Raw genomic sequence first — 54,268 nt, forward strand, 5'->3', positions numbered from 1 at the left:
GCGTTCGCGCCCGCATCAACTTCGACGCCCGCGAGGAGACCGAGCTCGGCACGCTGCGCGCCTTCGTTCGCCTGCAGGCCACCAACACCTCGGGCGCCAACAACGGCGTCGCGATCGACCAGGCCTACCTGCAGCTCGGCGGCCTGCTCATGGGTTACCGCGACACACTGTGGTCGTCGGGCATCGGCGGTCTCGAGGACGGCCTGCTCACCGACACCGACCTCGTGGTGGGCGACTTCTCGACCAACCAGGTCAACTACACCTTCGCGCTCGGCGGCTTCTCGGCCACGATCGGCCTCGAAGACGACAACACTGGCGACGTTGTTCCGGACGTCCACGCCAAGCTCGTGTACTCGGGCGCCTGGGGCGGTGCGTACCTGTCGGCCGTCTACGACGAGACCTTCAACCAGAACAACGTGACGGCGGCCTTCGGCACCACGAACTTCGCCTTCGGCAACACGTTCTTCGTCCCGACGCTCGGCAACAGCCCGACGCTCCTGCAGGACGGCAACAACGACGCCTTCGCTCTGAAGGGCGGCGTGCTCCTCAAGGATCTGCTCGCGGCCGAGTCGCAGCTGAAGATCGAGGGTCACTACGCCTTCGACCCGACCGTCTACTCGGTGATCACGGGTATCGCCACGACCGGCACGTTCGCGGCCAACAACCCGAACATCAACAACCCGACCCCGGGCTCCTTCCCGCTATTCCTCGAGTGGGCCGCCGGTGCGGGCTACGCGCAGGGCTTCGGCAAGCTCGGCATCGCGGTGTCCGGCCAGTACGGCGAGACCTTCGAGACGACCTTCGCCACACTGCGTCAGCTTCCGAACGGCCAGTTCCTGCCCGGTACGATCGTGGGCGAGGGCGAGTACTACGCCTTTGTCGGCAACATCGGCTACGCGATCACCCCGAACTTCAAGTCGCTGGCGGAAGTCTCCTACCGCAACGTCGAGTTCGACGGCCTCGGCGACGAGGACCAGGTGTCGGGCTTCCTGCGCTTCCAGCGCGAGTTCTGATCGCACCACGCGATCGGATCATCGATCCAGACATAAGAGGGGCCCGGCGAAAGCCGGGCCTCTTGTCGTTTCGAGCCTGTCCAGCCAGCCCTGTGATGGCGATCCGGACGCGACCAAGGCTTTCATGGAAGCGGCTCAACTCGCATCCGACCGCGGTCGTCGGCGGTCCGGAAAGTAGCTCGTCGACGTTGGTAAGACGACGTCAGCGACGACTGCGATGACCACGGACCTTCGGATCCGTGCGGCGCCGCGCACAGTTACCCAAAACGAAGAACGTGTCTCATGGCGAGACGGGGATGCCGGTCCGCCCGTCGCATGCGGCCGACCGTCGAATAAGGTTTTCCATTCGGGCGATCAGGCCGCGTCGTTCAGAGAACGGGCGGCAGGTGGCGGCTGGCTTCCGGAGTCTCCGTTCCAGCGACCCGGCCGCATGCGTTGTCGCGGAGGACGACACGGTTCGACATCTCCTTGCCGCCCCGACCCGACCTTCCATCGAGGCAGCGGCCCCGATCCCGATCCTTGAAATCGGGCAAGGCCCGTCGTGATCGACGATAGGCCCGCCTCACCCATCCATCTTCAGGGCGGCGATGAAGGCTTCCTGCGGGATGTCGACCTTGCCGAACTGGCGCATGCGCTTCTTGCCCTCCTTCTGCTTGTCGAGGAGCTTGCGCTTGCGGCTGGCGTCGCCGCCGTAGCACTTGGCGGTGACGTCCTTGCGCAGGGCCGAGATGGTCTCGCGCGCGATGACCTTGCCGCCGATCGCCGCCTGGATCGGGATCTTGAAGAGGTGGTTGGGGATCAGCTCCTTCAGCTTCTCGCACATGGCGCGTCCGCGCCGCTCGGCCTGCGTGCGGTGGACCAGCATGGACAGGGCGTCCACCGGCTCGGCGTTCACGAGAACCGAGAGCTTCACCAGATCCCCCTCACGATAGTCCGAGAGCTGGTAGTCGAACGAGGCATAGCCCTTCGAGATCGACTTCAGGCGGTCGTAGAAGTCGAAGACCACCTCGTTCAGCGGCAGCTCGTAGGAGACCATGGCGCGCTTGCCGACATAGGACAGGTCGGTCTGGATGCCGCGCCGCTCCTGGCAGAGCGTCAGGATATTGCCGAGATAGTCGTCCGGGGTCAGGATCGTCGCCTTGATCCAAGGCTCCTCGATATGGGCGATGCGCACGACGTCCGGCATGTCGGCGGGGTTGTGCAGGTCGATATGCGACCCGTCGGTCATCTCGATCTTGTAGACGACGGAGGGCGCGGTCGCGATGAGGTCGAGGTCGAACTCGCGGCTCAGGCGCTCCTGGATGATCTCGAGGTGCAGAAGGCCAAGGAAGCCGCAGCGGAAGCCGAAGCCGAGCGCCGCCGAGGACTCCATCTCGAACGAAAAGGACGCATCGTTCAGGCGCAGCTTGCCCATGGCGGCGCGCAGGTCGTCGAAGTCGGCCGCGTCGGTCGGGAAGAGGCCGCAGAACACGACCGGCTGCGCCGGCTTGAAGCCCGGCAGCATCTCGGCCGTCGGGCGCTTGTCCTCGGTGATCGTGTCGCCGACGCGTGTGTCGGCCACCTCCTTGATCGAGGCGGTGATGAAGCCGAGCTCGCCGGGTCCGAGCGCGTCCATGTTGACCATCTTGGGCGTGAACACGCCGACCCGGTCGACCGGATACTTGGCGTCGGTGCCCATCATGCGGATGGTCTGGCCCTTGCGCAGCTCGCCGTCGATGACGCGCACCAGCACGACGACGCCGAGATAGGCATCGTACCACGAATCCACCAGCATCGCCTTGAGGGGCTTGGCGCGGTCGCCGACGGTCGGCGCCGGCAGGCGCTTGACGATCGCCTCCAGGACCTCCTCGATGCCGATGCCGGACTTGGCCGAGATCATGACCGCCTCGGAGGCGTCGATGCCGATCACCTCCTCGATCTGCGCCTTGACCTTGTCGGGCTCGGCGGCGGGCAGATCGATCTTGTTGAGGACGGGTACGATCTCGAGATCGTTGTCGAGCGCGAGATAGACGTTGGCGAGCGTCTGCGCCTCGACGCCCTGCGCCGCGTCCACCACCAGAAGCGCGCCCTCGCAGGCGCTCAGGCTCCGCGACACCTCGTAGGCGAAGTCGACGTGACCCGGCGTGTCGATGAGGTTGAGGACGTATTGCTCGCCGTCGGCCGCCTTGTACTCGAGGCGCACGGTTTGCGCCTTGATGGTGATCCCGCGCTCGCGCTCGATCTCCATGTTGTCGAGCACCTGCTCCTTGCCGGCCATCTCCCGGGCGTCGAGCCCGCCGGTCAGCTGGATCAGACGGTCGGCGAGCGTCGATTTCCCATGGTCGATATGGGCGACGATCGAGAAGTTGCGGATATGGGACAGGGGCGTGGCGCTCATGCCCCTGCCTATACTGGTTCCAACGCCGGACGGGAACCGGAATGTCTAGGCGTTGCCGGCGCCGGCATTCCCTCGCGCGCCCTCGCCGAAGAAGAACGGGCGAAGCCGCACGCCCACCCCGTTGCCGACGAAGGCCGCCACCAGCCAGAGCCAGCCGTGGAGGGAGCCGCTCGCGATGCCGGAGAAGTAAGCTCCGATGTTGCAGCCGTAGGCGATGCGCGCGCCGTAGCCGAGCAGCAGGCCGCCGACGACCGAGGCCAGGATCTGGCGCGGCGGAATGCGCAAGGAGGGCGCGAAGCGGCCGGCGAGCGCGGCGGCGAGCATGGCGCCCGCGATGATGCCGAAGTCCATCACCGAGGTGATGTCGGCAAACACCGAGGAGGCGAGCGCCTTCGCATTGCCGGGGGTCTGCCAGTAGCTCCAGGTCTCGGGCTGGAAGCCCAGCACCTGCGCCCCCTTGGCACCCCAGAGCGCGAATGCCGAGGTGATGCCCCAGGGCCGGCCGGCGATGGCCAGCGTCGCGAAGTTGAGAACGGCCAGTGCGACGGCGCCCGCAACCAGCGGCCAGGGACCATGCAGGAACCGGCGCAGCCCCTGGGTGCGGCTTGGCGCTTCCGACTCCAGCTCCCCGTTGCGACGCCGCTCGACCACGATCGTGGCAGCGGCGATTAATGCAAACAAGGCGAGCGAGACGAGGATGCCCCCGCCCGCGCCGAACGTCTCGACCAGCGAGACCGGGGGCAGCGAGGGGAGGGCCGTCCACCAAGAGAAGTGGATCGTGGCGAGCACCGAGCCGACGACGAAGAACAGGAGCGTCACCAGCATGCGGGCATTGCCGCCGCCCGCCGTGAACAGGGTGCCCGACGCGCAGCCGCCGCCCATCTGCATGCCGATGCCGAACAGGAAGGCGCCGATCACCACAGAGGTCCCGAGCGGCGACACGTTGCCCGAGACCGGTTGGCCGAACAGCGAGCCCGAGGCGAGCACGGGGAAGAACAAGAGGACGGCGAGTGCCAGCATCACCATCTGCGCGCGCAGACCCCGGCCGCGCCCCTCCAGCAGAAAGACCCGCCAAGCCGAGGTGAAACCGAAGGCGGCGTGGTAGAGGACGAGGCCGAGCGCGCCGCCGAGCAGGAACAGCGCGCCCTGGCGTATGCCGAAGCCCGCCCCGATCAGAAGCGTTCCCAGAAGAAGCGCGGCGGCGGCCGCCAGGCCCGGCCCCCGGTCGAAGGGTGCGGAGAGCGGCGCGGGGCGCGCGGAGAATGCGGCGTCGGTCATGGCAAGCGGCTTCTGCAGATGGGTGTGGGACCTGAGATAAGTCTTGCGAACGATCCGTGCGACGAACGAGCGACCGCGATGGAGCGCCCGGGCGAACCAGTTTTGCGCGGGATGTCGGATCCGCGAAACGAGCGGGCCTCAGGCCCCCGGCATCGCGATTTCCGCTAGGTTCAGCCAGCGCGCGAGGGCGCCGAGTTCCACCCGCAGCGCGTCGGCAGCCTCGTCCGGCGCGCCGGGTTCCCAATGCACGGCATGGATGAGAAGGCGACCGTTCTGCCGGTCGCTCTTGAGATCGACGCGGGCGACGAGCGCGTCGCCGAAGAGGAAGGGCAGGACGTAGTAGCCGTGCTGGCGCAGAGGGGCCGGCACGTAGATCTCGATCCGGTAGCGGAACCCGAAGAGGCGCTCGGCGCGGGCCCGCTCCCAGACCAGCGGGTCGAAGGGCGCCAGAAGCGCCGCGCCCGCCACACGCCGCGGCCGCGCGGCGTCGCGATGAAGAAAGGCGTGTGGCCAGCCGGGAACGGCGGCGGCTACGAGCACGCCAGCCTCCACGAGTTCCTCCACCGCCCGCCGCGTCTCGGGCAAGGTCAAGCGGAAGTAGTCGCGCAACTCGCCGGGCGTCGCGACGCCCAGTGCGCGGGCCGAGCGCTCGACAAGGACGCGGTGCGCCTCGTCCTCCGGGAGCGCGGGCCGATCCGCGACGGCGGCGGGCAGGACACGCTCGGGCAGGTCGTAGACGCGCTCGAAGCCGCGCCGGCGGGTCTTCGTCGTGACATGGCCCGCCCAGAACAGCCACTCGAGCTGGCGCTTGGGCTCCGACCATTCCCACCAGCCGGTGCGCCCGGTTCCGAGATCCGAGGCGGCGAGCGGACCGTCCTCGCGAATGCGCTCGAGAAGCGCCATGGCCTCCGCGCGGCGCTCGGTGGCGAAGAGGCGAAGGCGGTCGTAGCCGATCTCGCCCCGGTCCGCCCGCCCCATGCGCCACCGGAGGGCCGGCCACAGGTCGAGCGGTACGAGCGAGGCCTCGTGCGCCCAGTACTCGAAGAGCCGCCGCTCCGAGCGCCGCCCCCAGGCGTCGCGGTTGAGAAGCGCGGTCTCGTACGGGCCGAGCCGCGAGAAGGCGGGCAGGTAGTGGGCGCGCGCCACGACGTTGACGCTGTCGATCTGATGAAGGGCCAGCCGGTCGATGTTGCGCCGAAAGTGCCCGGCGTCGACGCGCTCGGGCCGCGGGCGCCCGAGCCCCTGCGCCCGAATGGCGATGCGCCGCGCCTCGGCCGGTGATAGCGCCAGGGTCAATTGCCGCGCCCCAGCATCCGCACCTCGTCCACGGTCAGATCGCGCACGGAGCCCTTGGCCAGGTCGCCGAGCGCGAGGGAGCCGATCGCGACCCGCACAAGGCGCAGTACCTCGACCCCTTGGGTCTGGAGCAGCCGGCGAATGTGCCGGTTGCGCCCCTCGTCGAGCACGATCTCCAGCCATGCGTTGCGCGTACCCGTGCGCAGGAGCCGTGCCTCCCGGGCCGCCAGCCGCTCGCCCCGGTCCTCGGCTCCCCTGGTCAGGACGGCGAGAAGCCGCTCGTCCGCCGCGCGATCGATCTGCACGTGGTAGCGCTTGAGGGGCGCGCCGTCGCCTTCCAGAACGGCGCTCGCCCAGCCCGTGTCGTTGGTGAAGAGAAGCAGGCCCTCGCTGGCCCGGTCGAGACGCCCGACCGGCGCCACGTGCGGCAGGTCGAGCCCGTCCAGGCAGCTGTAGACCGTGGGGCGCCCCTCGGGGTCGTGGCGCGTCGTCACCAGCCCGCGCGGCTTGTTGAGCGCGAGATAGCGGAAGGCCTCCTGCGCGATCCCGGCGTCGTCCACCTCGATGCGCGCGTCCTCGCCGGTCCGGTGCTCGGGATCGCGCACGATGCGACCATCGACCCGCACGCGTCCCGCCCGAACCAGACGCTCGCCTTCCGAGCGCGAGCAATGGCCCCGCTTCGACAAAACCCGCGCCAGCCCGTGTCCGGCCACCCGTCCGCTCCCGTGTTCGCCCGGCCAAGCCCGGGCAGGATGGGCTACCGCCTTCCGCACCGCTCCGGCAAGCACCAGACCGGCGGTTCCGCCGGCTGGGAAGCAGCCGATATGCCTCCACGGGTTCGACGCAGGTCTTTTTTCAACAGCGGCACAGCCCGTTTCGCGGGATGCCTCGAGCCGAAATCGCTGGGGTCCTGCACCAAATCGAGCATTGGTGAAAATTGCCTGATTGACGGACGGCGCAACTCCTGCCCTACTTGTAAGGAATATATTTCACAACTAGGGAATAGTGACGCGATGCGAATGGCTTGTCTCCTTGCCGCTCTGTCGGCAGCCCTTCTGAGTTCTGCCGCCACGGCCCAGACAAGCGAGCCCGCGCGCGGCGGGGTCATCGACGTCGCGACGATCGGCGAGCCACCGACGCTGGATCCGATGGCGTCCACCGCCGATCTCGTGGGCATCGTCTCGCAGCACATGTTCGAGACGCTCTACACGTTCGGCAGCGACTGGGCCGTGGTGCCGCTGCTGGCCGCCGACCTGCCGGAGATCTCGGCGGACGGGCGCACCTACACCGTCCGCCTTCGCGAGGGGATCACCTTCCACGACGGCTCCGCCATGGACTCGGCCGATGTCCTCGCCTCGCTCAAGCGCTGGCAGACCGTGGCCTCGCGCGGCCAGCAGGCGGCCACGCACATCGCCTCGGTGGAAGCCGTCGACCCGCTCACCGTTCGCATCACGCTGAAGGAGCCCTTCGCGCCGCTCCTCTCGCTTCTCGCCTTCAACAACTCGGCGGCCGTGGTCCTGCCCGAGGAGAATGTCGCGGTGCCTCTGGAGAAACCGGTCGGCACCGGACCCTACAGCCTCAAGGAGCGAAAGCCCGACCAGTATATCCAGCTCGTGCGCTTTCCCGGCTATAAGCCGCGCGAGGACGCCGCCAACGGCTACGGCGGCGCGCGCCACCAGTATCTCGACGAGATCCGCTTCGTGCCCGTGCCCGATCCCAACACGCGCGTGGAAGGCGCGGTCGCCGGCCAGTTCGCCTATGCCGACTCCATTCCCGTCGAGTCGGTCGGCCGTCTCCAGGGCGGCAAGACGGAAGCCGTGACGCTGAAGCCCTTCGGCTGGCCGGTCTTCGTGATGAACACCAAGCAAGGCCTCCTGTCGGACGTCGCCAAGCGTCGCGCCGTGCTCACCGCCCTCAACCCCGAGGACATGCTAATCGCCGGCTTCGGCTCCGCGGACTTCTACGCGGTCGACGGCGCGCTCTACCCGGACGGCTACAACTGGCACAACGAGGAGGGCGTCTCGGCCTACGGCAAGGGCGACCCGGAAGCTGCGGCCGCGGCCTTGCAGGAAGCCGGCTATGACGGCTCGACGCCGCTGCGCATCCTCACCAGCCGCCAGTACGAGTTCCACTACAAGATGGCCGAGGTCGCGGCCGAGTACCTGCGCCAGGCCGGGCTCGAGGTGAAGCTCGACGTCGTGGACTGGGCCACGCTGACCCAGCGCCGTCAGGATCCCGCCGCCTGGGACATCTTCATCTCGCACTCGCCCTTCCTACCCGAGCCCTCGCTGATCGGCGTCATGCAGGACACCTCGCCCGGCTGGTGGGTGTCGGAGGCCAAGACCAAGGCCCTGAACGCCTTCAACACCGAGGCCGACCCGGCCAAGCGCGCCGCGCTCTTCGGCGAGGTGCAGCGCGTGTTCTACGACGAGGTGCCCGCCTTCAAGGTCGGCGACTTCAACGCGGTGGCTGCCAAGTCGCCCGCGCTCCAGGGCGTGACGCCCGCGCCGTGGCCGTACTTCTGGAACGCGTACCTGGCGAAGTAAGCCGCCGCTGTTCCTTCCGGAGCGCCGCCGCCGGCGCTCCGAGCCCTCTTGCCGGAACGTTCATGATCCGCACCATCGCCCATCGCCTCGTCGGCATGCTGGTCGTCATGCTCATCGTCGTCACGATCGTTTTCGTGATCGTGCGCGTGACGCCCGGCGACCCGGCCGCCGTGATGCTGGGGCCCGACGCCACGCAGGCCGACATCGCGGCCTTGCGCGCGCAGCTCGGCCTCGACCGGCCGCTTCTCGTGCAATACGGCCAGTATCTCGCCGACGTCGTGCGCGGCGACTTCGGCCGCTCGATCTTCCTCGACCAGCCGGTTCTGACGGCGCTCGCCGACCGCGCCGAGCCGACCTTCTTCCTGACGCTCTTCTCGCTTCTCATCGCGGTCGCGATCGCGCTTCCGATCGGCATCTACGCCGCCTACCGGCGCGGCTCCCTGTTCGACCAGGCGGCCACCACGCTGGCGATGCTCGCCGCCAGCATCCCGAGCTTCTGGCTCGGCCTGATCCTGATCCAGTTCTTCGCCGTGCGCCTCGGCTGGTTTCCCGCATCCGGCTACGGCGGGCCGGGCGCCAGCTTTGCCGAGCGGCTCGGCCATCTCGTCCTGCCGGCGGTGGCGCTCGGCATCGTGTCGTCGGCCCTCATCATCCGCTTCACCCGCGCCTCGATGCTCGACGTTCTCGGCGACGACTACGTGCGCACCGCCCGCTCCAAGGGCATGAGCGAGACGCGCGTCGTGGTCCGGCATGCCCTGAAGAACGCGCTGATCCCGATCCTGACCGTGGTGGGGCTGACCGCCGCGCTCCTGATCTCGGGCGCCGTCGTCACCGAAACCGTGTTCAGCCTGCCGGGCGTCGGCAACCTCGTGGTCAATGCCGTGCTGCGGCGCGACTATCCCGTGATCCAGGGTGCGCTTCTCGTGGTGGCGGGCCTCTACGTCCTCATCAACTTCGCGATCGACATGCTCTACATCCTCGTCGACCCGCGAGTGCGCACCTGATGGCGGCCGTGGCAACGCTCAGCCCCGGCGGCGCGTCCGGCCGGCTCGGCGTCCTGCGTGCGCTCCTGCGGCGCCGGGCGGTTCTCGCGGGGATCGTCGTTCTCGCGCTGATTCTCGCGCTGGCGATCGCGGGCCCCTGGCTCTCGCCCTACTCGCCCTCGCGCCTGTCGCTCGCCAACCGGCTGAAGCCGCCCTCCGGCGTCAACCTCTTCGGCACCGACGACTTCGGGCGCGACGTGTTCACGCGCCTGGCCGTCGCCGGCCGGCTGTCGCTTCTCGTCGGCCTCTCCGTGGTCGTGGTGTCCAGCCTGATCGGCGTGACGCTGGGATTGCTCGCCGGCTTCTTCCGGCGGCTCGACGCGCCGCTCGCCCGCCTCATCGACGCCATGATGGCCTTTCCCGACATCCTGCTCGCGATCGCGCTCGTCTCGGCGCTCGGCCCCTCGGTCGTCAACGTCGTCGCCGCGCTCGGCATCGTCTACGCCCCGCGCCTCGCGCGCATCGTGCGCGCCTCGACGCTGGTGATCCGCGAGCTGCCCTACGTGGAGGCGGCGCGCGCGCTCGGTGTCTCGACGCCGCGCATCATGGTGCGCCACGTCCTGCGCAACCTCCTGTCGCCGATCCTCGTCCAGGGCACCTTCATCTTCGCGAGCGCCATGCTGGCGGAGGCGGGCCTGTCCTTCCTCGGCGTCGGCGTGTCGCCCAGCGTGCCGACCTGGGGAACCATGATCGCGCAGGGGCGCCAGTATCTCGACCAGGCCCCCTGGATCCTCTTCTTCCCCGGTCTCGCCATCGTTCTCGCCGTCCTGTCGCTGCAGCTCGTCGGCGACGGACTGCGCGACCTTCTCGACCCCCGACTGGCCAAGGACATCTGACTGACGTGGACGCCCAACCCATCCTCATCCGCAACGTGCGGCCCGTCGGCTTCCGGCCCGGCGCCGCGCCGGACGCCGCCACCGACATCCTCGTCGGCGCGGACGGCCGCATCGCGCAGGTCGGCGCCTCGCTGATCCCCCCGCCCGCCGCCCGGCAGGTCGACGGGGCGGGAGGCTTCGTGTCGCCCGGCTGGACCGACCTCCACGCCCATGTCTGGCATGGCGGCACCGACATCTCGATCCGCCCGCAGCTCGCCGGCCTCCAGCGCGGCGTCACCACGATCGTCGATGCCGGCTCGGCCGGCGAGGCGACCTTCCACGGCTTTCGCGAGTACATCATCGAGCCTGCGCAGGAGCGCATCCTCGCCTTCCTGAACATCGGCTCGATCGGGCTGGTGGCCTGCAACCGCGTGTCGGAGCTGATCGACATCCGCTCGATCGACATCGACCGGACGCTGGCCGTGGTGGAGGCGAACCGCGACCTCATCGTCGGCATCAAGTGCCGGGCGAGCCACGTCATCCTCGGCTCCTGGGGCATCACGCCGGTCAAGGTCGCGGTGAAGGTCGCCAAGATCCTGAAGCTGCCGATGATGATCCATGTCGGCGAGCCGCCCCCGACCTACGACGAGATCCTGGAGTTGCTGCGCCCCGGCGACGTCATCACCCACTGCTTCAACGGCAAGGCCGGCGGCTCGATCATCGAGGACGAGGACCTGTGGGACCTCGTGGTGAAGTGCGCCGACCGCGGCATCCGGCTCGACGTCGGGCACGGCGGGGCATCCTTCTCGTTCAAGGTGGCCGAGGTCGCCATCGAGCGCGGGCTCCTGCCGTTCTCGATCTCGACCGACCTCCACGACCACTCGCTGAACGGCCCGGTCTGGGACATGGCGACCACCATGTCGAAGCTCCTGTCGGTGGGCATGCCCTTCGAGGCCGTGGTCACGGCATCCACCACCGCGCCGATGTCGGCCGTCGGCCTTGCGACCGACGACCTTCTCGCCGTCGGCAAAAAGGCGGAGCTGACCGTCTTCGACCTCGTCGACAGCGATCTCAAGGTGCGCGACTCGCAAGGGGCGCTCGGCACGCTGACCCGCATGTTCGAGCCGCGCCATGCGGTGATGGGCTCGACGCTGGTGCGCGCCTCGCGCCACATGCCCAAGGAGGGCGAGGCCAAGGTCTGCACCTGCGGGGCGCACGGCTGATGCAGGCGGCGCTGCCCGACGACGTCCTGCTGTCCGTCCGGGACCTCCAGACGCACTTCGTCGCGCGAACGAGCGTGGCGAAGTCCGTGGACGGGGTGACCTTCGACCTGAAGCGCGGCGAGACCGTCGCGGTGGTGGGCGAGTCGGGCTCGGGCAAGTCGGTGACGAGCCTGTCGATCATGCGCCTTCTCGCCGATCCCGGCCGCATCGTCGCGGGCGAGATCCTGTTTCGCGACCGGGTGGGCGCGGTGCGCGACCTGGCCAAGGCTTCGCCGCGCGAGATGCGCCGCCTTCGCGGCACCGAGATCGCCATGATCTTCCAGGAGCCGATGACGAGCCTCAACCCGCTCTTCACGGTGGGCGACCAGATCGCGGAGATGATCCTGCTCCACGAGCGGATCGGCCGAGCCGAGGCGCGCGAGCGCGCCGGCCGCATGCTGGAGCTCGTCGAGATCCCGGCCGCGCGCCGGCGCCTCGACGACTACCCCCATCACATGTCGGGCGGCATGCGCCAGCGCGTGATGATCGCGCTGGCGCTCGCCAACACGCCGCGCCTCCTGATCGCCGACGAGCCGACCACGGCGCTCGACGTGACGATCCAGGCCCAGATCCTCGACCTTCTCGCGCGTCTCCAGGCCGAGATGGGCATGAGCATCCTGTTCATCACGCACAATCTCGGCGTCGTCGCCGAGATCGCGAAGCGTGTGGTGGTGATGTATGCCGGGCGCGTCGTGGAGCAGGCGCCGGTCGGCGACCTCTTCGCCCGCCCCAAGCATCCCTATACCGAGGGGCTTCTCGCCTCGACGCCGAACGCGGCACGCGACATCGCCGCCGACGGGACGCGCCGGCCGCTGACGCCCATTCCCGGCAGCGTGCCGCCGATCACGGCGCTGCCGCCCGGCTGCACCTACGCGCCGCGCTGCCGCTACGCCGCCCCGAAATGCACGGCCGAGGTACCGCCGCTGTTCGCGGTCGCCCCCGACCGCCTCAGCCGCTGCTGGAGGCACGAACTCCTGTGAGCCAAGCCCTCGACACCCGCCCCGACGCGGATCGCCCGATCCTCGAGGTCGAGGACCTCAAGACCCATTTCCCGCTCCGGCACGGCACGGTGCGCGCGGTGGACGGCGTGTCCTTTTCGGTGCGCCGCGGCTCGATCGTCGGCCTCGTCGGCGAATCCGGCTCCGGCAAGACCACGGTCGGCCGCTCGATCCTGCGCCTCGTGGAGCCGACGGCGGGCACGGCCCGCTTCGAGGGCGCCGACCTCCTGACGCTCACCGACCGCGAGATGCGCGCCTATCGCCGCCGCCTCCAGATCATCTTCCAGGACCCCTATTCCTCGCTGAACCCCCGCATGCGCGTCGGCGCGATCCTCGCCGAGGCGCTCGATACGCACGGGCTGGCGAAGGGATCGGCGCGGGAGGCACGCATCGCCGAGCTTCTGACCCGCGTCGGCCTGTCGCCCGAGCACGCGCGGCGCTACCCGCACGAGTTCTCCGGCGGCCAGCGCCAGCGCATCGGCATCGCCCGCGCGCTCGCCGTCGAGCCCGACCTCATCGTCGCCGACGAGCCGGTCTCGGCGCTCGACGTCTCCGTGCAGGCCCAGATCCTGAACCTCCTGCAGGACCTGCAACGCGAGTTCGGCCTCACCCTGCTCTTCGTCGCCCACGACCTGTCGGTGGTGGAATATCTCTGCGACGAGGTGGTGGTGATGTATCTCGGACGCATCATGGAGCGGGGACCGAGCCGCGAGGTCTACCGCCGGCCGCGCCATCCCTACACGAAGGCGCTGATCGCGACCGCGCCGGTGCCCGACCCGACCGCGCGGCGCGAGCGCATCCTCCTCAAGGGCGACATCCCGAGCCCGATCGATCCGCCCTCGGGCTGCGTGTTCCGCACGCGCTGCCCGCATGCCGCGCCGGTCTGCGAGCAGACGCGCCCGCCCGACGAGGCGGTCGGCCCCGGCCATGTTGTCGCCTGCCTGCGCCAGGGCGAGCTGGCCGCAGCCGGCCTTCTCTGACGCCCTTCCCATCCTTCGGAGTGCCCCTTCCCGTGTCCCCATCCCAGAGCGCCGCCGCCTCGGCGGCCGCCGCCCCGTCGCCCCGGGCGCGCCTTGCCGCGCTCGGCATCGAGCTTCCCCCCGCGCCGCCGCCGGTCGCCAACTTCGTGACCCATGTCGTGGAGGGCAAGCTTCTCTACCTCTCCGGCCAGGGGCCCCGCGAGGTCGACGGCTTCATGCACACCGGCAAGGTCGGCTCCGACGTGTCGGTCGAGGCGGCCTACGCCCATGCCCGGCTGACCGGGGTCAACCTTCTGGCCGTGATGCAGGCGGCGCTGGGCGACCTGTCGCGCGTGCGCCGCGTCGTGAAGTTGCTGGGCATGGTGAACGCCGAACCGGACTTCGCCGAGCATCCCGCCATCATCAACGGCTGCTCGGACCTCTTCATCGAGGTCTTCGGCGAGGCAGCGGGCCAGCATGCGCGCTCGGCGGTCGGCTTCGGCTCACTGCCCGGCCGCATCACGGTCGAGATCGAGGCGATCGTTGCGATCGACTGAGCCTGCCCCGGCGCTAGCGGGACCGCGCCCAGCCGAGCCGCGTCTCGATGCGGCGGGCCGCCTCGCGCACGGCGTCGGCGTAGCGCTCGCGCGCCTGCCCCACCTTGAAGTCGGGCAGCACCACCGAGATCGTCGCGTTGCAGGCGCCCTCGCGGTCGACGATCGGGGCGGCGACGCAGGCGACCGCGTAGGCCGACTCGCCCGCCTGGATCGACAGTCGGTCGCGCAGCGCCGCGGCCGACTGGCTCGCCAGCGTCTCGGCGTCGGTCTCGGCCCGGCCGGTGGGCGAGACCCGCGCGCAGTGGCGGAACAGGGCGATGCGCTCCTCGTCCGGCAGATGGCCGACCAGAAGGCGGCCCGAGGCCACCCAGTTGAGCGGCACGCGCGAGCCGACGCGCGAGGTCACCTGGAAGTGGTCGCGTCCTTCCGCCATCGCCAGCACCACCATCATGTCGGCGTCGCGCCCGCAGATCTGGATCGTCTCGCCGAGCTGGCGGTTGAGGTCCGCCATCTCCTCCTTGGCGATCGCCATCAGATCGATCGAACGCTCGTAGGCGAGCCCGTAGTGGTAGAGGCGGGGCCCGAGCCAGATCGAGCCGTCCTCGCTACGCACGAGCAGCCCCTTGCCCACGAGGTCGTCGACGATCGTGTAGATCGTCGAGAGCGGCGCGCCGACGGAGTGGGCGAGGTCGTAGGCCGTGGCCGGCCGTCCCGTGTCGCGCAGCTGGTCGAGGATCTGCAGCATCCGGTCGATGCCGCTGACGCGCGAGCGCCGCGCGGGGCGATCGTCCCCGGCGTCGCTCGCCTGCGCTCCCGTTCTTGCGTCCATGTCGTGAACCGTCACTCCGCTGCGCATGCCGCCCGGGCGCGATCATACCGACCCGTCATCTCCGCACCAACCGCCTTCGCATCCCCAAGGACGTTTCCATGACCCAAGACATCCGCCTCCAGATGGGCCTTCGCCCGATCATCAACGCCTCGGGCACGATGACCTCGCTCGGCGCCTCGATCGTCGTGCCCGATGCGGTGGCCGCGATCGCCGCCACGCTGCCGCAGTTCGTCGAGATCGGCGATCTCCAGAAGCGCGCGAGCCGCACCATCGCGCGGCTGACGGGCGGCGAGGCGGGCTTCGTGACCGCCTCCTGCGCGGGCGCGATCACGCTGGCCATCGCGGGCACCATGACAGGCGACGACCGCGCCGCGATCGAGCGCCTGCCCGATGCGAGCCGCCTCGCGCGCGACGAGGTCGTGGTCCAGTCCGGCCATCTGGTCGGTTACGGCGCGCCGGTGGAGCAGGGCATCCGGCTGGCCGGTGCCAAGGTGGTGCCGGTCGGCCAGGCGACCAGCGCGGAAAGCTATCAGCTGGCCGGCGCGATCACCGAGCGCACCGCGGCCGCGCTCTATGTCGTGTCGCACCACGTCGTGCAGTACGGGCAGATGTCGCTCGCCGAGTTCATCGAGATCGCCCACGCGCGCGGCGTCCCGGTGATCGTGGACGCGGCCTCGGAATACGACCTCAAGGGCTTCCTCGCACAAGGGGCGGACCTGGCGCTCTACTCCTCGCACAAGTTCCTGGGCGGCCCGACGGGCGGCATCGTCGCCGGTCGCAAGGACCTGGTGCGCGCCGCCTACATGCAGAACAACGGCATCGGGCGCGGCATGAAGGTCGGCAAGGAGGGGATCGTCGGCACGATCGCCGCGCTGGAAGCCTGGGAGACGCGCGACCACGACGGCATCCGCGCCCGCGAGCGGGCGGCGCTCGACCTGTGGCAGGAGACGCTCGCACCGTTCGACGGCGTCGATCCCGTGATCGACCCCGATCCCACCCACAACCCGCTGGATCGCCTGCGCGTCCTCGTGGACGCTCCGCGTGCCCATATCACGGCCTGGGACCTCGCCGACCGGCTGGGGCAGGGCGAGCGTCCCGTGATCGTCAGGGACCACGAGGTCGAGCACGGCTACTTCTATCTCGACCCCTGCAACCTCCATCCCGGCGAGGCGGAGATCGTCGCCCATCGCCTCGGCGAGGAACTCGAGGCGGCGCGCCGGTCCAACACGGTGATCGCGAGCGACTTCCTGGAGCGCCGCCGCCGCCGCGCCGTGAGCACCTGGCCGGATTGAACGGGCCGGACCGGGCCGCGTTGAGCCCATCGGTCGACGCGTCCCCGCTCACGCGGTCGGACGGGTGCAGGATGCCGATTGGGAGCGGGCGGCTCGTTTCCTAGCTCGATCCGTCGGCGCCCGCCCGACGCGCCTCGCGCCAAAGGCGGGCGAGGCGGTCCGCAAGGGCCTTCGGCGCCTCGGACAGGAGGCGGTCGACGGGCGCCAGCGCTTGCGCACGCAGCTCCTGGCCGTGCCGCGCGAGGAGCGCGCGAAGCCGCGCGACGTCGGCGCTCGTGCCGAAACGGGCGGGTTCGGCCTCGATCTCGGTCAGGAGCACGGCGTAGTCATGGTCGCGCCCGAGGTGTTCGGCGGCCAGGTCGGCGTCCTCGCGCATCGCCTGGAGGACCCCCGGCCAGACCGGCTCCAGAAGGCGCAGATGGTGGCCGAGATACTTGATGCGCTTGCGCAGGTCATGAAAGGTTTCGGCCGTGCCATGCCGGCGCACGGCTCGGCGGTCGCGACGAGCCTGCGACAGGTTGTGCGCCAGACCGGCGGCCAGCGCGTCGCGCTGGCGCTTGGCGGAATGAGGCAGCGTGAAGCCGTCGAGACGCGAGCGGCCCGCGCGCAGCGCGTCCGCGGTTTCGGCCGCCCGCGCGGCCAGGTCGCCGTTCGAGCCGAGCGCGCGGTCGCGCCGCTCCTCCAGCGTACGCCGCGCCTTCGCGAAGAGGCGAGGGGACTCGTCCGCGAAACGCTCGGCCAAACCGTCCAGCGCCTCGATCAGCGCGACGCGGTCGCGCGCCCCGCCCACGCCCTTGGCAGCGTCGCGATAGCGCGCGTTCTCGTCGCGCGCGAAGTCGGGCCGGGCCCCGCGCGCCAGGCGGACCAGGGCGCGCAGCTTCTTCATGCGCTTGCGCGCCTCGTGAACCGCGCTCTCGTCCTCGCCATGGCCGGCGAGATCCCCGACCGCCCGATCGATCTGCTCGCCGGCGATGCGCCGGATCTCGGCGTCGAGAGGAGCGGTGGGATCTAGACGATAGGCCATCAGGGTCTCGGTGGGTGCGCAGGTGCCGCCGCAGATAGGGCGCCGGTTCAGCCGCGAAAGGATGCCGGCAGGCCGTGCGCGGCGAGCGCCGCGTTGGTGTAGGCTCCGTCGCCGGTCACCTCCCGGTCCAGAAACGCGGGAAGCTCGATCTCGTGCGCCTCCGAAGGCAGTTCGATCTCGGCGAGCACCAGCGGCGCCAGCGCGCCCTCGAAGACGTCGATCTCGACGGTGAGCTCGCCATGCGGCACGCGGAAGCGCCGCTTGGCGACCACCTCGCCGCGCCGCGTCGCCTCCAGGCCCGCGGCATCGGCCACCGGTACCGGGTATTCGTACTCGCCCCGGCTGAGGCCCGCGCCGGTCTTGATGGTCAGCCAGGCTTGTCGCCCGTCGGCGACGCGCAGGCGCACCGATACGTCCTTGTCCATGGCGATATAGAACTGGCGGATCGCCCGACCGTCGTCGGCCAGCGACCGCCAGCTCTCGTCCCGTACCAGAAACTTGCGTTCGATCTCGATACCCATGCCGGCGTAACTCCGCAGCGGGCCCATGGGTTTCGCGGCGTCTCGCGCTCGAAAACCCATCCTTAAGCTTTCCCGAACCGGCGCACGCGCGGCGTGTGTCGGCTCGTCCCAGGGCCGGGAAGACGGCTAAGGTGTTGGAAGGAATCGCCGTGCCAAACTCGGCGCCGACGGCCCTTGCGTGACGACGATCGGCGCTGCGATGATCCTTTCGATCCAATACCTGCGGGCTCTGGCCGCGCTGATGGTGGTGCTGTTTCACGCCGTCGACGGACCGAGCCGGCTCGGCGACGGCGTCGATCTGCCGGGATTTCGGGCCGGCACGGCGGGCGTCGACCTCTTCTTCGTGATCTCCGGCTTCATCATCTGGTGGACGACGCGTGGCGCGCGCGCCCGCCCGTTGGATTTCCTGAGGCGCCGGCTCCTGCGCGTCGCTCCGCTCTACTGGCTCCTGACGCTGGTGCTGACGGCGGTCGCGATCGCAGCCCCCCAGATCCTCGGCTCGACGCGCTTCGACCCGGCGCACCTCCTGGCCTCGCTCCTGTTCCTGCCCTGGCCGCATCCGACGCTGGGCCACGACAACCCGGTGCTCTTCGTGGGCTGGACGCTGAACTACGAGATGGCGTTCTACGCGCTCTTCGCGCTGGTCCTGCCGCTGCGGGACGGACGACGGCTGGCCGCGGCGCTCCTGCTTCTGGGAGCGCTGGCGCTGCTCGGCCTCGCGCTGCGCGAGGGCAGCATGGCCTGGTTCTGGACGCGCCCGATCATTCTGGAATTTGCCGCCGGCCTCGTGATCGGCGCGCTGGCCGAGCGCGGCTGGCGCTTCTCGCGCATCGAGGCCCTAGGCGTCGGCGCGGCTGGAATGGCGCTTCTCCTGTGGGCCGGCACGGTGTTGCCCGAGCACGCGCCGCAGACGGGGCTGGCGGCCGCGATCGTGGTCATGGCCGCCGTGTTCGGGCGCGGCGAGGGACGGGATATCCCGGGATCGCTCGGCCGTTCTGTCGCCTTTCTGGGCGACGCCAGCTACTCGATCTACCTGACGCACATCCTGGTGCTGCCGGTGGTGCAGGTCGTCTGGGTGCGGCTCGGCCTGCCGGTGGCAGGCGCGGCGGGGCTCGCCTATCCGCTGGCCGCGCTCGCGGCCTGCTCGGCGGCGGGCGCGGCCTGCTATCTCTTCGTGGAGCGCCCGCTCGGCGCGTTCCTGTCGGGTCGACGCAAACCGAAGCCGTCGCGCCAATCCGCCCTGGCGTAGTGGTCAACTTCGAGCGCGGCCGCCACGCGACGGGCCGCCGAGATATGGAGCCGTCGAACCATGATCCATGCCTTGTCCGCCGTCCCGCTTCTGGTTCTCGCGATCCCGTTTGCCGCGATCCAGGCCGCTCGGGCCGAGGCGCTCGGGCCGCTCGTCGTGGTTCTCGAGGGAGCCGAGCTTCTGGGGCAATGCTCTCGCAGCGCTCCCGCGGACGGGGAAGGCACATGGCGGCCGACAGGCGCCGACATCGACAGACTTGAAGCCCAGCTGCCGACCGTCCTCGCATCTTCCGCCCTTGCGGGACAACGGATGCCGGAGCTTCCGACCGCCGCCGCCGTCCGGGTCGGCTGGATGCGGCAGTATGCCGGCATCGTCAGAAACGGCCGGCGATACGTCTACGGAAGCTTCTTCCCGGCACGGGGCTTTGCCGACGACCCTCGCTGGCGCAACGAGGCCGTGCGCATCTGCGGCGGCGGGCCGTTGGTCTTCGGTGTGGAGATGGATGCCGAAACACACGCGATCACGCACCGGAGCTTCAACGGCAGACGATAGGTCCCGGCAGGGGGCTGCGATCCCGCGTCGGGAGCGCGGCGGCGGATCCCCTTGGTCCCGCCGCCGGCCATCTTCAGTTCAACTGGCGCACGGCGCCGCGCGCGGCGCTGGTGGTGAGCGCCGCATAGGCCTTGAGCGCAGTGGTGACCTTGCGCTTGCGCGGCTCGGCGGGGTGCCAACCCCGATCGGCCTGCGCCTGGCGGCGGGCGCTCAGCGTCGCGTCGTCGACCGCAAGGTGGATGGAGCGGTTGGGGATGTCGATCTCGATCCGGTCGCCCTCCTCCACGAGGCCGATCGTGCCGCCTTCCGCGGCTTCCGGCGAGACGTGGCCGATCGACAGGCCCGACGAGCCGCCGGAGAAGCGACCGTCGGTGACGAGGGCACAGGCCTTCCCCAGGCCCTTCGACTTCAGGTAGCTCGTGGGATACAGCATCTCCTGCATGCCGGGGCCGCCGCGCGGGCCCTCGTAGCGGATCAAGACGACATCGCCCGGCACCACCTCGTTGGAGAGGATCGACTTCACCGCGGCGTCCTGGGACTCGTAGACGCGCGCGCGGCCCGTGAACCGGAGGATGCTCTCGTCGACGCCTGCCGTCTTCACGATGCAGCCGTCCTCGGCCAGATTGCCGTAGAGCACCGCCAGACCGCCGTCCTGGGAAAAGGCATGGGCCTTGTCGCGGATGACGCCCGTCTCGCGATCCGTGTCGACCGAGTCGAAGCGGCGCTCCTGGCTGAAGGCGACCTGCGTCGGCACGCCCCCGGGGGCGGCGGTGAAGAAGTCGTGGACGTTGCGGGCGCTCGTGCGCTTCACGTCCCAGCGCTCCAGCGCCGCACCCATGGTCTCGGAGTGGACGGTGTGGGTCGAGGTGTCGATGAGGCCCGCCCGGTCGAGCTCGCCCAGAATGCCCATGATGCCGCCGGCGCGGTGGACGTCCTCCATGTGGACGTTGCTGATGGCAGGGGCGACCTTGCACAGAACCGGCACGCGGCGCGACAAGCGGTCGATGTCGGCCATCGTGAAGTCGACCTCGCCCTCGTGGGCGGCGGCGAGCAAGTGCAGCACGGTGTTGGTCGAGCCGCCCATGGCGATGTCGAGCGTCATGGCGTTCTCGAAGGCGGCGAACGTCGCGATGCCGCGCGGGAGCACCGTCGCGTCCTCCTGCTCGTAGTAGCGGCGCGCGAGATCCACCACGAGATGGCCGGCCTCAACGAAGAGGCGCTTGCGGTCGGCGTGGGTCGCGAGCGTCGAGCCGTTGCCCGGCAGCGAGAGACCGAGCGCCTCGGTCAGGCAGTTCATGGAGTTGGCCGTGAACATGCCGGAGCACGAGCCGCAGGTCGGGCAGGCCGAGCGCTCGATGACCTTCATGTCCTCGTCCGACACGCGGTCGTCGGCGGCGGCGACCATGGCGTCCACGAGGTCGAGCTTCTTGACGGTCTGGTCGGGCCAGACGACCTTGCCGGCCTCCATCGGCCCGCCCGACACGAAGACGGCCGGGATGTTGAGGCGGAGCGCCGCCATCAGCATGCCGGGGGTGATCTTGTCGCAATTGGAGATGCAGACCATGGCGTCGGCGCAGTGCGCGTTGACCATGTACTCGACGCTATCGGCGATGATCTCGCGCGAAGGGAGCGAGTAGAGCATGCCGTCGTGGCCCATCGCGATGCCGTCGTCGACGGCGATCGTGTTGAACTCCTTGGCCACGCCCCCAGCCGCCTCGATCTCGCGCGCGACGAGCTGGCCGAGATCCTTGAGGTGGACGTGGCCCGGCACGAACTGCGTGAAGGAGTTGACCACCGCGATGATCGGCTTGCCGAAGTCCTCGTCCTTCATGCCCGTGGCGCGCCACAGGCCGCGCGCGCCGGCCATGTTGCGGCCGTGGGTGGTGGTGCGGGAGCGATAGGCGGGCATGGCGTCACCTTTGAAACGATCGGCTGCGAAAGCGTACCCGTGGGTACACCTTTCCGGCGCGGATGCCAACACCTGGGTCTGGAACCGCTCCAGATCGACCTTCTGCCGCCGGGAAAACGGCAAAATCCGGGTCGGGTCGCGGACCGTCCGGGCCCGCGGTGATTTTGCAGCGCGCCAGCCCCGAGGCATCGGAGAACCGACGTTCCCTGTTCAGGGCACGAAGACGTAGTTCACGAGGTGGAAGAAGAGGGGGGCCGCGAAGGTGACGGAGTCCATTCGGTCGAGCGCCCCGCCGTGGCCTTCGATCATGCGGCCCCAGTCCTTGGCACCCATGGAGCGCTTGACCGCCGACAGAACGAGGCCGCCGCAGAATCCCGCCAGAACGATCGCGAGCGCCAGCGCACCGGCTTGAACCGGCGAGAAAGGGGTGACCGGGTAGAGCGCCGCGCCGAGCAGCGTGGCCGCCGCGCCGCCGCCGAGAAAACCCTCCCAGGTCTTGGAGGGGCTCACCACCGGCGCGATCTTCCGCCGGCCCCAGAGCTTGCCGCAGATATACTGCAGGACGTCGCTCGCCTGCACCACGGCGACAAGGAAGAACAGGAGCAGGACGCTTCGCCCCTCGAAGCCGGGTATGCGCAGGAGAAGCAGCGCCGGCGCGTGGCTGATGCAGTAGACGGTCAGCATCAGCGCCCACTGCACCTTGGCGGTGCGGGCGAGAAAGTCGTCGGTGTCCCCCTTCAGGACCGCCAGGACCGGAAGCAGCAGGAAGGCGTAGACGGGGATGGCGATCGAGAAGAGCGACTGCCAGTCGTCCCAGATCAGCGCGTATTGCAGCGGCAGGAAGAGATAGAAGGCGGCGGCCAGCGCCCGATGGTCGGCCGGGCGCGTGGGCGTGAGCGAGATGAACTCGCGCAGGCAGTAGAACGAGGTCAGGGCGAAGAGCACGAGCGTCACGCCCTTGCCGAAGGTGAAGGCGAGCGCGAAGACCGCGATCATGCCCCACCAGGCGCGGATACGGGCGTTGAGGTTGTCGACCGTCGCGCGGCCCTCGGGGGTTTGGACGCGCCGCTGGAGAAGGCGGCCGGTGACGGAGGCCAGCGTCAGCACCACCACGAGGCCGGCGAACAGGCCCAGCAGCGCGGGGTCCATCAGCGCACCTCCGCGAGCGCGACGACCGCACCCCGCGCACGGGCCAGGAAGGCGTCCTTCTCCTCGCCGGGCGCCAGGTGCATCGGCGCGCCGATGCGCACGTGGCAGGAGATGGGGACCGGCAGGTAGGCGCCGCGCGGAAAGGCGCGCGAGAGGTTCTCGAGATAGATCGGCACGAGTTCGGCCTCCGGAAAGCGTGTGGCGAGCCGGAACAGGCCGGACTTGAAGGGACCGGGCAGCTTCTCGGGTCCCCGCGTGCCTTCCGGGAAGATCACCAGCGAATGGCCGCGCGCGAGCTCCGCTTCCAGGGGCTCCAGCGGATCCCGGCCGGAGGCGGTGCCCGCCCGGTCCACGAGCACCGAGTTCAGGAGGCCGATCGCGACCGCCCGGCGCAGGCGCCCCCGCCCCCAGTAGTCGGCGGCGGCCACCGGATGGGTCGTCGCGCGAAGGCTTTTCGGCAGGGCGGCCCAGAGAAGCACCGTGTCGAGGTGGCTGCCGTGGTTCGCGAAATAGATGCGCTGGCGGGGCGAGGGCTGCGCGCCGATCCAGTCCGGCCGGCCGCCGACCAGGAAGCGCGCGAGGGCGACGAGAAGATGGTCGATCATAGGGCGCGCTCGTGCAGGAGACGCGCCATGCGCCGCGTGCGCCGCCCGCACGTCCAGGCGGTGCCGAGCGCGATCGCGGCCAGCACCGCAAGGGAAACATAGGATGTGGAGGCGAAGAGGGCTTCCGCGAAGGCCAGGACCCCGCCGACGGTCAGCGCGGCCATGCGCTGGGGCTTGGCCATGGGGCCGCCGAAGTCCTGGCCAAGCCCGAGCGAGGCGCCGAAGGCCCTCAGGTAAGCGGTGAGGACGGCCAGCAGCGCCGCCGTGAAGCCGAGCGCGGGGAGGCCTGCCGCGTAGCCGAAGCCGACGAGCAGGACGGTGTCCTCCAGGCGATCGGGAATCTCGTTGAACAGGGCGCCGGTGGGCGAGCCGCGCCCGCCCTCCACCGCCACCATGCCGTCGAGGAGGTTGCACAGGAGGCGGAACTGGACGAGCAGCGCACCCGCCAGGAACAACCATGGATGCCTGGGCGCTAAGGCGAAGGCGAGGCCGCCGAGCGCGGCGAAGCCGACGCCAGTCGCCGAGATGGCGTTCGGCGTGGCGCGCGTGCGCAGGAGCGTCCGTGCCAAGGCTTGCGCCCAACGCGTGCCGCGCGAGGCGAGCGGGCGTCGATCCGCCGCCTCTCGTTCGGTTGCCGCCATGCCTTCGCACCCCCTCCGCGCCTGCTCGTCACCGGCACCCACGACTCCAACCTCTACGGGTGTCGCTGGACGGAGGGAAGGGCATCCTCGCAGGCCGGCCTTCGCCACGGACCGGTCGCAGACACGGTGGATCGCAAACGCTTCGGCAGGTTTCGACCCCTTCGAGCCATAGCCTGACGAAACCGCGCAGCCCAAAGCGGACGTTCACCCGCCTTTCGGTCTACGCCGGGGCCAAGCCAGCCGCGCTTCCGTTCGCATCCGACCATCAATCCCGTCCAGAACGGCAGTGCGCAGGACGTAGCCGAGACGCGACATCTCGGCATCCTCCCAATCGGCTACCGATAGGTCGCGACGATGGCGTGTCCGTAAGACGTCGCCGATGTTGAGGCGCAGCGCCGCCATCAGCATGCCGGGCGTGATCTTGTCGCAGTTCGAGATGCAGACCATGGCGTCGGCGCAGTGCGCGTTGACCATGTACTCGACCGAGTCGGCGATGATCTCGCGGCTCGGCAGCGAGTAGAGCATGCCGTCGTGGCCCATCGCGATGCCGTCATCGACGGCGATCGTGTTGAACTCCTTGGCCACGCCCCCGGCCGGCTCGAACTCGCGCGCGACGAGCTGGCCAAGGTCCTTGAGGTGGACGTACCGGTGGGTACACCTTTCCGGATCGGATGCTAACACTTGGGTTTGGAACCGCTCCAGACGCGGCTCCATATGGAGCAGGCGATCGCGGCATAAGGAGGACCTGATATTGGGTTCCATCGAGAACGACCACGACCTGATCGCCGAAATCGGCAATCTGATGCGGCGGATGTACGATCTCGGCCTGCCGAGGCAGCGGATGCAAGGCTTCTACGACGTCGGCAAATGGCTCCTGTGTTTCGAGGGAGCCTGGATGATGACCAAGGACGACCCCGCGCACCCGCTGCGGCGCGAACTCTCCTGGCAAGCGATCGAGCGTTGCTTCGCCGACGAACTGGCCTGAGGCCGTGATACGGTGGCGCTCACGATCCGTCGCGCAGCTTGTCCGTCAGGATGTACCCCGTTCCGTGCGTCTGGTCGAAGGGACGCCAGTTCTTCTTGTCTTCGAGAATCTGCCTGACGTCGCCCGTCACCGGCGTTGCAATACCGCCGGCTGTTGCTACCAGCCCGACCTCGTCCGCCTCGATCATGGCTAGGACGGCGGAGGCCACCTCGCCCCAGGAGACCACTTTACGCAGCCGAAGGTCGTCATCCCGGATCTCGCCTTCCGGCAAGGCCCAACAGGCCTCGTACAGACCCATGGCGTCCGCCATGACGCTGTCCTTGATGAGATCGTGCAGTTCCCGCTTGTTCATCGTCCCACTCCGAACCTGGTTTTGGAGCCGTCCTTCGAAACGAGGCCGTAGGGTGCATTGTGAAGGTCGGGACGCGAGGTGCCCGGTGTACCGTTCGGCATGATCCAGGGCGTAGGCATCTGCCAACCGGCAGAAAGGACAACGAACACGCGAAATGGAGTCTTCTCGTACCTTCCCATCCTGGCTTGCAAAGCTACCCTTAGAAACGCTGCACGCGATCCGCGATGCTACGGGAATGGGAGCCGGAACCCCATGGCTGACGAACTCCATGCCCTTCTGACCGATATGCCCGACCACCTCTTCGCGGTGGTGGATGGCGCCTTCTTCGATGATATCGCCACAGAGGTTGCCGCGATCGGATTAGAGGCTCAGCCTCTCTACGAAAGCGAGGAAGGGCGCCGCGTCGGCCCCCATCTCATCGCCTTTCGCGAGCGTGCGGCATTGGCGTCCCTACTCACCCATATCGGCTCTCGACCTGCCGCTGTCTTCTGGTCATGGACAGGTCAAGCTTCCACCTTGCGGCGCCATCTGCGCTCAAATGCAATGATCGACATTCCGGATAACGAGGGCGGTCGCGAAAGCGTCCTACTACGCTACGCGGATGCCAATGTCGTCGCATCGCTCCTCGATATCCTTGATGCGGCGCAGCGTGCGCAATTCATGGGCGAGGCGAGCGCGATCTCGATGCGGACGTCCGATCCTGTGCGGACCCGCTTCTTCCCCGTCGCACCTCAGAATGGCGAGCTTCGGCGAGGCGGGTTCCTTCGACTGTCGCCCGAACAACTCGCCGCCACCTCCGCAGCCCATCTGGAGCGCTCGCGCCATCGCGTCGCGGCCACGCTGCGCCGAGGCGCGCCCGATCAGGTCGATGCCTACTCCGAGGACAAGCTGTTGGAGATCGTCACAGCCTCTGAGGAACAGGGCCGACGGATCGGCATCCGCTCCGAACGCTCTCATGCTCGATGGGCCTATCTGAACATCCTCACACAAGGACGGGTTCTCGAGCAGCCCGGGGTTCTCGATTATATGCAGGATGGAAAGGCTTCACCGGACCGCAAGGTAGACCTAATGCTGCGCTCGGTGATCGTCGCTGCGCGTCGCGGTGCCGAGCGCCCGGTATGAGCGTCGCAGCTCTTCCATTCGTGGCGGGCGGACCGCCAGGATGGGTCATCGCAGGCGTGATCACGCTGGCGGGCATCGGCCTCTATGCGGTGTCGCAGTCGGGCGAGAGCGTCGAGACCGAGACGGAACCTCTCGATACGGAGAAGGAGCGGGAGGAAGCCTGCCGCAACTGCCGGAAGGACAAGAACGGCAACGATATCATTCCCGAAGACCGTGCCAAGCATATCTTGGACGGTGATAAGAGCGGTGGCGGTCACAGAGCGGGAACCGGGAAGCCGGGTAAGACAGAATTTCCTACGGATTGGTCCGATGACGACATCCTGGACGGCGTGGCCGACGTCGCACAAAACGGGCAGACGGTGCGTCCAGCCCATCGACCAGGCGAAGCGGTCAAGGGTGGTACGGTCCGCGACGTCGATATTGAGGTCGTGGTCAAGCCGGACGGATCGGTCAGAACCGGATATCCAACCGGAGGACGTGGTGTTGTGAGGAATCCTAAGTGAGCGCCGTCATACAGAACGACCACGACCTGATCGACGCGATCGACAGTCTGATGCGGCGGATGCACGATCTCGGCCTGCCGACGCGGTCGATGCAGGGCTTCTACGACGTCGGCGAATGGCTCCTGTGTTTCGAGGGAGCCTGGATGATGGCCAAGGACGACCCCGCGCACCCGCTGCGGCGCGAGCCTTCCTATCAAGCCATCGAGCGTTACTTCGCCGACGAACTCGCCTGAGGCCGGTGGCGCGGCGAGACGTCGGCCGGACGCCGCTTTCCTGGGTCTTGCCTCAGTCCTCCTCGACGAAGACCTCGTCGCGCTTGCGGCGGATGGCGGGCAGGAGGGCGACCACGACGGCGGCCAGGCCCAGCGCCAGGAGCGTGGCCGAGATCGGGCGCTCGAAGAACACCATCGCATTGCCGCGCGAGATGATCATGGCACGGCGCAGGTGCTCCTCGAGAAGGGGGCCCAGAACGAAGCCGAGCAGAAGAGGCGCTGGCTCGCAGCCGAGCCGGATCAGCGCATAGCCGAGCACGCCGAACACCCCGATGGCGTAGACGTCGAACGGGTTGTTGTTGATCGAGTAGCAGCCGATCGCCGCGAACAGGACGATCGCCGGGAACAGGACGCGATAGGGGATGGTGAGCATCTTCACCCACAGCCCGATCAGCGGCAGGTTCAGGATCACGAGCAGGATGTTGCCGATCCACATCGAGGCGATGATGCCCCAGAACAGGGCGGGCTGCGTGTTGATGACGTTGGGCCCCGGCGTGATGCCCTGCAGGATAAAGGCGCCGACGATCAGCGCCATCACGGGATGGGCGGGGATACCGAGCGTCAGGAGCGGGATGAATGAGGTCTGCGCGGCGGCGTTGTTGGCGCTTTCCGGACCCGCCACGCCCTCGATCGCGCCGTGGCCGAACTCGCGTTTGTCCTTCGCCATGTTCTTCTCCATCGAGTAGGAGGCGAAGGAGGAGAGGACGTGCCCGCCGCCCGGCAGGACGCCGAGGATCGAGCCGAGTACGGTGCCGCGCACCACGGGCATGCGGATGCGGCGGAAGTCCTCGCGCGTCAGCCAGAGGTTCTTGACCTCCTTCACGCCGATCTCGCGCGAGCGCTCGTTCTCAAGGTTGCGGAAGATCTCGGCGACGCCGAAGACGCCCACCGCGATCGAGACGAAGTTGATGCCCTGGTAGAGTTCGAGCTGGCCGAGCGTGAAGCGCGGCGTCCCGGTGTAGATGTCTTGGCCCACCGTGCCGAGCAGGAGGCCGAGGCAGATCATGGCGAGCGCCTTGATCACCGAGCCGTGGGCGAGCGAGATCGAGACGAGAAGGCCCAGAACGATCAGCGCGAAGTATTCCGGCGCGCCGAACTGGAGCGCCACGCGCGACAGCGGCGGGGCGGCGACCGCCAGAAGCAGCGTCGCGACCGAGCCGGCAAAGAACGAGCCGAGCGCGGCCGTGGCGAGCGCTGCGCCCGCGCGCCCCTTGCGCGCCATCTGATAGCCGTCGATCGCGGTCACCGCCGAGGAGCTCTCGCCCGGCAGGTTGATCAGGATCGCGGTGGTGGAGCCGCCGTACTGCGCGCCGTAGTAGATGCCCGACAGCATGATGAGGGCGGTGACGGGCGCGAACGTGAAGGTGATCGGCAACAGCATGGCGATCGTCGCCGTCGGCCCGATGCCGGGCAGGACGCCGACCAGCGTGCCGAGCAGCACGCCGATGAAGCACCAGAAGATGTTGATCGGCGTCAGCGCCGTCTCGAAGCCGAGCGCGAGGTTGGCGAGAAGATCCATCGTCGAACCTCAGAAAGCGAACAGGGGGCCGAAGGTCGGCAGCGTGATGCCGAGGCCGACCTTGAAGATCAGCCAGCAGAGCAGGGCCATCACGACCGCGATCGCGGCGGCGGACAGAAGCGTGTTGCGCACCGAGGCCATGGCAACCGCGAACGTGCAGACGAGGACGGTCGGAACCAGGCCAAGCTGCCCGCCGAAGCGCCCGAACACCAGAAGCGCCGCGCAGACCAGGACGACGCCCTTCCAGGCGACCGGCCCCGAGCTTTCCGCATGGTCGGGCGCGCGCAGGCCCGCCATCAGAACGAGGAGGCCGAGGATCGCGAGCAGGATCGCAAGCGTCATCGGAATGAAGCCCGGCCCCATGCGGATGGCGCGCCCCATGTCGTAGTGGGACGCTTCCCACCCGAAGGCGGCTGCGATCGCGACGAAGATCAGCCCCGCCACGACGTTTCGGTCGAGGCCGCGTCGTGTCGGCGCCGTCGTGCTGGTGTCGGTCATGGCTCCCCCTTGCGACCGTTCGCTCGATAGGAAAACCCGGGGCGCGTCCTCCCGCGCCCCGGGTTTCCGAAGGCTCAGTCGGCGTAGGTGCCGGCCGCTTGGATGATCGGGCGCCAGAGTTCGATCTGGGACTTCAACTCGGCTTCCAGCGCCTGCGGGGTGGCTTCCTCGGCCGAGACGGGCTGCGTGCCGAGCTCGGCAAAGCGCGACTTCACGGTCTCGTCGGCCAGCGCGGTCTTGAGCGCGGCGTCGAGCTTCTCGACCACGGCCGCGTCGAGGCCGGCCGGTCCGTAGAGGCCGTGCCAGACGCCGATCTCGAGCTTGGGCAGGCCGACTTCCGCCGTGGTCGGCAGGTCGGGCAACGAGGGCACGCGCGTCGGCGTGGTCACCGCGTAGGCCTTCACCTCGCCGGCCTTGATCTGGTTGGTGGTGTTGGTGGTCTGGTCGCACAGGAGGTCGACCTGGCCGCCCACGACGTCGGTCATGGCGGGAGCGGCGCCCTGGTAGGGCACGGTCACCATCTGGACGCCGACCGCCTCCTGCAGAAGCATGCCGCACAGGTGCGAGGCCGAGCCGATGCCGGCGTTGGCGTAGGTCGTGTCGGCGCCGTTCTCCTTGAGGTAGGCGAGAAGGGCGGAGGCGTCGGCCGGCTCGAAGTCCTTGCGCGCCACGATCGTCATCGGCACGGCGGTGATGAGACCGATCGGCGAGAAGGCCTTCAGCGGGTCGAAGGCGAGCTGGCGGTAGAGCGTCGGCGCGGTCGACATGCCGATGTGGTGGAGAAGCAGCGTGTAGCCGTCGGGCTTGGCCTGGGCGACCTGGCCGGCGCCCAGCGTTCCGCCGGCGCCGCCGACGTTCTGCACCAGGACCTGCTGCCCGAGCTCGCGCGACATGACCTGCGCGACGAGGCGCGCCACCGTGTCGGTGGGACCGCCCGCCGAGAAGGGCACCACCACGGTGATGGGCTGGGTCGGGTAGGACCCCTGGGCCGACGCCGCCGTGGCGGTGGCCGCTAGAATGGAAAGCGAGGCGAGAAGCCCCTTCACAAGCTTGGACATCGGTTCCTCCCAGAAACAACGGGCATGCCTTCACACGCCTTCCCCGCCGGTTGCACAGGATCGCCCATGATTTGTCCAGTGGTTCCAAGACCAGTCGCCGATTTTAAATTTTAGCTCATACAAATTCGTGCGCGATGTATCTGCGGACGGAACGCAAACTCTGAAGGAATACTGATCACGGCCCTGTGTGGTGCAGCGCCGTGGCATCGGACCCCGTTGCGATCCGAAAAGGGCCATTCTCGCGCAAGCTTGCGGGCGCAGCCTGGCCGCCGGGGCGTCGTCGCAGCGGCGTCCGGGTCTCTGCCGCCAGGGACCGGCGCTCTCGCACAGCCGCTTCGGACGCGCCGAGCCGGCCCGAGGCATACGGACGCTGCATGGCAGCCTCCACCACGACGAGGAACGAAACGGGGCTGACGCGGCGCGCCGGCTCCTGTATGCACCCCCCGCATCGCGCCACGCGGCCCCGCCAGATGCGGGTGCAGCCGCCCGAGGACCTTTTCCCCCGCATGCTCCAACGCGACTTCCAGAAGCCCGGCCGTTCGGTCGCCGTGTCCGACCGCGCCATGGCGGCCAGCTCCCATCCGCTGGCCACGCTCGCCGCCGTCGACATCCTGCGCGAAGGCGGCCATGCCGCCGAGGCGGCGGTGGCGGCGGTGGCCCTTCAATCGGTGATCGATCCCTTGATGACGGGCCTGGGCGGCGACTGCTTCGCGCTGGTCGCCGGGTCCGAGGGCGAGCCGCTCGCGCTCAACGGATCGGGTCCTGCGCCCCAGGCCCTGCGGCGCGGCGATCTCGTGGAACGCGGCCTGGCGCGCATTCCCGACGACAGCGTCCATGCCGTGACGGTGCCGGGCGCGGTGGAGGCCTGGATCCGCCTCGTGGAACGCTTCGGGCGTCTGGGGCTCGAGCGCGTGCTTCAGCCGGCGATCCGCGCCGCCGAGGACGGTTTCTGCGTGACGCCGCGCGTGGCCTACGACTGGGCCGCCTACGAGAGCCGCGTGTCGAGCCATGCGCCGGCGTGCGAGCAATACCTGCCGGGCGGCTCGGCGCCCGCCGTCGGTGCCCGATTCCACCAGCCCGCGCTCGCCCGCACGCTGCGCCGCATCGCCGCCGAAGGCCGCGCCGGCTTCTACGAGGGCGAGACGGCGGCCGACATGGTGCGCACGCTTCGCGAGGCCGGCGGCGTGCATACGGAGGAGGACTTCGCCCGCTTCCGCGCCTTCGAGACCGAGCCGGTCGCCGCGCCCTACAAGGGGCACGAGCTCCTGGAATGTCCGCCCAACGGGCAGGGCATCGCCGCGCTCATGATCGCACGCATCCTCGACGGGTTCGAGCTGAAGCCCATGGGCGAGGCCGACCGCATCCACGTCCTCGCCGAGGCCACCAAGCTCGGCTACGCCATGCGCGACGCGGTGATCGGCGATCCCGCGCGCGGCGAGACGCTGGACGTCCGGACGCTGCTCTCGGACCGCTTCGTGGAAACCTTGCGCGCCCGCATCCGCATGGACGAGGCGGCCGAGCCGACGGCCTGGACCGGGCCCAACCACCGCGACACGGTCACCGTGTCGGTGGTGGACGGCGACCGCAACGCCGTGTCGATCATCAACTCGATCTTCCACCCGTTCGGCTCGGGCATCTATGCGCCGGGCGCCGGCATCCTGTTCCAGAACCGCGGCTCCGGCTTCTCGGTCGAGGAGAACCATCCCAACGTCGTGGACGGCGGCAAGCTGCCCTTCCACACCATCATCCCGGGGCTTCTGCGCAAGGAGAAGCGCACCGTGATGGCCTTCGGCGTCATGGGCGGCCAGTATCAGGCGGCGGGCCACGCCCATCTCCTGTCGCAGATGCTCGACGTCGGGCTCGATCCGCAGGCCGCCAACGAGGCGCCGCGCTCGTTCGCCTTCGGCGACACGCTGACGATCGAGAACACGGTGCCCAAGGCCGTGCGTGCCGACCTCGAGGCCCGCGGCCACCGCACGCAGGTCGCCGAAGCCCCGCTTGGCGGCTGCCAGGCGATCTGGATCGACCACGAGCGCGGCGTCCTGCTCGGCTCGTCCGACCACCGCAAGGACGGCATGGCGCTGGGCTTCTGAGGCGCCCGGCCGTCAGGGCGCCAGCAGCGCCTCCAGCGCGAGGTGGTAGGACAGGTCGCCGAAGCCCGCGATCACGCCCCGGCACACGGGCGACAGGTAGGAGTGGTGCCGGAAGTCCTCGCGGGCGTGGACGTTCGACAGGTGCACCTCGATCACGGTCGCGCCGGAGCCCTTGATCGCGTCGCGGATCGCGACCGACGTGTGCGTGTAGGCGCCGGCGTTCAGGATGATGCCGTGCCCCGCCAGCCCCGCTTCCTGAACCAGCGTCACCAGTTCGCCCTCGCCGTTGCGCTGCTGGAATGCGAGCTCGGCGCGGCCCCCGGCGCGCTCGCGCAGCTCGTGCTCGATATCGTCCAGCGTCTTGGCGCCGTAGATCCCCGGCTCGCGCCGGCCGAGAAGGTTGAGGTTCGGGCCGTTCAGGACGAGGATCTGCGTGAAGGGCATGGATCGCGGCTCCGCTGCGCTGGAAGACGGGCCCGGCTCTAGCGGCTCGCTCGCGGTCGCGAAAGGGCGGGAGGCGCCGAACCGCCCGAACCTGTGCTAGGCCGGTTCCGACACCGGTTTGGGGAGCGGCGGGCTTGGCGGCGCAGATAGTGTATCTCGGGATCGATGCGGGCGGCAGCTCGTGCCGCGCGCGGCTGGCAAGCGACCGGGAGGTCCTGGGCGAGGCGCAGGTCGCGGGCGCCAGCAACGCGCGCCTAGGCGTCGAGGCGGTGTTCGAGCGCCTCCTGGACGCGGCGCGCGGCGCCTGGCGCAAGGCGGCCCTCGGGCCTCTCGATTTCGCGCGGCTGCGGGTCGGCGCGGGCGTCAGCGGCATCCGCCGTCCCGGCCTCATCGAGCGCTTCGCCGAGCGTCCGCATCCCTTTGCGTCGCTGCGCTGGGAGGACGACGCGGCGATCGCGGCGCTGGGCGCGCATGCGGGGCGCGAGGGCGGGGTGGTGGTGGCGGGCACCGGCTCGATCGCGGTGGGCTGGGCCGGGGGGCGTCGCCTGCGCTTCGGCGGCTACGGCTTCCCGGGCTCCGACGAGGGCGGCGGTGCCCGGCTCGGTCTCGCCGCGGTGGAGATCGCCTTTCTGGCCGCCGACGGCCGCCTCGCCGCCGGCGCCCTGACGCGCGATCTCCTGGCTCGTGCGCAGAACGATCCCCAGCGCCTCGTCGCCTTCTGCGACCAGGCCACGCCCGCCGACTACGCGCGCCTCTGCCCCCTCGTGCTGCACCACGCGGCCGGGGGCGACGCGCAGGCGCGCGAACTGTGCGTGGATGCCGGCGCCTCGCTCGCCGGCCTCGTGCAGTCGCTGCAGCGGGCGGGCTGCCCCGATGTCGCGCTGGTGGGCGGGCTGGCCGCCCCGCTTCGCCCCTTCCTGTCCGAGGACACGGCGCTCCTAGAGCCGCTCGGCGACGCGCTGGACGGCGCGCTGCTTCTGGCGGGCCGGCCCGCCGGGGCGATGTCGCGTTCCTGAAGGTCCGCTGTCGCGCGGGCGGTGGCGCACGGGCGGCGGGATCGTGTAGGCAGGACACCGACGCGGCGCATGGCGCCGGCGCCCAACGGGATCAGGATCGGGGAGACACCCATGCAGTCACGAGCCGCCGTCGCCTGGGAAGCGGGCAAGCCGCTGACCATCGAGACCGTCGAGGTGCGCGGGCCGCAGGCCGGCGAGGTGCTGGTCGAGATCATGGCGACCGGCGTGTGCCACACCGACGCCTACACGCTGTCGGGCATGGACTCGGAAGGAAAGTTCCCGGCGATCCTCGGCCACGAGGGCGCCGGCATCGTGCGCGAGGTGGGCGCGGGCGTCACGAGCGTGAAGCCCGGCGACCACGTGATCCCGCTCTACACGCCGGAATGCCGCAACTGTAAGAGCTGCCTGTCGCGCCGCACGAACCTGTGCACCGCGATCCGCTCGACGCAGGGCCAAGGCCTCATGCCGGACGGCACCAGCCGCTTTCGCTGCGAGAGCGACACCGTGTTCCACTACATGGGCTGCTCGACCTTCTCGAACTTCACGGTCTTGCCCGAGATCGCGGTGGCCAAGGTCCGCGAGGACGCCCCCTTCGACAAGATCTGCTACATCGGCTGCGGCGTGACGACGGGCATCGGCGCGGTGATCTACACCGCCAAGGTCTGGCCGGGCGCCAACGTCGTGGTGTTCGGACTGGGCGGCATCGGCCTCAACGTCATCCAGGGCGCGCGGATGGTGGGCGCCGACAAGATCATCGGCGTCGATATCAACCCCTCCAAGGTCGAGATGGCGCGTAAGTTCGGCATGACCGACTTCATCAACCCGCGCGAGGTCGGCAACGACAAGGTCGTGCAGGCGATCCTCGACCTCACGGGCGGGGGCGCGGACTTCTCGTTCGACGCCACCGGCAACACCGACGTCATGCGTCAGGCGCTGGAATGCTGCCACCGCGGCTGGGGAGAGTCGATCATCATCGGCGTGGCCGAGGCCGGCAAGGAGATCTCGACCCGGCCCTTCCAGCTCGTCACGGGCCGCGTCTGGCGCGGCACGGCCTTCGGCGGCGCGCGCGGCCGCACCGACGTTCCGAAGATCGTCGACTGGTACATGGACGGCAAGATCAACATCGACGACCTGATCACCCACACCATGCCGCTCGACGAGATCAACACCGCCTTCGACCTCATGCACGAGGGCAAGTCGATCCGCTCGGTGGTCGTGTATTGACGACGAGCCGCTGGGCTCCGTTCGCGGCGCTGTCCGGTCTCGACGTCCACGACATGCTCGCGCTGCGCTGCCAGGTCTTCGTGGTGGAGCAGCGCTGCGCCTTTGCGGAGATCGACGGGCGGGATCCCGACGCCGTCCACCTTCTCCTGCGCGGCGAGGACGGACGGCTCGAGGGAACCTTGCGCGTCTTCGCGCCGGCCGGCGAGAATGGGGCGGCGCGTATCGGGCGCATCGCCACCGCGCCGCACGCGCGCGGCCGCGGGCTCGGGCACACGATGATGCGCGAGGCGCTCCGCTTCTGCACCGAGCGCTTTCCTGGGTCCGCGATCGACCTCTCGGCCCAGGAGCATCTGGCCGCCTTCTACGGCGCGCACGGTTTCACCGCCGTCTCGGCCTCCTATCTGGAGGACGACATTCTCCACGTGGACATGCGCCGGCTTTCCTAACGGGACGCCGGTCCCTTCTTCATTCCAAGGAGTCCGAATGCCGCTCGACACGATCTCCACGGCCAAGAGCCACGGCGGAACACAAGGGGTCTACCGCCACCACTCGCGCACCACCGACACGGCGATGACCTTCGCGGTCTTCACGCCGCCGCAGGCCGAGACGGGGCGCGTGCCGGTTCTCTGGTATCTGTCGGGTCTCACCTGCACCCACCAGAACGCGATGGACAAGGCCGAGTACCGGCGCCTGGCCTCCGAGCTCGGCCTGATGATCGTCCTGCCGGACACGAGCCCGCGGGGGCCGGGCGTTCCCGACGAGGAGGGCAACTGGCAGTTCGGCTCGGGCGCGGGCTTCTATCTCGATGCCACGCAGAAGCCCTTCGACGAGAACTACCAGATGTATTCCTACGTGGCCGACGAGCTGCCGGGATATCTGGCCACGCATTTTCCCGCCGACATGAACCGGCAGGGCGTCATGGGCCATTCCATGGGCGGGGCCGGCGCCCTGTGCCTGGCGCTGCGCCATCCCGAGCTCTACCGGAGCTGCTCGGCCTTCGCCCCGATCACCCAGCCGACCACGGCGGACTGGTCGAAGCCCGCCTTCGACAAGTATCTCGGCGCCAGTTCTCGCGCGCAGCGCCTCTACGACCCGACCCGCCTGATCGAGGACGGCAAGCGCTTCCCGGAATTCCTCGTGGATCAGGGAACGGCGGACCCCTTCCTCGACACGGGCCTTCGCCCGCGCCTTCTGGAGGATGCGTGCCGCCATGCCGGCATTCCCTTGCGACTCAACATGCGCGAGGGCTACGACCATTCCTACAACTTCATCTCGACCTTCATGGACGATCACCTGCGCTGGCACGCCGAGCGGCTGCAGGCTTGAGTTGATAACCGGGCGGGGGACCTGAACATGAGCGAAACCGGGGCACGCGCCGATCTCGGCGTCTTGGGCATGGGCACGATGGGCGCGAACCTCGCGCTGAACTTCGCCGACAACGGCGGGTTCACGGTGGCGCTCGGCAACCGCACCGTGGAAAAGAGCTACGGCGTGCGCGACAGCAATCCGGACCTCGCCCCCCGCCTGGTGCCGACCGACTCGATCGAGCACATGATCCAGACGCTCAAGAGCCCGCGCGTCGTGGTGATCATGGTCAATGCCGGTCAGCCGGTGGACGACCAGATCGCGCTGGTCCTGCCGCACCTGGACAAGGGCGACATCCTGATCGACGCCGGCAATGCCGACTTCAACGACACCGTGCGCCGCGAGGCCGCCGTGCGCCCGACCGGCGTCCACTTCGTGGGCATGGGCGTGTCGGGCGGCGAGGAAGGGGCGCGCCACGGCCCCTCGATCATGGTGGGCGGCGACCGGGCGGTGTGGGAGCGCCTGAAGCCGCTGCTCGAACCCATCTCCGCCAAGTACGAGGGCGTCCCGTGCGTCGACTGGCTGGGCGAGGGCGGCGCCGGGCACTTCGTGAAGACGCTGCACAACGGCATCGAATATGCCGACATGCAGATGATCGCCGAGGTCTACGGCATCCTGCGCGACGGCGTCGGCCTCAAGGCCGGCGCCATCGGCGACATCTTCGCCGACTGGAACACGCGCGGCCTCTCGTCCTACCTCGTCGAGATCACCGGCGTGACGCTGCGCGAGACCGATCCCGACACCGGCCAGCCGATGGTCGACGTGATCGTCGACGAGGCGGGGCAGAAGGGCACGGGCCGCTGGTCGGTGATCGAAGCGCAGAAGCTTGGAATCGGCGCCACCACGCTGGAGGCCGCGGTCTCGGCGCGCGGCGTCTCCTCGCGGCGCCGCGAGCGGGCCGAGGCCGCGCGCGTCTTCGGCGACATCGCGCTGCCCGGCGCGCAGTTCCATGCCGACCGCGACGGCTTGGGCGAGCTCGAGTCGGCGCTGGAATGCGCCAAGCTCATCGCCTACGCGCAGGGCTACGCGACGCTCGCCGAGGCGAGCCGCGAGTTCGGCTGGAACCTGCCGCTCGGCACGATCGCCCGCATCTGGCGGGCGGGCTGCATCATCCGCTCCGCGTTCCTCGACGACATCGCCCAGGCCTACGAGGCGGGCGAGGTGGTGAACCTCCTTCAGGCGCCGAGCTTCCGGGACCGCATCGAAGCCGGACAGGCGAACCTTCGCCGCGTCGTGGCCAAGGCCGCGTTGGCCGGCCTGCCAGTGCCCGCGCTCTCGGCCGCGCTCTCCTACTTCGACGACTACCGCCGCGCGCGCGGCACCACCAACCTGACGCAGGCCCAGCGCGACCTGTTCGGCGCCCACACGTTCCACCGGCTCGACCGCGAGGGCACGTTCCACCATCGGTGGCCGCAGGTCTGACGCGCCCGATCTGATCGCGCCGCTCTCACATCCGTGGGAGCGGCGTTGCCTGGCGGGCCGAACCTCCCACCTCCGGCGTCGACACGCTCTCGCCCGAGGTTTTGACCCATGCGCTCTTCCGCTTCCACGGCACGCTTCGCGCTGCTTCTCGCCGGCACGCTACTTGGCGGCGCGGCGATGGCCCAGGACACCAACAGTCAGGGCGAACGCCTGCCCCATGTCGACGGCAATGCGCCCGCCACCGGCACGCAAGCCTCCACCGGCACGCCGGTCGAGACCGAGGCGGCCAACGTGCCGAGCCAGGAGCCGGCCTTTGCGAACCAGACCCGCGCGCCGCAGCCCGCCGCGCAGCCGGAGATCCGTCGGGAAACCGTGGCCGAGGGCCTGCCCAACGGCTGGGCCATGGAGTTCCTGCCCGACAACCGCATCTTGTTCGGTGCCAAGGGCGGCCAGATGATGATCCTTCCGGCGGTGGGCCAGGAAGGCGAGCCGATCGAGGTCTCCGGTGTGCCCGAGGTGGCCTCCGCGGGCCAAGGCGGCCTTCTCGACATCGCGCTCGGCCCGAACTTCGCCGAAGACGGGATGATCTACTACACGTTCGCCGAGCCGCGTGGGGGCGAGGGCAACGGCACCTCGCTCGGCCGCGCCAAGCTGATCATGGCGGACGCCGGCGCCCGGCTCGAGAACGCCGAGGTCATCTTCCAGCAGATGCCGACCTACGACGGCGACAAGCATTTCGGCTCGCGCATCGTGTTCGACCGCGACGGCATGCTGTTCCTGGGCGTCGGCGAGCGTTCCGACACGCCGATCCGCGACCAGGCGCAGGATCTGGGTTCCGGCCTCGGCAAGGTCTTCCGCCTGAACGCCGACGGCTCGGTGCCGCAGGACAACCCGTTCGTCGGCCGCGACGGCGCACAAGCGGCGATCTGGAGCTACGGCCACCGCAACATCCAGTCCGCGACCCTCGGGCCCGATGGACGCGTCTGGACGATCGAGCATGGCGCGCGCGGCGGCGACGAGCTGAACCGCCCCGAAGCCGGCAAGAACTACGGCTGGCCCGTGATCACCTACGGCGAGGACTATAGCGGCAAGCCGATCGGCCAGGGGATCACGGCCCAAGAGGGCATGGAGCAGCCGATCTACTACTGGGACCCGGTGATCGGCCCCTCCGGCATGGCGATCTACGCGGGCGACGAGTTCCCGGAATGGCGCGATGCGATCCTGGCCGGCGGTCTCGTCACGCAAGGGCTCGTGGTGCTACGCATGGATCAGGAGGGTCGCGTGGCGAGCGAGGAGCGCGTGCCGCTGGACGCGCGCATCCGAGACGTGAAGGTCGGACCCGACGGCGCCGTGTACGCCATGACCGAGGTGCGCAACGGCGGCGGATCGACCATCCTTCGCCTCACCAAGGCCGACTAACAGCCGATTTGACGAGCCGCGCGCGCTGCCTCTCTATGCGGGGAGGCGGCGCGCCGATCCCCATGCGTCGCGCCGACCCGGAGGTCGCGCCGTGGACGTGGAACTGTTGAAGACCCTTCTGGCCCATGCGACGCCCGCCCGCTCGGGTGACGCGCTGGCGGGCGTGATCGCGCCCGATGCCGCCAGCCGCGTCGCGGCCCAGCGACGCCTTGCCGACACGGGTCTTCTGGAAATCCTCGAAACGCCCCTGATCGACCCGGACCGCGACGAGGTCTCGGCGCTGATCCTGGCGCAGCACGACGCGGCGGCCTTTGCGCCGATCCGCGCCTGGTCGGTCGGCGACCTTCGCGACTGGCTGATCTCGGACGCGGCCGACCCGGAGGCCATCGCGACCCTTCAATGGGCGCTGACGCCCGAGATGGCGGCCGCCGTCGCCAAGATCTCGCGCAATCAGGACCTCATCGCGATCGCCGCCAAGCGCCCCGTGGTCTCGCGCTTTCGCACCACCGTCGGCCTGCCCGGCCGCCTGTCGGTGCGCATCCAGCCCAACCATCCGACCGACGACGCGCGCGGGGTCGCCGCCTCGATCCTCGACGGCCTTCTGTTCGGCTGCGGCGACGCAGTGATCGGCATCAATCCCGCAACCGACAGCCCGGAGGCGACCGTGCGCCTCCTGCGCCTGATCGACGAGTTGCGCACGGGGCTCGACGCGCCGATCCAGTCCTGCGTCCTCGCCCACGTCACCACCGCGATCGCGGTGATGGAGCGCGGCGCGCCGGTCGATCTCGTGTTCCAGTCGATCGCGGGCACGCAAGGGGCGAACCGCTCCTTCGGCATCGATCTCGCCATCCTGCGCGAGGCGCACGAGGCGGCGCTCTCGCTCCAGCGCGGCACGGTCGGGCAGGACTGCATGTATTTCGAGACCGGCCAGGGCTCGGCGCTGTCCGCCAACGCCCATCACGGTATCGACCAGCAGACGCTGGAGGCCCGCGCCTACGCGGTGGCGCGCGAGTTCCAACCGCTTCTCGTCAACACGGTGGTCGGCTTCATCGGCCCTGAATACCTCTACGACGGGCGCGAAATCACGCGCGCGGGGCTGGAGGACCATTTCTGCGGCAAGCTGCTCGGCCTGCCGATGGGGGTGGACGTCTGCTACACCAACCATGCCGAGGCCGACCAGAACGACATGGACAACCTCCTGACGCTGCTTGGTGTGGCCGGCGTCAACTTCGTGATGGGCGTGCCGGGCTCCGACGACGTGATGCTGAACTACCAGTCGACCTCGTTCCACGACGCGGCCTACATCAGGCGTGTCCTGGCCAAGCGCGCGGCGCCCGAGTTCGAGGCGTGGGCGCAAGGCATGGGCCTCTTCGACGCCGCGGGCTTCCTCGTTCCCGAGGACGGTGCGGCGCTTCTGGCCGACGCTCGCTTCGACCGCCTCCTGCGCGCCGCGCGGCTGGAGATCGCGGCATGAGCGGGGAGGAGACGCATCCGCTGGCCCCTTTACGGGCGTTGACCCAGGCGCGCATCGCGCTCGGGCGCCGGGGCGGCGGCCTGCCGACCGGCGCCCATCTCGACTTTGCGGCCGACCACGCGCGGGCGCGCGACGCGGTCCATGCCGATCTCGACGTGGCGGCGCTGCGGCGCGACCTGGAGGCTCGGGGCCTTGCGAGCGTCGAGGCGGCGAGCCGGGCGACCAGCCGCGCGGTCTACCTGCGCCGGCCCGACCTCGGTCGCGCGCTGGACGAGGCCTCGCGCCAGGCGCTCGAAGCGCTGCGCGAGGCGGAGGGCTTCGATCTCGCGATCATGGTGGCCGGCGGGCTTTCGGCGCTGGCCGCCGAGCGGAACGGCGCGTGCGTCGCAGCCGGCATCGCAAAGGCCGTCCCGCGCCGCTGGCGGCTCGCTCCGGTCGTGGTGGCGCACGAGGCGCGCGTGGCGCTGGGAGATGCCGTCGGCGAGGCGCTGGGGGCGCGTCTCGTGGTGATACTGATCGGCGAGCGGCCGGGCCTGTCCGCCGCCGACAGCCTGGGCGCCTACCTGACCTATGGCCCGCGCGTCGGCCTGACCGACGAGAGCCGCAACTGCATCTCGAACATCCGTGCCGGCGGCCTCGCCCCGGGGCAAGCCGGCGCGCGGATCGCCGCGCTTCTGCGCCGGGCCGATGCGCTGGGCGCCAGCGGCGTCGCGCTGAAGGATGATGAGGCGATCATCGAGGGTGTGGCGGCGCCCGCGCTGGCGGACCCCTCGTCGCAGCGCTGAACCAACGGCGGGCCGGGACATTTCCCGTCCATGCTGCACGATCCCCAGCCCCGCGCGGCGCTTCGCCCGCGCCGCGTCCTCCCGCAGCGGGTGCTCCTGACCCGCTCCGCCGCCCTGTTCGAGCACGGCGAGGCGATGGCTCGCCGTGCCGAGGCGTTGGGGCTGGAGGTGGAGCGCCTGCGTGGCGACCGGCTGCCGCCGCTCCACGCCGACCCGGCCAACGCGCGCGCGAGCTACCGCGAGGCCAAGTCGACGCTCGCCATCGTGGTGGCACCACCCTCGAAGCTCCGCTTCCAGCCGATCTCGCCGAGCGCCGACTGGCGCGTCGATCTCGCCGAAGGCTGCCCTGCCCACTGCGCCTACTGTTACCTGGCCGGCTCGCTGAAGGGGCCGCCGATCACGCGGGCCTATGCCAACCTCGACGAGATCGAGGCGGCACTGCCCGACTATCTCGGCCGCGGGCAGGTGACCTCGCGCTCGGCGCACCGCGCGCTCGAGGGCACGACCTTCGAGGCTTCCTGCTACACCGACCCGCTCGGCATCGAGCCGCTGACCGGATCGCTCGAGCGTTTGATCCGCTTCTTCGGCCGGTGGGATGCGCCGGTGCAGCTGCGCTTCACCACGAAATACGCCGACGTCGAGCCGCTGCTCGGCCTGGCGCACAACGGGCGCACGCGCATGCGCGCCTCGGTGAATCCACGCGCCTACGCCCCCTTCGAGGCCGGCACGAGCCCGGTCGCCGAGCGCCTGCAGGCGCTGCGCCGCATGGCGGAAGCCGGCTATCCCGTCGGGCTCACGATCGCCCCGATCATCGCCGCCGAGGGCTGGCGCGAGGCCTATGGCGAGCTGATCGGCGAGGCGCGGGACGCGCTGGAAGGCGTGACCGGCCTCGACCTCACGGTGGAGCTCATCACACACCGCTTCACGCCCGGCTCGCGCGAGGTGCTGCGCTCCTGGTATCCCGGCTCGAAGCTGGAGATGGACCCCGAGCGGCGCGCCGAGAAGCGCACGAAGTTCGGCTCGGTGAAGCACGTCTACGACCGCGACACGATGCGGGAGCTGCGCGGCTTCTTCGAGCGCGAGATTATGGCCGCGCTGCCGGAGGCGCGCATCCTCTACTGGACGTGAGGTGGACCGGAGGCGACCAAGCATTTGTGCAGGTTTGCCGCAGTTCCCACATGAAACCTTCCACAGGGTGATCGTCGTTACACCGGCATAACCTGTTCATCGGGAAGGGACATCCTCATGACGAACCACGACAGCCACCCCGTCACCGACGACCGCGACGTCTCGCGTTGGGAAGAAGATTCGGAAGAGATCCTCGGCTCTCACCGCCTGCCGATCCGCCGCCCGCCGGGCGAGCGGGTCATCATCCCCCGCGCCCGCGCCGACGGCTCCTCCCACGTCGCCTGAGCGCGGAGCCATCGAGGGCGCCTTGCCAAACCGGCGGGGCGCCCTCGATGGTTCGGCATGTGCAACCTCTACGCCCTCGTCTCGCCGCAGGAGGCGATCCTGCGTCTCGCCCGTGCCGCGACCGACCGCACCGGCAACCTGGCCGCCCAGCCCGCCATCTTCCCCGACGCGAACGCGCCGATCCTGCGTGAGGGGCCGGATGGACGGGAACTGGTGCTCGCCCGCTGGGGCATGCCCTCACCGAGCTTCGCGCTGAAGGGGCGCGCGACCGACCCCGGCGTCACCAACATCCGCAACACCGCCTCGCCGCACTGGCGGCGCTGGCTCGGGCCCGCGCATCGCTGCCTCGTGCCCTTCAACAGCTTCTCGGAATACGACACCGTGGACGGGCGCAAGGTGCCGGTCTGGTTCGCGCGCGACGAGTCGCGCCCGCTCATGGCCTTTGCGGGCCTGTGGACGCGCTGGCGCTCGGTGCGCCGCAAGGCGGAAGGGGAGGTGGAGGTCGACGCCTTCGGCTTTCTGACCACGGAGGCCAACGCGGTGGTCGGCGCCGTCCACCCCAAGGCCATGCCCGTGATCCTCACCGGGCCGGACGAGTTCGATCTCTGGCTCGGGAGCGAGTGGCGCGAGGCGGTCCGGCTCCAGCGCCCGCTGCCCGACGAGGCGCTGCGCGAGGTGGCGCGGGGTGCGCGCGAGGACGCGCCCGAGCCCGTCTGAGCCTTGGCCACCTTCTTTACCGCCGACACCCACTTCAACGATCCGCGCATCCTGCGCCTCGACCGGCGGCCCTTCGCCGACCTCGCCGCGCACGACGCGGCGCTCGTCGCGAACTGGAACGCCGCCGTGGGTGCGGACGACGAGGTCTACCACCTCGGCGACTTCGCGCGCGGCGACGCGGCCTCGAAGGCCGCGCTCCTCGACCGGCTCAACGGGCGCAAGCACCTCGTTCCCGGCAACAACGACGACGACGCGACCGCAGCACTCGCCGGCTGGGTGAGCGTCGCGCCGTATCGCGAGATCGTGTGGGAGGGGCGCCGCGTCACGCTCTGCCACTATGCCCTGCGAACCTGGCGCGACATGGGCCGGGGCGCGATCGACCTGCACGGCCACTCGCACGGGCGGCTGAAGCCGATGACGCGCCAGTTCGACGTCGGCGTCGACGCCTTTCCGTTCCGGCCCGTGACGCTGGAGGAGATCGTGGTCTCGCGTCGCCGCGGCCAGCCCGCCTGACCGGCTCGTCTGCGGCGGCCCACCGCATTGCCGGACCCCGCTTCGGGGCGATAGGGGAGCGCCTTTCGCACGAACATCGAACGACAAGGGGCATCAGGGCGATGGGCGGACACGCATGGCGGCAGGAGCGGTTCCAGGGCGCCGGGCTCGACGAGCTGACCGAGACGCACGTGGTCACGATCCTGGTGCTGACCGACCGGTTCAGCGACGGCGCGGACCTGCGCGACGCCTTCTTTGCCGTATTCCCGCAGGCGGGCGAGGACGCCTTCCTGAACGCCTGCTACGTCGCGCTTCAGGTGCTCTCGCCCGAGCAAAGCCTCGCCTGAGGGGTTGAGGCGCGCGGCGCGAGGCGCCACATCGGCCCCTCGACCACGCACGGGAGACGAGACGCCTTGAGCCTGCCCGAGAACCTGCGACGCCTGCGCATGACCGACGGCCATTCCGTCGAGGAGGTCGCGCGCGGTGCCGGCGTGCCGCCCGCCCTGATCCAGGCCGTGGAGAACGGACGGCGCGAGGACGTGCCGCCGCGCGTCGTGCGCGCGCTGGCTCGCCACTTCCGCATCACCGAGGCGGAGCTTCTGTCGTGAGCGCGCCGGACGAGGGCTGGGCCGCCGACTGGCGGGCCGCGCGCGAGCGGCGCTACGCCGAGGAGGGCATCCCGATGATCCTGGCGCTGGAAGGCGCAGGCACGCCGGAACCGGGTCTCGCCGATGCGCTTCGCGACGCGGCGGCTACGCCCGAAGCCGAAGGCAGGAGCGCGGCCGCCGTTCTCGAGGTGATGGCGCTGCGCGAGATGCGGTGCCTCTCCGAGCAAGAGCCGTGAGCGCGATCGAGCGGGCGGCGGCCAGCCTGGCCCGATACCCGGCAATTCGCGCCGTCAACTTCCACCACACGCCGCGCTCGCGCATGGACGCCCTGGCGCGGCAGCTCGCGCTTCTCGCGCGCCGTTTCACGGTGCTGGACGAGCCCGGCCTGTCGCGTCTGATGGCAGGGGACGCTGTTGCCTCCGACCGACCGCCTCTTGTGATCGCGTTCTACAACGGGTTGCGCGACAATCTCGACGTCGCCGTGCCGATCCTCCACCGGCTCGGCCTCAAGGGCTGGTTCTTCGTGCCGACGGGCTTCGTGCTGGAGCCCGTGGAAACGCAAGAAGCGTTTGCCGGTCGCAACGCGATCGGGCTGATCGCGGGGGACTACCCGGACGGACGCCATGCGCTGTCGCCCGCCGAGATGCGCGCGCTCGCCGCCTCGGGCCATGCGGTCGCCGCCCATACGCGCACCCATGCCAAGGCTTCGGCCACCGACGAGGCGGCGCTCGCTCCCGAGATTCTCGGCGCACAAGACGACATGCGCGCGATCCTCGGACGCCCCGTCTCCGCCTTCGCCTTCCAGTCGGGCGCGGCGCTCGGCGAGAACCCCGTCGCCGACGCGCTTCTTGCCCGAGCCGGCTACCGCTTCCTGTTCTCGAACCTCGCGATCCAGCCGGTCGGGTGAGGCCGCGTCAGACGCCGGTCGGCTCGGCCGCCGGTTCGGTGAACCAGCGCGGGCCGTCCTCGGTCATGACGACATGGTCCTCGAGGCGCACGCCGAAGCGCTCGGGCACCACGATCATCGGCTCCACCGAGAAGACGTGGCCCGCCTGGAGCGGCTGGCGGTTGCCGCGCACGATGAAGGGCGGCTCGTGGATCGCGAGGCCGAGGCCGTGGCCGGCGCGGTGAGCGAGGCCCGGCAGCCGATAGTCCGGCCCGAGCCCGTTGCGGACGAGAACGGCGCGCGCCGCCGCATCCAGCGCCTCGCACGGCGCGCCGATATGAGCAGCCGCGAACACGGCGTCCTGCGCCTCGCGCTCCAGGCGCCAGATGCGCTCGACCTCGGCGTTCGGCTCGTCCAGCGTGTAGGTGCGCGTGAGGTCGGAATGATAGCCGTCGAGCCGGCAGCCCGTGTCCACGAGGATCACCTCGTCGCCGCGCAGGGTCTGGTCGCCGTCCGCGCCGTGCGGCAGGGCGGTGGCCGCGCCGAACGAGACGATCGCGAACGTCGAGCCGCCGTCGCTGCCGAGCCGGCGGTGCTCGTCGTCGATGAGGCGCACGATCTCGCTCGCCCGCACGCCGGGGCGCATGTGCGCGCGCGCCGTGCGGTGGACCCCGAGCGTCAGCCCCATGGCATGGCGGATCAGGGCGATCTCGGCATCCGACTTCACCGCGCGCAGGGCATCGATCACCGGGGTACCATCGCCGAGCCGCTCGGTCCCGAGCGCGCCCGCCAGCGCGTGGTACTGCGAGAGCGGCAGCTCGCCGTCGAGAAGAAGGCGACCGGTCCGCCCCAGAAGATCCGCGACGAGCCGCGCGGGCGACTCTTCTTCCTGCCAGAGCGCCATCTCGCCGGGCAGGTGCGGCAGCGACTCCACGCGCGAGCCCTCGAAGCCCGGCACGATGTAGACGAGGCGATCAAGCATGACGAGCGCGCCGCACAGCCGCTCGCTCGCATGCCAGACGAGACCGGTAAAGTAGCGCAGGCTCTCGGTCGAGCCGAGAAGCAGCCCCGCCGCGCCCTCGCGCTCCATCGCCTCGCGCAGGCGGTGGAGACGCGCCGTGCGCTCGTCGTCGCCGATCGGGGAAACGGGATGGGTCCAGGTCATGCGCGGCGTCCTTCAGGCTCGGGGCGCGGCAGCTATAGAGCCAAGCCGCGCCCCGGTCCAAGGCACCCTCCGCGTCAGGCGAGTTCGCGCAGATGCGCCGCGTCGAAGCCCTTGAGGCCCTCGAGGTTGCCGGCGCGCACCTTCTCGGGCCAATGGGGGTCGCTGATCAGGGCGCGGCCGACCGCGATCAGGTCGAACTCGTCGCGCTCCATGCGCTCCAGGAGCCCTTCGAGCCCCATCGTGCCCGAGCTCTCGCCGCCGAAGGCCGCCATGAAGTCGCCGGTCAGGCCGACCGAGCCGACGCTGATCGTGGTGGCGCCCGTCAGCTTCTTCGCCCAGCCCGCGAAGTTCAGGCCCGTCTCGCCGTCGATCTCGGGAAATTCAGCGGTCCAGAAGCGGCGCTGCGAGCAGTGGAGGATGTCGACGCCCGCCTCCACCAGCGGCTGGAGCCAGTCGGCCATCTCCGCCGGTGTCGTGGCGAGGCGCGCAGTGTAGTCCTGCTGCTTCCACTGGCTGAGGCGCAGGATGATGGGAAAGCCCGGACCGACTGCCGCGCGGATGGCCCGCACCACCTCGGCCGCGAACGTCGAACGCTCGCGGATCGTCGGCCCGTTCCAGCGGTCCGTCCGCTGGTTGGTACCGGGCCAGAAGAACTCGTCCACGAGGTAGCCGTGCGCGCCGTGGATCTCGATCGTGTCGAAGCCGAGGCGCCGGGCGTCGGCCGCGGCCCGCGCGAAGGCCGCCACCGTGTCGGCGATCGCCTCCTCGCTCATCGCTTGCCCGCGTGGCTGGTCGGGCGCCAGAAGCCCCGAGGGGCTTTCCACCGGCGCGTCCGGCTCCCATCCGCTCGGACCCACCGTCGAGCCGGTGTGCCAAAGCTGCGGGCCCATGCGCCCGCCCGCCGCGTGGACGGCCTCGATGACGCCGCGCCAGCCTTGGAGCGCCGCCTCGCCGTGGAAGAAGGGGATGCCGGGATGGTTGCGCGAGGCGGGGCGATCCACGACCGTGCCCTCCGACAGGATCAGGCCGACGCCTCCTTCCGCCCGGCGGCGGTAGTAGCTGGCGTTCTCGGGCCCGGGCACGCCGTTCGGCGCGAAGGTGCGCGTCATGGGGGCCATGACGATGCGGTTGGCGAGCTGCATCGATCCGACCTGGAGAGGTCGGAACAGGATGTCGGTGGAAGCGGTCATGGGAGAAAGGCTCCGCTGAAACGGTCTGGAACGGGCGCCGCGTCGAGGCGCTCGGCCCTTTCGCGACGGGCCCCTCAGGTATACATCGTAAACCTGGCGTCAATGACGCACCTCATATCGCCTAGGTATACCGGAGGAAACCACGATGGACGGATCCGAGCCCCGCTGCCCCTCCTTCTCGGTGGACTGTCCGAGCCGCCTCCTGATCGACCAGATCGCCGACAAGTGGTCGATGATGGTGCTGACCGTGCTCGATAACGGGCCGATGCGCTTCAACGAGATCAAGCGGCATCTGGAGGGCGTGACGCAGAAGGCGCTGACGCAGTGCCTTCGGCGGCTCGAGCGCAACGGTCTCGTCCGGCGCGAGGTGGCGACCACCGGCGTGCTCGCCGTCTCCTACGAGATCACGCCGCTCGGGCGCACGCTGCAGCCGCCCTTCCGCGCGCTCTACGCCTGGACCATGGCGCATCTCGGCGAGGTTGAGACGGCGCGCGACCGGTTCGACGCGCGCTCCGCTTGAGCCCGCCGCTCCCCGACCTCACCGGCCTGTCGATCTTCCTGGCGGTGGCCGAAACGCGCAGCTTCCGCCGCGCCGGCGAGCGGCTCGGCATCACGCGCTCGGCGGTGAGCCAGGCGATCCGTCGCCTGGAGGACCGGTTCGGCACGGCGCTCGTCAGCCGCACGACGCGCAGCGTCTCGCTGACGGAGGCCGGCGAGACGCTGTTTCGACGCATCGCGGGACCGATCGCCGAGGTCGCGACCGCGATCGAGGAGGTGGGCGGCCCGGGCGAGGCGGGCGCGTCCGGCCACCTCCGCCTCGCCGTCTCCTCGATCGCGGAGAGCTTCCTGCAAGGATCGCTGCTGGCCGGCTTCATCGAGGCGCATCCGGCGGTCACGGTGGACGTGACCGTCACCGACGAGGAGTTCGACCTCGTCGCCCACGGCTTCGACGCAGGCGTGCGGCTCGGCGAGGTGCTGGAGGCCGACATGATCGCGGTGCCCGTCTCGGACGACCAGCGCCAGCTCGTGGTGGGCGCGCCCGACTATCTCAGGCGCTTCGGCACGCCCTCGCATCCGCGCGAGCTGGCAAAGCACCGCTGCATCGGCTGGCGGCGCGCCCCCGACCTCGCGCCCTACCGGTGGGAGTTCACGGAGGACGGGCGCGACTTCGACGTCGCGGTCACGCCCACCCTCACCACCAACGACATGCAGGTGATGATCCGCACGGCGCTGGCGGGTGGGGGGCTCACGTGCGGCATGGAGGAAAGCTTCCGCACGCCGATCGAGAGCGGCGCGCTCGTGCCGGTTCTGGAAGACTTCTGCCCGAGCTTTCCGGGCTTCTTTCTGGCGTTCCCGGCACGGCGCAACATGGCCCCCAAGCTGCGCGCCCTGGTGGACCACGTGCGCCGGCAGGCGCGGCGCTGAGGCTCACGCGCGGCGCAGCACCATGCCGGCGTGGTGGAGCACGTCGTCCCGGAAGTCGCCGTCGGCGGTGAAGCCGGTGTCGTCCCAGTAGTCGATATGTGTGCCGCGCACCTCGTAGCGGCCCTCGTAGGCCCGCTCGCGCCGGCCGCGCGCCTCGCGGTAGCGGTTGCCGGGCAGGAGCTCATGCCGGATGAAGCCGTCGCTCGTGACCCAGAGGCCGAGATAGGGATGCTCGCTCATGGACAGGCTCCCGTCAGCGCGTGCGCGTCGGGCGCACGACGATCTCGTTGGTGTCGACGTCGTCCGGCTGCTCGATCGCGTGGAGGATGGCGCGCGCGATGGCGTCCGGACGGAGCGCGACGCTGCGATAGCCCACCATCAGCTCCGCGGCCTCCGGATCGGTAATCGTGGAGGCGAGCTCCGACTCCACGACGCCAGGATAGACGCAGGTGACGCGCAGCCGGTCGTTCTCCTGGCGCAAACCATCCGAGATGGCGCGCACCGCGTACTTCGTCGCGCAGTAGACCGCCGCAGTCGGCGACACGGAGAGCCCGCCGACCGAGGAGACGTTGACGATCTGGCCGAAGCCCTGCCGGTTCATGGTGGGCAGGACCGCCGCGATCCCGTGGAGGACGCCGCGGATGTTGACGTCGATCATCCGGTCCCACTCGTCGATCTTGAGCGCGTTCATCGGCGAGAGCGGCATCACGCCGGCATTGTTGACGAGGACGTCGATGCGCCCGAAGCGCTCCTCGGCGAACGCGGCAAAGTCGGCCGTGTCGCGGGCGCTGGTGACGTCGAGGGCGCGGATTTCTGCAGTGCCGCCGGATGCCCGGATCTCGTCGGCCAGGCGCTCCAGACGGTCGACGCGGCGCGCGCCCAGCACCAGCTTGGCGCCGGCCGCGCCGAGCAACCGCGCGACGCCCTCCCCGATGCCGCTCGAGGCGCCGGTGACGAGGACGGTCTTGTCTTGGGTCATGGTCATGATGGGCTCTCCTTCGGATCAGACTGGAACGGCGGCCGAAGCCATCGTCCGGCCCCCTAGTTACGTCCCGGCACTGGATCGATCGAGGCGCTGGAGCTGGACGAGACGGTAAGTGGAACTGGACAATCGACCGGCTGATGTTCCGGCGCTTCGTCGCAGCGGGAACCGTGCCCGCCGTCCCGCGCTTGGGCTCGCAAACGGATGCGGAGCCGGCCAATGGATGGAATGGATGCGTCGGTCGTCGCCGGCGAGGGGCGAGGCCTTCTGGACGCGCCGGAGGTCGACGAGGTCTTTCGGCGTCTCGAACAGAACATGCCGGGTCGCACGCCGACGGCCAAGGGACCCAAGGACCAGCCCGACCCGTTTCGCTCGGTGGTCTCCTGCCTCCTCTCGGCCCAGAGCCGCGACGCCAACACGGCGGCCGCCGTGCGCGGTCTCTTTGCGCTGGCCAAAACGCCCGACGAGATGCTGACGCTCACGGACGAGGAGGTGGCCCGCGCGATCAAGCCCTGCGGGCTCTACAACATGAAGGCCAAAAGCATCCGCCGCCTGTGCACCGCCTTGATCGAGGAGCACGACCGCGTCGTGCCGCAGACCCGCGAGGGGCTGATGAGCCTGCCGGGCATCGGGCGAAAATGCGCCGACATCGTCCTTTCCTTCACCTTCGGCGCGGACGTGATCGCAGTGGACACGCACGTCTTTCGCGTGTCGAACCGCATCGGCATCGTGGAGGAGAAGACCGCCGACCGCACGGCCGCAGCGCTTGAGCGCCGCGCGCCACCCTGGGCGCAGCACGACGGCCATTTCTGGCTCCTGCAGTTCGGCAAGGCCGTGTGCGTGTCGCGCCGTCCACGCTGCGAGCGGTGCTTTCTCGCCGATCTCTGCCGCTTCTATTCGGCCACCGGCGGCCGCGTCGGCCCAACCCAACCGGACAACGAGACCCCGTCCTGACCGACACGACGGGGACGCTGGTCGCCCCTTGAGGGAGCGCCGCCGAGTGGCGCCCCACCCGCGTCGGCCGGGCAGCCGCCGGGTGATCCAACCGTGCGGCCCTTCGGCGTGGCTTTGCGCAAGGCGGGGTGCTGCCGCCGCGAGCCGATGAGGGGCGCCAACAGCGCTGCACCGCGCCATCGCGCAACCCGTACAAGGCTGCGGATCCGGTTCATCTGGCGTTCAGGTGAGGGCGCTTAGATAGCTTTCACGAGATCACGAGAAGCGCCTGCTTGCTCCCGTCCCTTCGCGAGCAGGTGCCTATGGCTGGGCGCCCGAACGGGCGTCCAGCTATACCCATCGCTGGTTCCAGCGGCTCGGCGGCGCCGACCTCGTCGCACGCTGGAGTTTGGACAACCCAACCGGAAGCCTATCCAAGCTCCCGGTTGGGCTTGCTGCGCCCGTCAGGTTGCCCTTCCGCAGCACGCTACCTTTGCACGTCGAAGAACATCTTCCAACGTCTAGACGACGTTTGGCTGGCTTGCAGGGGGATGAACGGGTCGGCGGTGTCGGTGCCGGCTCCCTGATCTTCGATGCCGCCGCCGTTCGGGCGGAGGCCGGAGCGCCGCCTAGGCGGTTCCCTGCAGCCGTTCGGGCGCGGCGCGAAAGCCGATCGCCTCGCCGATATGCGTGCGGCCCACCGTCTCGGCGCCCGCGAGGTCGGCGAGCGTGCGCGCGACCTTGAGGATGCGGTGGAAGGCACGGGCCGAGAAGCGCATGCGCTCGGCCGCTTCCGCCAGCAGCCGGTTGCCGGCGGCGTCCGGCCGCGCGACGGTCTCGACCAGATGGCCGGGAAGCTGCGCGTTCGTGGTGCCGGGCGGCAGGCCGAGCCGCTCGGCCCGATCTCCCTGAGCGGCGCGTGCCGCCTCGACGCGCCGGCGGACGCTGGCCGACGTCTCGCCGGCCGCGGCCGGTCGCAGGAGGTCGGCGGCCGACACCGCCGGCACGTCGACGCGCAGGTCGATGCGATCGAGAAGCGGCCCCGAGACGCGCGCCTGGTAGTCCGCCGCGCAACGCGGACCCCGCGCGCAGGAATGGCCGGGCTCGCCGCTCATGCCGCAGCGGCACGGGTTCATCGCGGCGATCAGCTGAAACCGCGCGGGGTAGGTCACGCGGTGGTTGGCACGCGCGATCACGCATTCACCCGACTCGATCGGCTGGCGCAGCGAGTCGAGAACGGCGGGCGAGAATTCGGGAAACTCGTCCAGAAACAGGATGCCGCGATGCGACAGCGACACCTCGCCCGGCCGCGCGCGGATGCCGCCTCCCACCATCGCCGCCATCGAGGCCGAGTGGTGCGGCGCGCGAAAGGGTCGGCGGTCCGAGAGCTGACCGTTGGCGAGCGTGCCGTTGACCGAGGCGATCATCGACACTTCCAGAAGCTCGCGCGGCAGGAGAGCCGGCAGGATCGAGGGCAGGCGCGCGGCGAGCATCGACTTGCCCGAGCCGGGCGGGCCGACCATCAGGAGGTTGTGGGCGCCCGCCGCGGCGATCTCCAGCGCGCGGCGCGGCAGGGCCTGGCCGCGGACGTCGGCCAGGTCGGGCAGGTCGTCGGCCTCGGAGCGCACGGCCGCCTCCGGCCGGGCGAGACGCTGCGTGCCGCGGAAGTGGTTGGCGATCTGGATCAGGGAGCGCGCCGCCACGATCTCCATTGCCGGGTCCGCCCAGGCCGCCTCCGCCCCGCCCGAGGCCGGGCAGACCAGCCCGAGCCCGAGCGCGTTGGCGGCCATCGCGGCCGGCAGGACGCCGGGCACCGAGGCGACCGTACCGTCGAGCGAGAGCTCGCCGAGCACCAGGAGGCGCGAGAGCGCGTCGGCCGGAATGGCCTCCAACGCCGCCATCAGCGCCAGCGCGATGGGAAGGTCGTAGTGCGACCCCTCCTTGGGCAGGTCGGCGGGAGCGAGGTTCACGGTGACGCGCTTGGGCGGCATGGACAGGCCCGAGGCGTGGAGCGCGGCCCCGACGCGCTCGCGGCTTTCCGCCACCGCCTTGTCGGCCAAGCCCACGATCTGCATGCCCATCTTGCCGGGCGCGACCATGACCTGCACGTCCACGGGGATCGCCTCGACGCCCTGGAAGGCGACCGTCCTGACGCGCGCTACCACCCGATTCGCCCCCACAACCCCTGACCGAAAAAGGGTATAGCGGCACAAGCGACGATACAAGAACGGGACGGGAACGAAGGGGTGCTTGCGCACCCCTTTTCGAACGAGGCGCGGCCTGCCACAAGCCCAGCATGTTCGAAACGCCCCGCCTTCTGATCCGCCCGCCCGAGCCGCGCGACTTCGACGCGCTGCTCGCCCTGTCGCGCGACCCGCAGGTGACCCAGTATCTCGACCGCAGTTCGGATGGCGAGGAGGGCACGTGGCGCCGTCTCCTCGCGCAGATCGGCCACTTCCAGGTGTTCGGGACGGCGATGATGGCGGTCGAGGAGCGCGGATCGGGGCGCTTTGCCGGCCAGATGGGCTTTCTCCACATGCGGCGCGGGCACGGGCCCGACTTCGACCGCGACCCCGAGGCCGGCTGGACGCTGGCCGGCTGGGCGCAGGGGAGGGGATACGCCCGCGAGGGTATGGAGGCGCTGCTCGCCCATCTCGGCAGCCGGCGCACGGTCGCCATGATCGACCCGGCGAACGCGCCGTCCCTGACGCTCGCGGCCCGTCTCGGCTACACCCCTCTGCGCGAGGCGCGCTACGGCGAGCGTCCCGTCCAGCTCCTGGAGCGCCCCGCCCCGCCGGTCTGACCGACGAAGACGAGGCGCAGGCCGCCGAGCGCTACTCGAAGTCGTCGTCGCCGTCCCAGTCCGGCCGGCCCGGCCCGCGGTCGCGTACCCAGGGCGGGGGCGGGCGGTCCTCGAAGCGGCGGTCGTCCTCGAACCGCTCGCGGTCGCGCCGGCCCTCGAAGCGGTCGCGCTCGCGCTCGAACCGATCG

Annotated in this window: 58 protein-coding genes and 1 pseudogene (1 of these 59 only partly in view); 36 read left to right on the forward strand and 23 right to left on the reverse strand. The window is 70.0% G+C overall.

Features of this window, described 5'->3' with window-relative positions:
* The coding region (locus BLQ76_RS02740) for a porin (protein WP_090669536.1) at positions 1–1,013 on the forward strand (1,013 nt) is incomplete at its 5' end.
* A 562-nt stretch (positions 1,014–1,575) separates the two neighbouring features.
* Here BLQ76_RS02740 and lepA read toward each other — a convergent pair.
* From lepA to BLQ76_RS02760, 4 genes are all read right to left on the reverse strand, one after another.
* On the reverse strand, positions 1,576–3,390 hold the full coding sequence (lepA, locus tag BLQ76_RS02745) for a translation elongation factor 4 (protein ID WP_090668470.1): 1,815 nt from the start codon (positions 3,388–3,390) through the stop codon (positions 1,576–1,578).
* A 45-nt stretch (positions 3,391–3,435) separates the two neighbouring features.
* Positions 3,436–4,668, reverse strand: a complete 1,233-nt coding sequence (locus BLQ76_RS02750) for a YeeE/YedE family protein (protein ID WP_090668473.1) — start codon at positions 4,666–4,668, stop codon at positions 3,436–3,438.
* A gap of 138 nt (positions 4,669–4,806) precedes the next feature.
* Positions 4,807–5,964, reverse strand: coding sequence for a winged helix-turn-helix domain-containing protein (locus BLQ76_RS02755; RefSeq protein WP_090668475.1), 1,158 nt, complete (start codon positions 5,962–5,964; stop codon positions 4,807–4,809).
* Positions 5,961–6,677: a pseudouridine synthase gene (locus tag BLQ76_RS02760; protein ID WP_244519444.1), complete on the reverse strand. Its 717-nt coding sequence runs from the start codon at positions 6,675–6,677 to the stop codon at positions 5,961–5,963. Before BLQ76_RS02760 ends, BLQ76_RS02755 begins: the two co-directional genes overlap by 4 nt.
* Positions 6,678–6,977: 300 nt before the next feature.
* Here BLQ76_RS02760 and BLQ76_RS02765 point away from each other — a divergent pair, with 300 nt between their 5' ends.
* The 7 genes from BLQ76_RS02765 (at position 6,978) to BLQ76_RS02795 (ending at position 14,144) form a co-directional block, all read left to right on the forward strand.
* Entirely contained in the window at positions 6,978–8,510 is a 1,533-nt protein-coding gene (locus BLQ76_RS02765; protein ID WP_090668481.1) for an ABC transporter substrate-binding protein, read from the forward strand.
* 62 nt (positions 8,511–8,572) lie between these two features.
* The gene (locus BLQ76_RS02770; protein WP_170842440.1) at positions 8,573–9,514 is read left to right on the forward strand and encodes an ABC transporter permease; all 942 of its coding nucleotides are present in this window, start codon (positions 8,573–8,575) and stop codon (positions 9,512–9,514) included.
* The gene (locus BLQ76_RS02775; RefSeq protein WP_090668484.1) at positions 9,514–10,389 is read left to right on the forward strand and encodes an ABC transporter permease; all 876 of its coding nucleotides are present in this window, start codon (positions 9,514–9,516) and stop codon (positions 10,387–10,389) included. The genes BLQ76_RS02770 and BLQ76_RS02775 overlap by 1 nt, the downstream gene beginning before the upstream one ends.
* Positions 10,386–11,591 (forward strand): amidohydrolase/deacetylase family metallohydrolase, encoded by a 1,206-nt coding sequence (locus tag BLQ76_RS02780; RefSeq protein WP_090669542.1) that lies wholly within the window; start codon positions 10,386–10,388, stop codon positions 11,589–11,591. Before BLQ76_RS02775 ends, BLQ76_RS02780 begins: the two co-directional genes overlap by 4 nt.
* Positions 11,591–12,610, forward strand: coding sequence for an ABC transporter ATP-binding protein (locus BLQ76_RS02785; protein WP_090668487.1), 1,020 nt, complete (start codon positions 11,591–11,593; stop codon positions 12,608–12,610). The genes BLQ76_RS02780 and BLQ76_RS02785 overlap by 1 nt, the downstream gene beginning before the upstream one ends.
* Entirely contained in the window at positions 12,607–13,608 is a 1,002-nt protein-coding gene (locus BLQ76_RS02790; RefSeq protein ID WP_244519445.1) for an ABC transporter ATP-binding protein, read from the forward strand. The genes BLQ76_RS02785 and BLQ76_RS02790 overlap by 4 nt, the downstream gene beginning before the upstream one ends.
* A 32-nt stretch (positions 13,609–13,640) precedes the next feature.
* Complete coding sequence (locus tag BLQ76_RS02795) at positions 13,641–14,144, forward strand: RidA family protein (protein WP_090668493.1); 504 nt, start codon at positions 13,641–13,643, stop codon at positions 14,142–14,144.
* 13 nt (positions 14,145–14,157) lie between these two features.
* Here the strand turns inward: BLQ76_RS02795 and BLQ76_RS02800 are convergent, their stop codons facing one another.
* On the reverse strand, positions 14,158–14,973 hold the full coding sequence (locus BLQ76_RS02800) for an IclR family transcriptional regulator (protein ID WP_090669544.1): 816 nt from the start codon (positions 14,971–14,973) through the stop codon (positions 14,158–14,160).
* A gap of 98 nt (positions 14,974–15,071) precedes the next feature.
* Between BLQ76_RS02800 and BLQ76_RS02805 the strand changes: the two genes are divergently transcribed.
* On the forward strand, positions 15,072–16,265 hold the full coding sequence (locus BLQ76_RS02805; protein ID WP_090668495.1) for an aminotransferase class V-fold PLP-dependent enzyme: 1,194 nt from the start codon (positions 15,072–15,074) through the stop codon (positions 16,263–16,265).
* Positions 16,266–16,365: 100 nt separating this feature from the next.
* On the opposite strand, the gene BLQ76_RS02810 is transcribed toward BLQ76_RS02805, so the two are convergent.
* Positions 16,366–17,289, reverse strand: coding sequence for a CHAD domain-containing protein (locus BLQ76_RS02810; protein ID WP_090668496.1), 924 nt, complete (start codon positions 17,287–17,289; stop codon positions 16,366–16,368).
* 47 nt (positions 17,290–17,336) lie between these two features.
* On the reverse strand, positions 17,337–17,810 hold the full coding sequence (locus tag BLQ76_RS02815; protein WP_090669547.1) for a CYTH domain-containing protein: 474 nt from the start codon (positions 17,808–17,810) through the stop codon (positions 17,337–17,339).
* A gap of 199 nt (positions 17,811–18,009) precedes the next feature.
* Between BLQ76_RS02815 and BLQ76_RS02820 the strand changes: the two genes are divergently transcribed.
* Both BLQ76_RS02820 and BLQ76_RS02825 read left to right on the forward strand, forming a co-directional pair.
* Positions 18,010–19,059: an acyltransferase family protein gene (locus BLQ76_RS02820; protein WP_090668499.1), complete on the forward strand. Its 1,050-nt coding sequence runs from the start codon at positions 18,010–18,012 to the stop codon at positions 19,057–19,059.
* A 60-nt stretch (positions 19,060–19,119) separates the two neighbouring features.
* The gene (locus BLQ76_RS02825; protein WP_090668502.1) at positions 19,120–19,611 is read left to right on the forward strand and encodes a hypothetical protein; all 492 of its coding nucleotides are present in this window, start codon (positions 19,120–19,122) and stop codon (positions 19,609–19,611) included.
* A 73-nt stretch (positions 19,612–19,684) separates the two neighbouring features.
* On the opposite strand, the gene ilvD is transcribed toward BLQ76_RS02825, so the two are convergent.
* The 5 genes and pseudogenes from ilvD to BLQ76_RS02850 form a co-directional block, all read right to left on the reverse strand.
* Positions 19,685–21,520 carry a dihydroxy-acid dehydratase gene (gene ilvD / locus BLQ76_RS02830; RefSeq protein ID WP_090668506.1) on the reverse strand — a complete coding sequence of 612 codons (1,836 nt, stop codon included), beginning with the start codon at positions 21,518–21,520 and terminating at the stop codon, positions 19,685–19,687.
* A 210-nt stretch (positions 21,521–21,730) separates the two neighbouring features.
* Positions 21,731–22,669 (reverse strand): phosphatidate cytidylyltransferase, encoded by a 939-nt coding sequence (locus BLQ76_RS02835; RefSeq protein ID WP_090668509.1) that lies wholly within the window; start codon positions 22,667–22,669, stop codon positions 21,731–21,733.
* Complete coding sequence (locus BLQ76_RS02840; protein ID WP_090668512.1) at positions 22,669–23,274, reverse strand: lysophospholipid acyltransferase family protein; 606 nt, start codon at positions 23,272–23,274, stop codon at positions 22,669–22,671. Before BLQ76_RS02840 ends, BLQ76_RS02835 begins: the two co-directional genes overlap by 1 nt.
* A complete protein-coding gene (locus BLQ76_RS02845) occupies positions 23,271–23,915 on the reverse strand; it encodes a CDP-alcohol phosphatidyltransferase family protein (protein WP_139183906.1) in 645 nt (214 codons plus the stop codon). The genes BLQ76_RS02840 and BLQ76_RS02845 overlap by 4 nt, the downstream gene beginning before the upstream one ends.
* A gap of 312 nt (positions 23,916–24,227) precedes the next feature.
* A pseudogene (locus tag BLQ76_RS02850) lies at positions 24,228–24,560 on the reverse strand (dihydroxy-acid dehydratase domain-containing protein); the annotation flags it as partial.
* Positions 24,561–24,666: 106 nt separating this feature from the next.
* Here BLQ76_RS02850 and BLQ76_RS02855 point away from each other — a divergent pair.
* Complete coding sequence (locus BLQ76_RS02855; RefSeq protein WP_090668514.1) at positions 24,667–24,900, forward strand: hypothetical protein; 234 nt, start codon at positions 24,667–24,669, stop codon at positions 24,898–24,900.
* A gap of 19 nt (positions 24,901–24,919) precedes the next feature.
* Here the strand turns inward: BLQ76_RS02855 and BLQ76_RS02860 are convergent, their stop codons facing one another.
* A complete protein-coding gene (locus BLQ76_RS02860) occupies positions 24,920–25,252 on the reverse strand; it encodes a hypothetical protein (RefSeq protein WP_090668517.1) in 333 nt (110 codons plus the stop codon).
* Between the two features lie 252 nt (positions 25,253–25,504).
* Between BLQ76_RS02860 and BLQ76_RS02865 the strand changes: the two genes are divergently transcribed.
* From BLQ76_RS02865 to BLQ76_RS02875, 3 genes are read left to right on the forward strand one after another with little or no spacing between them, the layout of a single operon-like run.
* Positions 25,505–26,374, forward strand: coding sequence for a DUF4123 domain-containing protein (locus tag BLQ76_RS02865; RefSeq protein WP_170842441.1), 870 nt, complete (start codon positions 25,505–25,507; stop codon positions 26,372–26,374).
* Positions 26,371–26,877 (forward strand): EndoU domain-containing protein, encoded by a 507-nt coding sequence (locus tag BLQ76_RS02870; RefSeq protein ID WP_170842442.1) that lies wholly within the window; start codon positions 26,371–26,373, stop codon positions 26,875–26,877. The genes BLQ76_RS02865 and BLQ76_RS02870 overlap by 4 nt, the downstream gene beginning before the upstream one ends.
* Entirely contained in the window at positions 26,874–27,110 is a 237-nt protein-coding gene (locus BLQ76_RS02875) for a hypothetical protein (protein WP_090668524.1), read from the forward strand. The genes BLQ76_RS02870 and BLQ76_RS02875 overlap by 4 nt, the downstream gene beginning before the upstream one ends.
* Positions 27,111–27,162: 52 nt before the next feature.
* On the opposite strand, the gene BLQ76_RS02880 is transcribed toward BLQ76_RS02875, so the two are convergent.
* The 3 genes from BLQ76_RS02880 to BLQ76_RS02890 form a co-directional block, all read right to left on the reverse strand.
* Positions 27,163–28,668 carry a tripartite tricarboxylate transporter permease gene (locus BLQ76_RS02880; RefSeq protein ID WP_090668527.1) on the reverse strand — a complete coding sequence of 502 codons (1,506 nt, stop codon included), beginning with the start codon at positions 28,666–28,668 and terminating at the stop codon, positions 27,163–27,165.
* A 9-nt stretch (positions 28,669–28,677) separates the two neighbouring features.
* Positions 28,678–29,166, reverse strand: a complete 489-nt coding sequence (locus BLQ76_RS02885; RefSeq protein ID WP_090668529.1) for a tripartite tricarboxylate transporter TctB family protein — start codon at positions 29,164–29,166, stop codon at positions 28,678–28,680.
* Positions 29,167–29,240: 74 nt separating this feature from the next.
* Positions 29,241–30,224, reverse strand: coding sequence for a tripartite tricarboxylate transporter substrate-binding protein (locus BLQ76_RS02890; RefSeq protein WP_090668533.1), 984 nt, complete (start codon positions 30,222–30,224; stop codon positions 29,241–29,243).
* Positions 30,225–30,730: 506 nt separating this feature from the next.
* On the opposite strand from BLQ76_RS02890, the gene BLQ76_RS02895 reads away from it, so the two are divergent.
* Complete coding sequence (locus BLQ76_RS02895) at positions 30,731–32,317, forward strand: gamma-glutamyltransferase family protein (protein ID WP_090669556.1); 1,587 nt, start codon at positions 30,731–30,733, stop codon at positions 32,315–32,317.
* A gap of 12 nt (positions 32,318–32,329) precedes the next feature.
* On the opposite strand, the gene aroQ is transcribed toward BLQ76_RS02895, so the two are convergent.
* Entirely contained in the window at positions 32,330–32,761 is a 432-nt protein-coding gene (aroQ, locus tag BLQ76_RS02900; RefSeq protein WP_090668536.1) for a type II 3-dehydroquinate dehydratase, read from the reverse strand.
* Positions 32,762–32,895: 134 nt separating this feature from the next.
* On the opposite strand from aroQ, the gene BLQ76_RS02905 reads away from it, so the two are divergent.
* The 16 genes from BLQ76_RS02905 to BLQ76_RS02975 all read left to right on the forward strand — a co-directional run bounded on the left by BLQ76_RS02905 (position 32,896) and on the right by BLQ76_RS02975 (position 45,603).
* The gene (locus BLQ76_RS02905) at positions 32,896–33,777 is read left to right on the forward strand and encodes a glucosamine kinase nucleotide-binding domain-containing protein (RefSeq protein ID WP_170842443.1); all 882 of its coding nucleotides are present in this window, start codon (positions 32,896–32,898) and stop codon (positions 33,775–33,777) included.
* A gap of 111 nt (positions 33,778–33,888) precedes the next feature.
* Positions 33,889–35,001 carry an S-(hydroxymethyl)glutathione dehydrogenase/class III alcohol dehydrogenase gene (locus BLQ76_RS02910; protein ID WP_090668542.1) on the forward strand — a complete coding sequence of 371 codons (1,113 nt, stop codon included), beginning with the start codon at positions 33,889–33,891 and terminating at the stop codon, positions 34,999–35,001.
* Positions 34,998–35,447, forward strand: coding sequence for a GNAT family N-acetyltransferase (locus BLQ76_RS02915; RefSeq protein ID WP_244519446.1), 450 nt, complete (start codon positions 34,998–35,000; stop codon positions 35,445–35,447). The genes BLQ76_RS02910 and BLQ76_RS02915 overlap by 4 nt, the downstream gene beginning before the upstream one ends.
* A 37-nt stretch (positions 35,448–35,484) precedes the next feature.
* Positions 35,485–36,327, forward strand: coding sequence for an S-formylglutathione hydrolase (fghA, locus tag BLQ76_RS02920; protein WP_090668545.1), 843 nt, complete (start codon positions 35,485–35,487; stop codon positions 36,325–36,327).
* Positions 36,328–36,354: 27 nt separating this feature from the next.
* Positions 36,355–37,788 (forward strand): NADP-dependent phosphogluconate dehydrogenase, encoded by a 1,434-nt coding sequence (gene gndA, locus BLQ76_RS02925; protein ID WP_090668548.1) that lies wholly within the window; start codon positions 36,355–36,357, stop codon positions 37,786–37,788.
* Between the two features lie 177 nt (positions 37,789–37,965).
* On the forward strand, positions 37,966–39,207 hold the full coding sequence (locus tag BLQ76_RS02930; protein WP_425285135.1) for a PQQ-dependent sugar dehydrogenase: 1,242 nt from the start codon (positions 37,966–37,968) through the stop codon (positions 39,205–39,207).
* 91 nt (positions 39,208–39,298) lie between these two features.
* A complete protein-coding gene (locus tag BLQ76_RS02935; protein WP_090668554.1) occupies positions 39,299–40,681 on the forward strand; it encodes an ethanolamine ammonia-lyase subunit EutB in 1,383 nt (460 codons plus the stop codon).
* Positions 40,678–41,466 carry an ethanolamine ammonia-lyase subunit EutC gene (gene eutC / locus BLQ76_RS02940; RefSeq protein ID WP_090668557.1) on the forward strand — a complete coding sequence of 263 codons (789 nt, stop codon included), beginning with the start codon at positions 40,678–40,680 and terminating at the stop codon, positions 41,464–41,466. Before BLQ76_RS02935 ends, eutC begins: the two co-directional genes overlap by 4 nt.
* A gap of 30 nt (positions 41,467–41,496) precedes the next feature.
* The gene (locus BLQ76_RS02945; RefSeq protein ID WP_090668560.1) at positions 41,497–42,594 is read left to right on the forward strand and encodes an SPL family radical SAM protein; all 1,098 of its coding nucleotides are present in this window, start codon (positions 41,497–41,499) and stop codon (positions 42,592–42,594) included.
* Between the two features lie 117 nt (positions 42,595–42,711).
* The gene (locus tag BLQ76_RS21930; RefSeq protein WP_170842444.1) at positions 42,712–42,879 is read left to right on the forward strand and encodes a hypothetical protein; all 168 of its coding nucleotides are present in this window, start codon (positions 42,712–42,714) and stop codon (positions 42,877–42,879) included.
* Between the two features lie 57 nt (positions 42,880–42,936).
* Positions 42,937–43,596 (forward strand): SOS response-associated peptidase, encoded by a 660-nt coding sequence (locus tag BLQ76_RS02950; RefSeq protein ID WP_090668562.1) that lies wholly within the window; start codon positions 42,937–42,939, stop codon positions 43,594–43,596.
* A gap of 3 nt (positions 43,597–43,599) precedes the next feature.
* A complete protein-coding gene (locus BLQ76_RS02955; RefSeq protein ID WP_090668565.1) occupies positions 43,600–44,109 on the forward strand; it encodes a metallophosphoesterase family protein in 510 nt (169 codons plus the stop codon).
* A gap of 101 nt (positions 44,110–44,210) precedes the next feature.
* Positions 44,211–44,435 carry a hypothetical protein gene (locus tag BLQ76_RS02960; RefSeq protein ID WP_090668568.1) on the forward strand — a complete coding sequence of 75 codons (225 nt, stop codon included), beginning with the start codon at positions 44,211–44,213 and terminating at the stop codon, positions 44,433–44,435.
* Between the two features lie 66 nt (positions 44,436–44,501).
* Complete coding sequence (locus BLQ76_RS02965) at positions 44,502–44,696, forward strand: helix-turn-helix domain-containing protein (protein WP_090668572.1); 195 nt, start codon at positions 44,502–44,504, stop codon at positions 44,694–44,696.
* Positions 44,693–44,932, forward strand: a complete 240-nt coding sequence (locus BLQ76_RS02970) for a hypothetical protein (RefSeq protein WP_090668575.1) — start codon at positions 44,693–44,695, stop codon at positions 44,930–44,932. The genes BLQ76_RS02965 and BLQ76_RS02970 overlap by 4 nt, the downstream gene beginning before the upstream one ends.
* On the forward strand, positions 44,929–45,603 hold the full coding sequence (locus BLQ76_RS02975; RefSeq protein WP_090668578.1) for a polysaccharide deacetylase family protein: 675 nt from the start codon (positions 44,929–44,931) through the stop codon (positions 45,601–45,603). The genes BLQ76_RS02970 and BLQ76_RS02975 overlap by 4 nt, the downstream gene beginning before the upstream one ends.
* A 7-nt stretch (positions 45,604–45,610) precedes the next feature.
* Here the strand turns inward: BLQ76_RS02975 and BLQ76_RS02980 are convergent, their stop codons facing one another.
* Both BLQ76_RS02980 and BLQ76_RS02985 read right to left on the reverse strand, forming a co-directional pair.
* Complete coding sequence (locus BLQ76_RS02980) at positions 45,611–46,747, reverse strand: M24 family metallopeptidase (protein ID WP_090668581.1); 1,137 nt, start codon at positions 46,745–46,747, stop codon at positions 45,611–45,613.
* A gap of 74 nt (positions 46,748–46,821) precedes the next feature.
* Complete coding sequence (locus BLQ76_RS02985) at positions 46,822–47,937, reverse strand: NADH:flavin oxidoreductase (protein WP_090668584.1); 1,116 nt, start codon at positions 47,935–47,937, stop codon at positions 46,822–46,824.
* 145 nt (positions 47,938–48,082) lie between these two features.
* On the opposite strand from BLQ76_RS02985, the gene BLQ76_RS02990 reads away from it, so the two are divergent.
* Both BLQ76_RS02990 and BLQ76_RS02995 read left to right on the forward strand, forming a co-directional pair.
* Positions 48,083–48,457, forward strand: coding sequence for a winged helix-turn-helix transcriptional regulator (locus tag BLQ76_RS02990; protein WP_090668587.1), 375 nt, complete (start codon positions 48,083–48,085; stop codon positions 48,455–48,457).
* Positions 48,454–49,362 carry a LysR family transcriptional regulator gene (locus BLQ76_RS02995; protein ID WP_090668590.1) on the forward strand — a complete coding sequence of 303 codons (909 nt, stop codon included), beginning with the start codon at positions 48,454–48,456 and terminating at the stop codon, positions 49,360–49,362. Before BLQ76_RS02990 ends, BLQ76_RS02995 begins: the two co-directional genes overlap by 4 nt.
* 3 nt (positions 49,363–49,365) lie before the next feature.
* Here BLQ76_RS02995 and BLQ76_RS03000 read toward each other — a convergent pair whose 3' ends face one another.
* Together BLQ76_RS03000 and BLQ76_RS03005 are read right to left on the reverse strand one after the other, a co-directional pair.
* Complete coding sequence (locus BLQ76_RS03000; RefSeq protein WP_090668594.1) at positions 49,366–49,602, reverse strand: Atu4866 domain-containing protein; 237 nt, start codon at positions 49,600–49,602, stop codon at positions 49,366–49,368.
* Positions 49,603–49,615: 13 nt separating this feature from the next.
* Positions 49,616–50,347 (reverse strand): SDR family oxidoreductase, encoded by a 732-nt coding sequence (locus BLQ76_RS03005; protein WP_090668597.1) that lies wholly within the window; start codon positions 50,345–50,347, stop codon positions 49,616–49,618.
* 225 nt (positions 50,348–50,572) lie between these two features.
* Here BLQ76_RS03005 and BLQ76_RS03010 point away from each other — a divergent pair, with 225 nt between their 5' ends.
* Positions 50,573–51,298: an endonuclease III domain-containing protein gene (locus BLQ76_RS03010; protein WP_090668600.1), complete on the forward strand. Its 726-nt coding sequence runs from the start codon at positions 50,573–50,575 to the stop codon at positions 51,296–51,298.
* A 608-nt stretch (positions 51,299–51,906) separates the two neighbouring features.
* On the opposite strand, the gene BLQ76_RS03015 is transcribed toward BLQ76_RS03010, so the two are convergent.
* Positions 51,907–53,442, reverse strand: a complete 1,536-nt coding sequence (locus tag BLQ76_RS03015) for a YifB family Mg chelatase-like AAA ATPase (RefSeq protein ID WP_090668602.1) — start codon at positions 53,440–53,442, stop codon at positions 51,907–51,909.
* A 131-nt stretch (positions 53,443–53,573) separates the two neighbouring features.
* Between BLQ76_RS03015 and BLQ76_RS03020 the strand changes: the two genes are divergently transcribed.
* Complete coding sequence (locus BLQ76_RS03020) at positions 53,574–54,080, forward strand: GNAT family N-acetyltransferase (protein ID WP_090668605.1); 507 nt, start codon at positions 53,574–53,576, stop codon at positions 54,078–54,080.
* 31 nt (positions 54,081–54,111) lie between these two features.
* Here BLQ76_RS03020 and BLQ76_RS03025 read toward each other — a convergent pair whose 3' ends face one another.
* Positions 54,112–54,268: the 3' end of an SH3 domain-containing protein gene (locus BLQ76_RS03025; RefSeq protein ID WP_170842445.1), read on the reverse strand. It continues 503 nt past the right edge of the window; only the last 157 of its 660 coding nucleotides appear in the window; its start codon lies beyond the right edge, outside the window; its stop codon occupies positions 54,112–54,114.

It is taken from the genome of Aureimonas jatrophae (assembly GCF_900104035.1).
In the GTDB taxonomy this organism is placed as follows: Bacteria; Pseudomonadota; Alphaproteobacteria; order Rhizobiales; family Rhizobiaceae; genus Aureimonas; species Aureimonas jatrophae.

Excerpts from the sequence above, each read along its gene's own strand:
- BLQ76_RS02990 (WP_090668587.1), top strand. The coding sequence starts at position 48,083 with ATGGACGGATCCGAGCCCCGCTGCCCCTCCTTCTCGGTGGACTGTCCG.
- BLQ76_RS02800 (WP_090669544.1), bottom strand. The coding sequence starts at position 14,973 with ATGGACGCAAGAACGGGAGCGCAGGCGAGCGACGCCGGGGACGATCGC.
- BLQ76_RS02845 (WP_139183906.1), bottom strand. The coding sequence starts at position 23,915 with ATGGCGGCAACCGAACGAGAGGCGGCGGATCGACGCCCGCTCGCCTCG.
- BLQ76_RS02885 (WP_090668529.1), bottom strand. The coding sequence starts at position 29,166 with ATGACCGACACCAGCACGACGGCGCCGACACGACGCGGCCTCGACCGA.
- aroQ (WP_090668536.1), bottom strand. The coding sequence starts at position 32,761 with ATGCCCTTCACGCAGATCCTCGTCCTGAACGGCCCGAACCTCAACCTT.
- BLQ76_RS02765 (WP_090668481.1), top strand. The coding sequence starts at position 6,978 with ATGCGAATGGCTTGTCTCCTTGCCGCTCTGTCGGCAGCCCTTCTGAGT.
- BLQ76_RS02870 (WP_170842442.1), top strand. The coding sequence starts at position 26,371 with ATGAGCGTCGCAGCTCTTCCATTCGTGGCGGGCGGACCGCCAGGATGG.
- BLQ76_RS02910 (WP_090668542.1), top strand. The coding sequence starts at position 33,889 with ATGCAGTCACGAGCCGCCGTCGCCTGGGAAGCGGGCAAGCCGCTGACC.
- BLQ76_RS21930 (WP_170842444.1), top strand. The coding sequence starts at position 42,712 with ATGACGAACCACGACAGCCACCCCGTCACCGACGACCGCGACGTCTCG.
- BLQ76_RS02825 (WP_090668502.1), top strand. The coding sequence starts at position 19,120 with ATGATCCATGCCTTGTCCGCCGTCCCGCTTCTGGTTCTCGCGATCCCG.
- BLQ76_RS02985 (WP_090668584.1), bottom strand. The coding sequence starts at position 47,937 with ATGACCGCTTCCACCGACATCCTGTTCCGACCTCTCCAGGTCGGATCG.
- fghA (WP_090668545.1), top strand. The coding sequence starts at position 35,485 with ATGCCGCTCGACACGATCTCCACGGCCAAGAGCCACGGCGGAACACAA.
- BLQ76_RS02820 (WP_090668499.1), top strand. The coding sequence starts at position 18,010 with ATGATCCTTTCGATCCAATACCTGCGGGCTCTGGCCGCGCTGATGGTG.
- BLQ76_RS02960 (WP_090668568.1), top strand. The coding sequence starts at position 44,211 with ATGGGCGGACACGCATGGCGGCAGGAGCGGTTCCAGGGCGCCGGGCTC.
- ilvD (WP_090668506.1), bottom strand. The coding sequence starts at position 21,520 with ATGCCCGCCTATCGCTCCCGCACCACCACCCACGGCCGCAACATGGCC.
- BLQ76_RS02860 (WP_090668517.1), bottom strand. The coding sequence starts at position 25,252 with ATGAACAAGCGGGAACTGCACGATCTCATCAAGGACAGCGTCATGGCG.
- BLQ76_RS02750 (WP_090668473.1), bottom strand. The coding sequence starts at position 4,668 with ATGACCGACGCCGCATTCTCCGCGCGCCCCGCGCCGCTCTCCGCACCC.
- eutC (WP_090668557.1), top strand. The coding sequence starts at position 40,678 with ATGAGCGGGGAGGAGACGCATCCGCTGGCCCCTTTACGGGCGTTGACC.
- BLQ76_RS02775 (WP_090668484.1), top strand. The coding sequence starts at position 9,514 with ATGGCGGCCGTGGCAACGCTCAGCCCCGGCGGCGCGTCCGGCCGGCTC.
- gndA (WP_090668548.1), top strand. The coding sequence starts at position 36,355 with ATGAGCGAAACCGGGGCACGCGCCGATCTCGGCGTCTTGGGCATGGGC.
- BLQ76_RS02810 (WP_090668496.1), bottom strand. The coding sequence starts at position 17,289 with ATGGCCTATCGTCTAGATCCCACCGCTCCTCTCGACGCCGAGATCCGG.
- BLQ76_RS03005 (WP_090668597.1), bottom strand. The coding sequence starts at position 50,347 with ATGACCATGACCCAAGACAAGACCGTCCTCGTCACCGGCGCCTCGAGC.
- BLQ76_RS02835 (WP_090668509.1), bottom strand. The coding sequence starts at position 22,669 with ATGGACCCCGCGCTGCTGGGCCTGTTCGCCGGCCTCGTGGTGGTGCTG.
- BLQ76_RS02880 (WP_090668527.1), bottom strand. The coding sequence starts at position 28,668 with ATGGATCTTCTCGCCAACCTCGCGCTCGGCTTCGAGACGGCGCTGACG.
- BLQ76_RS02930 (WP_425285135.1), top strand. The coding sequence starts at position 37,966 with ATGGCCCAGGACACCAACAGTCAGGGCGAACGCCTGCCCCATGTCGAC.
- BLQ76_RS02865 (WP_170842441.1), top strand. The coding sequence starts at position 25,505 with ATGGCTGACGAACTCCATGCCCTTCTGACCGATATGCCCGACCACCTC.
- BLQ76_RS02770 (WP_170842440.1), top strand. The coding sequence starts at position 8,573 with ATGATCCGCACCATCGCCCATCGCCTCGTCGGCATGCTGGTCGTCATG.
- BLQ76_RS03000 (WP_090668594.1), bottom strand. The coding sequence starts at position 49,602 with ATGAGCGAGCATCCCTATCTCGGCCTCTGGGTCACGAGCGACGGCTTC.
- BLQ76_RS02815 (WP_090669547.1), bottom strand. The coding sequence starts at position 17,810 with ATGGGTATCGAGATCGAACGCAAGTTTCTGGTACGGGACGAGAGCTGG.
- BLQ76_RS02890 (WP_090668533.1), bottom strand. The coding sequence starts at position 30,224 with ATGTCCAAGCTTGTGAAGGGGCTTCTCGCCTCGCTTTCCATTCTAGCG.
- BLQ76_RS02805 (WP_090668495.1), top strand. The coding sequence starts at position 15,072 with ATGACCCAAGACATCCGCCTCCAGATGGGCCTTCGCCCGATCATCAAC.
- BLQ76_RS03020 (WP_090668605.1), top strand. The coding sequence starts at position 53,574 with ATGTTCGAAACGCCCCGCCTTCTGATCCGCCCGCCCGAGCCGCGCGAC.
- BLQ76_RS02785 (WP_090668487.1), top strand. The coding sequence starts at position 11,591 with ATGCAGGCGGCGCTGCCCGACGACGTCCTGCTGTCCGTCCGGGACCTC.
- BLQ76_RS02980 (WP_090668581.1), bottom strand. The coding sequence starts at position 46,747 with ATGACCTGGACCCATCCCGTTTCCCCGATCGGCGACGACGAGCGCACG.
- BLQ76_RS03010 (WP_090668600.1), top strand. The coding sequence starts at position 50,573 with ATGGATGCGTCGGTCGTCGCCGGCGAGGGGCGAGGCCTTCTGGACGCG.
- BLQ76_RS02840 (WP_090668512.1), bottom strand. The coding sequence starts at position 23,274 with ATGATCGACCATCTTCTCGTCGCCCTCGCGCGCTTCCTGGTCGGCGGC.
- BLQ76_RS02895 (WP_090669556.1), top strand. The coding sequence starts at position 30,731 with ATGCTCCAACGCGACTTCCAGAAGCCCGGCCGTTCGGTCGCCGTGTCC.
- BLQ76_RS02945 (WP_090668560.1), top strand. The coding sequence starts at position 41,497 with ATGCTGCACGATCCCCAGCCCCGCGCGGCGCTTCGCCCGCGCCGCGTC.
- lepA (WP_090668470.1), bottom strand. The coding sequence starts at position 3,390 with ATGAGCGCCACGCCCCTGTCCCATATCCGCAACTTCTCGATCGTCGCC.
- BLQ76_RS02950 (WP_090668562.1), top strand. The coding sequence starts at position 42,937 with ATGTGCAACCTCTACGCCCTCGTCTCGCCGCAGGAGGCGATCCTGCGT.